61 protein-coding genes and 1 riboswitch (2 of these 62 only partly in view) are annotated in these 55,674 nt (G+C 51.4%); of the genes, 37 read left to right on the top strand and 24 right to left on the bottom strand.

Features of this window, described 5'->3' with window-relative positions; translation table 11 throughout:
* Positions 1-133: the 5' portion of a M23 family metallopeptidase gene (locus tag AC4G46_RS26970; RefSeq protein WP_491125410.1), read on the bottom strand. 938 nt of this gene lie to the left of the window's left edge; the window shows 133 of its 1,071 coding nt (coding positions 1-133); it begins with the start codon at positions 131-133; its stop codon lies off the left edge, out of view.
* 243 nt (positions 134-376) lie between these two features.
* Between AC4G46_RS26970 and AC4G46_RS26965 the strand changes: the two genes are divergently transcribed.
* Entirely contained in the window at positions 377-997 is a 621-nt protein-coding gene (locus AC4G46_RS26965; RefSeq protein WP_491125409.1) for a YutD family protein, read from the top strand.
* Positions 998-1,093: 96 nt separating this feature from the next.
* Here AC4G46_RS26965 and AC4G46_RS26960 read toward each other — a convergent pair whose 3' ends face one another.
* The 4 genes from AC4G46_RS26960 to ylbJ all read right to left on the bottom strand — a co-directional run bounded on the left by AC4G46_RS26960 (position 1,094) and on the right by ylbJ (position 6,130).
* The gene (locus tag AC4G46_RS26960; protein ID WP_491125408.1) at positions 1,094-2,539 is read right to left on the bottom strand and encodes a S41 family peptidase; all 1,446 of its coding nucleotides are present in this window, start codon (positions 2,537-2,539) and stop codon (positions 1,094-1,096) included.
* 48 nt (positions 2,540-2,587) lie between these two features.
* A complete protein-coding gene (locus AC4G46_RS26955) occupies positions 2,588-3,760 on the bottom strand; it encodes a copper amine oxidase N-terminal domain-containing protein (RefSeq protein WP_491125407.1) in 1,173 nt (390 codons plus the stop codon).
* 184 nt (positions 3,761-3,944) lie between these two features.
* Entirely contained in the window at positions 3,945-4,748 is an 804-nt protein-coding gene (locus AC4G46_RS26950) for an NAD kinase (protein ID WP_090719531.1), read from the bottom strand.
* Between the two features lie 131 nt (positions 4,749-4,879).
* Positions 4,880-6,130: a sporulation integral membrane protein YlbJ gene (ylbJ, locus tag AC4G46_RS26945; RefSeq protein WP_491125406.1), complete on the bottom strand. Its 1,251-nt coding sequence runs from the start codon at positions 6,128-6,130 to the stop codon at positions 4,880-4,882.
* Between the two features lie 511 nt (positions 6,131-6,641).
* Between ylbJ and AC4G46_RS26940 the strand changes: the two genes are divergently transcribed.
* Both AC4G46_RS26940 and AC4G46_RS26935 read left to right on the top strand, forming a co-directional pair.
* A complete protein-coding gene (locus tag AC4G46_RS26940; protein WP_491125405.1) occupies positions 6,642-7,025 on the top strand; it encodes a globin domain-containing protein in 384 nt (127 codons plus the stop codon).
* Positions 7,026-7,056: 31 nt separating this feature from the next.
* On the top strand, positions 7,057-7,767 hold the full coding sequence (locus tag AC4G46_RS26935) for a DUF2225 domain-containing protein (RefSeq protein WP_491125404.1): 711 nt from the start codon (positions 7,057-7,059) through the stop codon (positions 7,765-7,767).
* A gap of 102 nt (positions 7,768-7,869) precedes the next feature.
* On the opposite strand, the gene AC4G46_RS26930 is transcribed toward AC4G46_RS26935, so the two are convergent.
* Both AC4G46_RS26930 and AC4G46_RS26925 read right to left on the bottom strand, forming a co-directional pair.
* Complete coding sequence (locus tag AC4G46_RS26930) at positions 7,870-8,100, bottom strand: hypothetical protein (protein ID WP_068726555.1); 231 nt, start codon at positions 8,098-8,100, stop codon at positions 7,870-7,872.
* Complete coding sequence (locus AC4G46_RS26925) at positions 8,097-8,276, bottom strand: YycC family protein (protein ID WP_491125403.1); 180 nt, start codon at positions 8,274-8,276, stop codon at positions 8,097-8,099. The genes AC4G46_RS26930 and AC4G46_RS26925 overlap by 4 nt, the downstream gene beginning before the upstream one ends.
* A 113-nt stretch (positions 8,277-8,389) precedes the next feature.
* Between AC4G46_RS26925 and AC4G46_RS26920 the strand changes: the two genes are divergently transcribed.
* On the top strand, positions 8,390-10,189 hold the full coding sequence (locus AC4G46_RS26920; RefSeq protein WP_491125402.1) for a M3 family oligoendopeptidase: 1,800 nt from the start codon (positions 8,390-8,392) through the stop codon (positions 10,187-10,189).
* 466 nt (positions 10,190-10,655) lie between these two features.
* A complete protein-coding gene (locus AC4G46_RS26915; RefSeq protein ID WP_090719521.1) occupies positions 10,656-11,069 on the top strand; it encodes an O-methyltransferase in 414 nt (137 codons plus the stop codon).
* Between the two features lie 140 nt (positions 11,070-11,209).
* On the opposite strand, the gene AC4G46_RS26910 is transcribed toward AC4G46_RS26915, so the two are convergent.
* Positions 11,210-11,443: an alpha/beta-type small acid-soluble spore protein gene (locus AC4G46_RS26910; RefSeq protein ID WP_039876911.1), complete on the bottom strand. Its 234-nt coding sequence runs from the start codon at positions 11,441-11,443 to the stop codon at positions 11,210-11,212.
* Between the two features lie 100 nt (positions 11,444-11,543).
* A complete protein-coding gene (locus AC4G46_RS26905; protein WP_491125401.1) occupies positions 11,544-12,518 on the bottom strand; it encodes an aldose 1-epimerase in 975 nt (324 codons plus the stop codon).
* A 438-nt stretch (positions 12,519-12,956) separates the two neighbouring features.
* Here AC4G46_RS26905 and trpS point away from each other — a divergent pair, with 438 nt between their 5' ends.
* Positions 12,957-13,946: a tryptophan--tRNA ligase gene (gene trpS, locus AC4G46_RS26900; protein WP_491125400.1), complete on the top strand. Its 990-nt coding sequence runs from the start codon at positions 12,957-12,959 to the stop codon at positions 13,944-13,946.
* On the opposite strand, the gene AC4G46_RS26895 is transcribed toward trpS, so the two are convergent.
* Positions 13,943-14,137, bottom strand: coding sequence for a hypothetical protein (locus tag AC4G46_RS26895; protein ID WP_491125399.1), 195 nt, complete (start codon positions 14,135-14,137; stop codon positions 13,943-13,945). The two genes, trpS and AC4G46_RS26895, sit on opposite strands and share 4 nt — an antisense overlap.
* Before the next feature lie 23 nt (positions 14,138-14,160).
* Between AC4G46_RS26895 and AC4G46_RS26890 the strand changes: the two genes are divergently transcribed.
* On the top strand, positions 14,161-14,307 hold the full coding sequence (locus AC4G46_RS26890) for a hypothetical protein (RefSeq protein ID WP_491125398.1): 147 nt from the start codon (positions 14,161-14,163) through the stop codon (positions 14,305-14,307).
* Positions 14,308-14,397: 90 nt separating this feature from the next.
* Here AC4G46_RS26890 and AC4G46_RS26885 read toward each other — a convergent pair whose 3' ends face one another.
* A complete protein-coding gene (locus AC4G46_RS26885; RefSeq protein ID WP_491125397.1) occupies positions 14,398-15,402 on the bottom strand; it encodes a metal-dependent hydrolase in 1,005 nt (334 codons plus the stop codon).
* Positions 15,403-15,664: 262 nt separating this feature from the next.
* On the opposite strand from AC4G46_RS26885, the gene cyoE reads away from it, so the two are divergent.
* Together cyoE and AC4G46_RS26875 are read left to right on the top strand one after the other, a co-directional pair.
* A complete protein-coding gene (gene cyoE, locus AC4G46_RS26880) occupies positions 15,665-16,597 on the top strand; it encodes a heme o synthase (RefSeq protein ID WP_491125396.1) in 933 nt (310 codons plus the stop codon).
* A 15-nt stretch (positions 16,598-16,612) separates the two neighbouring features.
* Complete coding sequence (locus AC4G46_RS26875; RefSeq protein WP_491125395.1) at positions 16,613-17,230, top strand: SCO family protein; 618 nt, start codon at positions 16,613-16,615, stop codon at positions 17,228-17,230.
* 74 nt (positions 17,231-17,304) lie between these two features.
* Here the strand turns inward: AC4G46_RS26875 and AC4G46_RS26870 are convergent, their stop codons facing one another.
* Positions 17,305-17,661, bottom strand: a complete 357-nt coding sequence (locus AC4G46_RS26870) for a DNA primase (protein WP_068726529.1) — start codon at positions 17,659-17,661, stop codon at positions 17,305-17,307.
* A 287-nt stretch (positions 17,662-17,948) separates the two neighbouring features.
* Positions 17,949-19,127, bottom strand: coding sequence for an MFS transporter (locus AC4G46_RS26865; protein ID WP_491125394.1), 1,179 nt, complete (start codon positions 19,125-19,127; stop codon positions 17,949-17,951).
* Between the two features lie 246 nt (positions 19,128-19,373).
* Here AC4G46_RS26865 and AC4G46_RS26860 point away from each other — a divergent pair, with 246 nt between their 5' ends.
* The 14 genes from AC4G46_RS26860 (at position 19,374) to AC4G46_RS26795 (ending at position 34,152) form a co-directional block, all read left to right on the top strand.
* Complete coding sequence (locus AC4G46_RS26860) at positions 19,374-19,814, top strand: hypothetical protein (protein ID WP_491125393.1); 441 nt, start codon at positions 19,374-19,376, stop codon at positions 19,812-19,814.
* 17 nt (positions 19,815-19,831) lie between these two features.
* Positions 19,832-19,996 (top strand): hypothetical protein, encoded by a 165-nt coding sequence (locus tag AC4G46_RS26855; RefSeq protein WP_491125392.1) that lies wholly within the window; start codon positions 19,832-19,834, stop codon positions 19,994-19,996.
* 134 nt (positions 19,997-20,130) lie between these two features.
* Positions 20,131-20,988 (top strand): transglutaminase domain-containing protein, encoded by an 858-nt coding sequence (locus AC4G46_RS26850; protein WP_491125391.1) that lies wholly within the window; start codon positions 20,131-20,133, stop codon positions 20,986-20,988.
* A 98-nt stretch (positions 20,989-21,086) separates the two neighbouring features.
* On the top strand, positions 21,087-23,216 hold the full coding sequence (locus AC4G46_RS26845) for a peptidoglycan D,D-transpeptidase FtsI family protein (RefSeq protein WP_491125390.1): 2,130 nt from the start codon (positions 21,087-21,089) through the stop codon (positions 23,214-23,216).
* Positions 23,217-23,271: 55 nt separating this feature from the next.
* Positions 23,272-24,042: a Cof-type HAD-IIB family hydrolase gene (locus AC4G46_RS26840; RefSeq protein ID WP_491125389.1), complete on the top strand. Its 771-nt coding sequence runs from the start codon at positions 23,272-23,274 to the stop codon at positions 24,040-24,042.
* 953 nt (positions 24,043-24,995) lie between these two features.
* Positions 24,996-25,478: a DUF456 domain-containing protein gene (locus tag AC4G46_RS26835; RefSeq protein WP_491125388.1), complete on the top strand. Its 483-nt coding sequence runs from the start codon at positions 24,996-24,998 to the stop codon at positions 25,476-25,478.
* A 21-nt stretch (positions 25,479-25,499) separates the two neighbouring features.
* Entirely contained in the window at positions 25,500-27,125 is a 1,626-nt protein-coding gene (locus AC4G46_RS26830) for a putative polysaccharide biosynthesis protein (protein ID WP_491125387.1), read from the top strand.
* A 111-nt stretch (positions 27,126-27,236) separates the two neighbouring features.
* On the top strand, positions 27,237-27,581 hold the full coding sequence (locus AC4G46_RS26825; RefSeq protein WP_491125386.1) for a thioredoxin family protein: 345 nt from the start codon (positions 27,237-27,239) through the stop codon (positions 27,579-27,581).
* A 135-nt stretch (positions 27,582-27,716) separates the two neighbouring features.
* Positions 27,717-28,643 carry a COX15/CtaA family protein gene (locus tag AC4G46_RS26820; protein ID WP_491125385.1) on the top strand — a complete coding sequence of 309 codons (927 nt, stop codon included), beginning with the start codon at positions 27,717-27,719 and terminating at the stop codon, positions 28,641-28,643.
* A 27-nt stretch (positions 28,644-28,670) separates the two neighbouring features.
* The gene (locus AC4G46_RS26815; RefSeq protein ID WP_491125384.1) at positions 28,671-30,395 is read left to right on the top strand and encodes a UbiD family decarboxylase; all 1,725 of its coding nucleotides are present in this window, start codon (positions 28,671-28,673) and stop codon (positions 30,393-30,395) included.
* A 60-nt stretch (positions 30,396-30,455) separates the two neighbouring features.
* Positions 30,456-31,202: a Cthe_2314 family HEPN domain-containing protein gene (locus AC4G46_RS26810; protein ID WP_068726511.1), complete on the top strand. Its 747-nt coding sequence runs from the start codon at positions 30,456-30,458 to the stop codon at positions 31,200-31,202.
* A 94-nt stretch (positions 31,203-31,296) separates the two neighbouring features.
* Positions 31,297-31,437: riboswitch (SAM riboswitch) on the top strand.
* A 97-nt stretch (positions 31,438-31,534) separates the two neighbouring features.
* Positions 31,535-32,551, top strand: coding sequence for a methionine ABC transporter ATP-binding protein (locus AC4G46_RS26805; protein ID WP_491125383.1), 1,017 nt, complete (start codon positions 31,535-31,537; stop codon positions 32,549-32,551).
* The gene (locus AC4G46_RS26800; RefSeq protein ID WP_090720121.1) at positions 32,551-33,219 is read left to right on the top strand and encodes a methionine ABC transporter permease; all 669 of its coding nucleotides are present in this window, start codon (positions 32,551-32,553) and stop codon (positions 33,217-33,219) included. Before AC4G46_RS26805 ends, AC4G46_RS26800 begins: the two co-directional genes overlap by 1 nt.
* A 54-nt stretch (positions 33,220-33,273) precedes the next feature.
* Positions 33,274-34,152: a MetQ/NlpA family ABC transporter substrate-binding protein gene (locus tag AC4G46_RS26795; protein WP_491125382.1), complete on the top strand. Its 879-nt coding sequence runs from the start codon at positions 33,274-33,276 to the stop codon at positions 34,150-34,152.
* 186 nt (positions 34,153-34,338) lie between these two features.
* On the opposite strand, the gene AC4G46_RS26790 is transcribed toward AC4G46_RS26795, so the two are convergent.
* Entirely contained in the window at positions 34,339-34,587 is a 249-nt protein-coding gene (locus tag AC4G46_RS26790; RefSeq protein WP_068726505.1) for a NifU family protein, read from the bottom strand.
* 82 nt (positions 34,588-34,669) lie between these two features.
* Here AC4G46_RS26790 and AC4G46_RS26785 point away from each other — a divergent pair, with 82 nt between their 5' ends.
* On the top strand, positions 34,670-34,924 hold the full coding sequence (locus tag AC4G46_RS26785) for a YuzB family protein (RefSeq protein WP_068726503.1): 255 nt from the start codon (positions 34,670-34,672) through the stop codon (positions 34,922-34,924).
* Between the two features lie 16 nt (positions 34,925-34,940).
* Here the strand turns inward: AC4G46_RS26785 and AC4G46_RS26780 are convergent, their stop codons facing one another.
* Both AC4G46_RS26780 and mqnE read right to left on the bottom strand, forming a co-directional pair.
* Positions 34,941-36,002, bottom strand: a complete 1,062-nt coding sequence (locus AC4G46_RS26780; RefSeq protein WP_491125381.1) for an NAD(P)/FAD-dependent oxidoreductase — start codon at positions 36,000-36,002, stop codon at positions 34,941-34,943.
* A gap of 72 nt (positions 36,003-36,074) precedes the next feature.
* Positions 36,075-37,181, bottom strand: coding sequence for an aminofutalosine synthase MqnE (mqnE, locus tag AC4G46_RS26775; protein ID WP_491125380.1), 1,107 nt, complete (start codon positions 37,179-37,181; stop codon positions 36,075-36,077).
* Positions 37,182-37,481: 300 nt separating this feature from the next.
* Here mqnE and AC4G46_RS26770 point away from each other — a divergent pair, with 300 nt between their 5' ends.
* From AC4G46_RS26770 to AC4G46_RS26760, 3 genes are all read left to right on the top strand, one after another.
* Positions 37,482-37,841 carry a HesB/IscA family protein gene (locus AC4G46_RS26770; RefSeq protein WP_090720131.1) on the top strand — a complete coding sequence of 120 codons (360 nt, stop codon included), beginning with the start codon at positions 37,482-37,484 and terminating at the stop codon, positions 37,839-37,841.
* A 116-nt stretch (positions 37,842-37,957) separates the two neighbouring features.
* Positions 37,958-38,566: a hypothetical protein gene (locus AC4G46_RS26765; protein WP_491125379.1), complete on the top strand. Its 609-nt coding sequence runs from the start codon at positions 37,958-37,960 to the stop codon at positions 38,564-38,566.
* Positions 38,567-38,705: 139 nt separating this feature from the next.
* Complete coding sequence (locus AC4G46_RS26760) at positions 38,706-39,107, top strand: hypothetical protein (protein WP_491125378.1); 402 nt, start codon at positions 38,706-38,708, stop codon at positions 39,105-39,107.
* 15 nt (positions 39,108-39,122) lie between these two features.
* On the opposite strand, the gene AC4G46_RS26755 is transcribed toward AC4G46_RS26760, so the two are convergent.
* The 3 genes from AC4G46_RS26755 to AC4G46_RS26745 all read right to left on the bottom strand — a co-directional run bounded on the left by AC4G46_RS26755 (position 39,123) and on the right by AC4G46_RS26745 (position 40,924).
* Positions 39,123-40,100, bottom strand: a complete 978-nt coding sequence (locus tag AC4G46_RS26755) for a Gfo/Idh/MocA family protein (RefSeq protein WP_491125377.1) — start codon at positions 40,098-40,100, stop codon at positions 39,123-39,125.
* Between the two features lie 167 nt (positions 40,101-40,267).
* A complete protein-coding gene (locus AC4G46_RS26750) occupies positions 40,268-40,480 on the bottom strand; it encodes a hypothetical protein (RefSeq protein WP_241781821.1) in 213 nt (70 codons plus the stop codon).
* A 102-nt stretch (positions 40,481-40,582) separates the two neighbouring features.
* Positions 40,583-40,924, bottom strand: coding sequence for a DUF805 domain-containing protein (locus tag AC4G46_RS26745; protein ID WP_491125376.1), 342 nt, complete (start codon positions 40,922-40,924; stop codon positions 40,583-40,585).
* 242 nt (positions 40,925-41,166) lie between these two features.
* Here AC4G46_RS26745 and AC4G46_RS26740 point away from each other — a divergent pair, with 242 nt between their 5' ends.
* On the top strand, positions 41,167-41,829 hold the full coding sequence (locus tag AC4G46_RS26740; RefSeq protein WP_491125375.1) for a YheC/YheD family protein: 663 nt from the start codon (positions 41,167-41,169) through the stop codon (positions 41,827-41,829).
* A 325-nt stretch (positions 41,830-42,154) separates the two neighbouring features.
* A complete protein-coding gene (locus AC4G46_RS26735) occupies positions 42,155-42,298 on the top strand; it encodes a sporulation histidine kinase inhibitor Sda (RefSeq protein ID WP_076112513.1) in 144 nt (47 codons plus the stop codon).
* A 135-nt stretch (positions 42,299-42,433) separates the two neighbouring features.
* Here AC4G46_RS26735 and AC4G46_RS26730 read toward each other — a convergent pair whose 3' ends face one another.
* Entirely contained in the window at positions 42,434-43,408 is a 975-nt protein-coding gene (locus AC4G46_RS26730; RefSeq protein ID WP_221802246.1) for an NAD(P)/FAD-dependent oxidoreductase, read from the bottom strand.
* A 424-nt stretch (positions 43,409-43,832) separates the two neighbouring features.
* On the opposite strand from AC4G46_RS26730, the gene AC4G46_RS26725 reads away from it, so the two are divergent.
* Positions 43,833-45,026, top strand: coding sequence for an NAD(P)/FAD-dependent oxidoreductase (locus tag AC4G46_RS26725; RefSeq protein ID WP_090720144.1), 1,194 nt, complete (start codon positions 43,833-43,835; stop codon positions 45,024-45,026).
* Position 45,027: 1 nt separating this feature from the next.
* Entirely contained in the window at positions 45,028-45,279 is a 252-nt protein-coding gene (locus AC4G46_RS26720) for a hypothetical protein (protein ID WP_491125374.1), read from the top strand.
* Positions 45,280-45,399: 120 nt separating this feature from the next.
* Here AC4G46_RS26720 and AC4G46_RS26715 read toward each other — a convergent pair whose 3' ends face one another.
* Positions 45,400-45,756 (bottom strand): VOC family protein, encoded by a 357-nt coding sequence (locus AC4G46_RS26715; protein WP_491125373.1) that lies wholly within the window; start codon positions 45,754-45,756, stop codon positions 45,400-45,402.
* 259 nt (positions 45,757-46,015) lie between these two features.
* Positions 46,016-46,774: a hydrogen peroxide-dependent heme synthase gene (gene hemQ / locus AC4G46_RS26710; protein WP_491125372.1), complete on the bottom strand. Its 759-nt coding sequence runs from the start codon at positions 46,772-46,774 to the stop codon at positions 46,016-46,018.
* Positions 46,775-47,151: 377 nt separating this feature from the next.
* Here hemQ and AC4G46_RS26705 point away from each other — a divergent pair, with 377 nt between their 5' ends.
* The 3 genes from AC4G46_RS26705 to dnaI all read left to right on the top strand — a co-directional run bounded on the left by AC4G46_RS26705 (position 47,152) and on the right by dnaI (position 50,210).
* Positions 47,152-47,448: a YuiB family protein gene (locus AC4G46_RS26705; protein ID WP_068726482.1), complete on the top strand. Its 297-nt coding sequence runs from the start codon at positions 47,152-47,154 to the stop codon at positions 47,446-47,448.
* Positions 47,449-47,687: 239 nt separating this feature from the next.
* Positions 47,688-49,235, top strand: a complete 1,548-nt coding sequence (locus AC4G46_RS26700) for a replication initiation and membrane attachment family protein (protein WP_491125371.1) — start codon at positions 47,688-47,690, stop codon at positions 49,233-49,235.
* 18 nt (positions 49,236-49,253) lie between these two features.
* Entirely contained in the window at positions 49,254-50,210 is a 957-nt protein-coding gene (gene dnaI / locus AC4G46_RS26695; protein WP_491125370.1) for a primosomal protein DnaI, read from the top strand.
* A 75-nt stretch (positions 50,211-50,285) separates the two neighbouring features.
* On the opposite strand, the gene AC4G46_RS26690 is transcribed toward dnaI, so the two are convergent.
* Positions 50,286-51,548 carry an MDR family MFS transporter gene (locus AC4G46_RS26690; RefSeq protein ID WP_491125369.1) on the bottom strand — a complete coding sequence of 421 codons (1,263 nt, stop codon included), beginning with the start codon at positions 51,546-51,548 and terminating at the stop codon, positions 50,286-50,288.
* Positions 51,549-51,648: 100 nt separating this feature from the next.
* Between AC4G46_RS26690 and AC4G46_RS26685 the strand changes: the two genes are divergently transcribed.
* Entirely contained in the window at positions 51,649-53,490 is a 1,842-nt protein-coding gene (locus AC4G46_RS26685; RefSeq protein ID WP_491125368.1) for an SgrR family transcriptional regulator, read from the top strand.
* Between the two features lie 81 nt (positions 53,491-53,571).
* On the opposite strand, the gene AC4G46_RS26680 is transcribed toward AC4G46_RS26685, so the two are convergent.
* A complete protein-coding gene (locus tag AC4G46_RS26680) occupies positions 53,572-53,730 on the bottom strand; it encodes a YqzM family protein (protein ID WP_491125367.1) in 159 nt (52 codons plus the stop codon).
* A 347-nt stretch (positions 53,731-54,077) separates the two neighbouring features.
* Here AC4G46_RS26680 and trxA point away from each other — a divergent pair, with 347 nt between their 5' ends.
* Both trxA and uvrC read left to right on the top strand, forming a co-directional pair.
* A complete protein-coding gene (gene trxA, locus AC4G46_RS26675; protein WP_039876829.1) occupies positions 54,078-54,395 on the top strand; it encodes a thioredoxin in 318 nt (105 codons plus the stop codon).
* Positions 54,396-54,543: 148 nt separating this feature from the next.
* Positions 54,544-55,674, top strand: partial view of an excinuclease ABC subunit UvrC gene (gene uvrC, locus AC4G46_RS26670; RefSeq protein ID WP_491125366.1) — the 5' portion only. Its footprint extends 906 nt past the window's final position; the window shows 1,131 of its 2,037 coding nt (coding positions 1-1,131); it begins with the start codon at positions 54,544-54,546; its stop codon lies beyond the right edge, outside the window.

The following is a 55,674-nucleotide window of genomic DNA, read 5'->3' as shown; positions in this document are numbered from 1 at the left end:
AGGAACTTCCGGACTGTGCTGCCGGGGCAAAGGCGGCGGCAGCAGCTTGCTGGACCGGACAACATAACATTACAGCTGCGCTCAGGCATAAAAGGGCTCTCCATTTTGTTTTTCTTTTGCACAGGACCAGCATGATAACTACCTCCTACATAAAATGAAGCCTTGACCCGGAATGGTCCGCTGCCGGATGCTTTTGTTATAGATTGAGGCAAATGGCTGTATTTTATCCGCATCTGTCTAGAAGTACCAGCTTGCCGGGAAATTTCCGTCAGGCAAATTTCACAAAAACAGGCAAATGCACAGTCCGCATGCTATAATATGAGGCAACGGCTATACACATTGAAACTTTTACAGTTGAAAGGCAGGCGACACACGCTTGATCGTTATAGGTGGAAAAGGCTACGAGCTGATGCTCGATCATAAAGACGGCTGGAACCCGGAGGCATTCCGCGGGCGATACAGCGAGGTGCTGGACCGTTATGATTATATTATTGGTGACTGGGGCTACAGCCAGCTTCGACTGAAGGGCTTCTTCCGGGACAATCACCCTAAGGTGAACCGGGATACGGCCATTTCCGGCATGGTAGATTACATCAACGAATATTGCAACTTCGGATGCGCTTATTTTGTGCTGCATAAATTAAAGGAAATGCCCAAAGAAGGGGATTTCAAGGATATTCTGATCAAAGAAGCTCCTGAACCGGCATCAGCGGACTCCCAGGGGGAGCAGACAGAGCAGGCTGAGCCTGCGCCTCAGCCTCAGGTAAGAGTGCACCGGGAAGGTCCCAAAAAAGACCGTAACAAGGACGGCGGCCAATCCAAGGAGCATGGCAAGGAACGGCCTGTGCGTGAGCATCAGAGCCGGAATCACCGGAATAAAGATGCGCAGGGCAAGAAGCATCACAAGGATTCCCAGAGCAGACAGCACAACCAGAATCAGCAGCATAACCAGAGTCAGCCGCAGAATAAGAATCAATCTAATCCTCCTGCCAATTAACCGGTGCTTGCCGGAATAATTGAAGGCCATGAACAAAGAGCATCCCGGCAACCATGTAGAATGGTTGCCGGGATGCTCTTTTGATTAATACGAGAATTATTTGACAGATAATTTCAGCTGATTGGCTGATGCATTATAGCTCCAGGTAAGAGCAGGGAACTTCTTCGCGAACGCACTTACATCAATCAGGGTTTCATTGTCCTTGGATACCGCCTCTTTGGAGGCCAGTGTAAATCCGAAGACTTTGCCGGCTCCGTTCGTGAATACGGCTTTCTTGTTCTTGGAATCCCAGGTAATGTCGCTTTCCACGAGTGCAGCGAGTACGCGTGCTGATGCGTATACTTTGTTGTTTTGTTTCAGCAGACCGAGGTTTCCGGCAAAAGCACGGCCGTTAACGTCCAGAATGTGGTTATCGCCAGCCAGTGTAATTGTGGTCAATCCGGCGATCCGCAGAGCGGTAACGAGCTGAGCCGTTTTACTGCCTTGAACCTCAATATCAGGAGCGAGCCCGATGTGATTAAAATCTTCTTTATTCGGTGTCAGATACTTCATCGTAGTCAGCTTAAGCATATCTCCGTTGGATACAGGCAGGAGACTCTGAATACGGGCTTTGCCGTAGGAGCGTGTACCTACGATGGTTGCCAGCTTGTTGTCGCGCAGGGCGCCGGTCAGTGCTTCCGAGGCACTGGCTGTGTACTCGTTAGTCAGGACAACTACAGGCACGCCGATCTTGGTTCCGGACGTAATGGTAACCGGTGTAAGTGCACCGCTCTGGTCAGAGGTGTACATCATGATGCCGGAATCCATAAACATGGAGGCAATGTTATAGGCGGAGTCCATGTAACCGCCGGTATTGTCGCGCAGGTCCAGAACAAGTGATTTCATACCCGCAGTCCGCATATTGGCCAGGACCTTGGCGAATTCCTCGTCAGCGCTCTGGCTGAAGCCGGTAAGGGCAATATAGGCCGTATTACCGCCGATAATCTGTCCTGTGACCGAGGCGGAGGTAATGGCATTTCTCGTTACGACGATGGTTTTTCTGGCTCCGTTTCTGCTGATCAGGAGGGTAACCTTCGTTCCGGCAGCTCCAGCGAGCTCATCGCCCGAAGTGTCGCCGATGGCAACCCCGTTGATCTTCACAATCGTGTCACCACGCTTCAGACCCGCCTGTTCAGCCGGTGAACCAGCCAGAACCTCTTCAATATAAAGCTCCTTGGAAGAAGGAATATATATCATTCTGATGCCGATTCCTACATACTCCAGGTCTACCTGATGCTCGAATTCTGCAGCTTCCTCTTTGGAAAAATAGATGCTGTAAGGATCCTCCAGTGTATTGACCATTCCGTCAATGGCGCCGCGGATCAGTGTATCGCGGTCAACGCCCTCCACATTGTAGTCCTCCAGGTACTGCATGATTTCGTTGATCAGATCCATATTAGAGGCAGCTTGCGTATTTTCTGCCGCCTGGGCTGCCGGTGAGAACAGCAGTGACATGGCCAGACAGCCGCTCATCACAGCAGAGATTAATTTTGCCGGTTTCATAAAATAGATGCACCCTTTTAAGTTATTTATTGGCGCTGCACGGAACAACTAGTCAAGATAGTAGAAGTCATCAATGGTCCAGCCGCCGGTCTCTGTCTGATAGAAGATGAACAGCATAGGCTGCTCTACACTTTCCCCAGTCTTATCTTCCTTGACCGTGAGTTCTGCATAGACGGCCGCTTCACCTGCAGCAGCATCGAAATAATAAATATTGGAATTATTCAAAGTGTATCTCAGGTCCAGCTGCTTATAGAATTCCTGGAGGGATTCCTTTTTGGCCGCATCGTATTCATCCCCGTAAGAGGACATCAGGGCCAAAGTGGCATCAACATTCTCCGCGGTCATAGCCTGGAAGTACTTGGAGAGATTATCCTTGATAAGGGCTGCATGTCCCTGGGGAATATCTGTGGTCTTCATGGCCTGCTCTTTGGTTAACAGTACAGTGCTGTCCTGATTGGTGATCTCGGATATTTTCCAGGATCCGTTGACGCGAACAAGACTGTACAGATATTCGTTGCGCTCGTCAGGGAGATAATATCCGCCGGCCCGGACATCTTTTTCAACTGTGTATGCTGTAGCTTCATCGCCCTGGACACTAAGCACCTTGAGCGTTTCGAGAGTTGTTCTCATGTCATAATTCTTGAAAAAATAATTGAGTGAGGTAACCTCGTCACTAAAGCTGTCTGCATCATCAATAAGGTTGTAGTAGCTGACGGCTTTCTCTTCATTGTAATACTGGATCGCCTGTCTGATCAGCGCTGTGATCGCCTGCTCGTCGCTTGCTGCGGTGGATACGGCAGTTGTGATCTGCACGCTTCTGCTTGAAGCATCCCAGACTGCGGAGCCTCCGGTTGCTTCAGCTACAAAACGGAGCGGAATGTAGGTTGTGCCATTGCTGGATACAGGGGCGACTGTCAGTTTCTTGACTGTGCCGTTGACGGTGGCCAGCTTGCTGCCGATCTTCAGGGTAATCGTGAGGTTATCGCTTGTTCCGGTTACAGTACCGGTTGCGGCATCCCACAGCACCTGCATTCCAAGCTTTTCGAATACAACCCGGAAAGGCACGAGTACGGAATTGTTATCCAGGTAAGGGGTACCTGCCGGGAAGGTAAGATTTGTCCCGTTAACGTACACGGAAATAGGTTTTTCTGCTGCAAATGCAGGAACCGAAAGGGCGAGAGCCAGCAGACTGGTCCCAAGTATAGCAGATATTTTTTTCAAAAATGTTCTCTCCTTTGTGAGTTGCAAACTCTATGTAAAATAGGTTCATTATACCATTCGATTTTTCAAACTGTCTACCAATTCGTGTCAATAATAATAGAAAAGTCTGTAAAAATCCTGTGCGCAAAAAAGCCGGGACTGCTGTTGTTTCCCGGCTGCTCAAATCATGCTGAAACCAGCTGCTCTAGATCAGAAAAGCTTCCCGGACCCGGTTCCAGAAAGGGAAGGGACGGTATCTGGCAAAGCTGATTTTTTTGTCTGACACCTGGCAGCGGACGGAAATCAGATCATCGACGGGAATGTTGATATGGTCGACCGTCAGCAGCAGGCGCTGATTCTTGCGTGAGTAAATGTCGCAGTGATGGTGCTTGGGCAGCAGAAGCGGCGAGCCCATCGTGCGGAACACGCGGTTGTTGATGGATGCGATCTCGGAAATCTGCAGCGCATCAATCGAAGGATGCATCATAGCGCCGCCAAGGCTTTTATTGTAGGCCGTGCTGCCCGACGGTGTGGAGACGCAAAGACCGTCGCCGCGGAACATTTCGAAGTTATCATCATTGATGTCCACCTGGATGACCACGGTCCCGTCAACCCCTTTGAGCGTGAATTCATTCAGTGCAATATGGGAAGTGGACCCCGATTTCTTATGGATCTCCAGCTCAAGCAGCGGGTACCGCACAATGCGGGGCTTGTGGGGCGGAAGATCCGTGGTTCCGCACATATGGTCGATCAGAGCGGGCAGCTCTTCCGCCTGCCAGTCGGCATAGAATCCCAGATGTCCGGTATGCACGCCTACAAAAGCAAGATTGGGAATCTGGTCAATAAAGGTGTGAAAAGCATGCAGCATGGTTCCGTCTCCGCCAATCGAAATGACGATTTCCGGGGACTCGGCATCCAGAACGAGGCTGCGCTCCGCCGCCAGCTTGTGAAATTGCTCCGCAAGTTTGATGGACAATTCGTCTCCGCGGTCCAGAACATAATATCTCAAGATGTACAGGCTCCTTTGTATGTTTCAGTCATACAACGATCATAATCAATCTTGAACTGGAACACAATATAAGGGCCTGCAAAGAATCACAGCCGGCGGTGCGTAGGATCACGCCAAGGGACGTTCATGAGTCAGGGCTGCTGCAGGCGCCGTGCGAAGCCCCGGAGCAGCCAGAGCAGCAGCGACAGCAGCAGGGCCGCTCCCAGCAGCAGGCCAAGCAGGACCAGACTGGCCGCAAAGGCTGGCCCCGGCGCTGATGCTAGCCCGGAAGCCACCGGCAAAGCGCTGAAGCCCGCGGAGAGCCCCGAGCCGGTGACAGGCTTCCAGAGCACCAGCAGCAGAACCGCTGACAGCAGGCCGTGGACGAGCCTCGCAGCCAGGAAGGGCACATAGCGCAGTCCGGTGCCGTTCAGAATGCTTGCCACCTGTGCATGAACGGACAGCCCTCCCCAGGAAAGGATGAATGCGGCGGCTGAGGCCTTGTACTGCAAGGGGATAGAGGAGGCCGCTTCACCTGCGGAACGTGCGCCGATCGTAACTTCAAAGAACCCGCTGGCGAGCGCCGCCGACAGCTGCTGAGGGAAGCCGGCCAGGGACAGCACGCCGCCCAGGATACTGAACAAGGCAGACATGATGCCTGCCCGGGTCAGCAGCTCCATCAGGACATTAAAGAATACAACCAGTCCGCCTACAACAATAATCAGCTGCAGCGAGGACTGGATGGCACCCTTCAGCAGCTCCCCGAAGCTCCGGCCGTCCCTGCGCCGGGCTTCGGCCATGGAGCTCACCGCCAGGCGGAGCCGTCCCCGGGGCTGTGGAGACTCCGCCTTATGGGATGCCGCCGGCGGAGGGTCAGCGTAGTGGTCTCCGCGTCCGTGAAAGGACATCAGCAGTCCGACAATCAAGCCGCCGCCGTAGTGGGCCAGCGCCAGCACCAGTCCTAGAGAGGCGTCATGGAAAAAGCCGACGGATACAGCCCCCAGCAGGAAAATCGGGTCCGAGGAGGTGGTGAAGGCAACCAGACGTTCCCCTTCGGCCCGGCTGACCAACTGCTGCTCGCGCAGCTTGGCGGTTAATTTGGCGCCGACGGGATACCCGGAGACATAACCCATCGCCGCTACAAATCCTCCGCTGCCGGGGATATTGAACAACGGGCGCATCAGCGGGTCCAGCAGGGCCCCGAACAGATGAACGACCCCGAAGCCCAGCAGCATTTCGGAAATGACGAAGAATGGAAACAGTGAGGGGAAGAGCACGTCCCACCAGATGGCAAGCCCGCGCAGCGCGGCAGCAAGTGTGCCGGCAGGGTATACGAGCATCAGCACCATACAGCCGGTCAGAGCAAGGCCCAGAAGCGGACCGCCAAGCTTTTTACGAGTCATCAGCAACGCCTCCCGGTCTATGATTAGTTGTATGCGGAAAACAGGACAAACAGCACAAAAAAAACCGGAAAGCGTTTGCAAAAACTTGTGATTTTCAGCGCCGGTTATGCTATTATTAAAAAGAATAAACGCACGCCTTAAGTTTTTGGGGTCTCCGCAAAGTACCTGAGTCAGCATCCATGAGAGGCCGCACTTTGTGGGGCTATTTTAGATCAATAATTAGGGATGGAGTGATGGTGATGAGTGTGGTTGCCGGAGTTCTGGTTTGTGCTTTTGTATATGTAATCCGGGTCTCGCTCGTCCCTCCCGGTGATGAGGAGTTCAGGACCTATTAAATAATGTACAGGGCGCTAAACCTAGTTTAGTGCTCTTTTTTTAAATTATAAGAATTTTTGAGCTTTCGGCTCCGTAAAGTACCTGAACCAGCATCCATGTTAAGGCCCCACTTTGTGGGGTTATTTTGTTATAATGAAAAGGACTACACTAAAAAGGAAGAAAGCTGGTAACCTCCATGAATCCAAACCAAAGCCTGTATGACAACCTGGGGGGCGCTGAGGGGCTTCACCGGCTGGTGGAAGTATTTTATGCCAAGGTGCAGCTTCATCCGCAGCTCAGCCCGTTATTTCCTGCTGATATTACTCCTGTTATGGAAAAGCAGTTTCAATTTCTAAGCCAGTTTTTTGGCGGACCGGCTTTATTTTCGGAGCAACACGGACATCCGATGATGAGAGCCAGGCATATGCATGTCCCTATCACACCCGAGCGGGCGGAGGAGTGGCTGGACTGCATGAAAGAAGCGCTGGAAGAGTCGGGAGTCAGCGAGCCGCTACGCTCGGCCCTGCTGAACCGTCTTTCCGGACCTGCGCATCATTTTGTCAATATGCCCGAGGAATAAAGAGCTGCTGATTGTGAAAGGATGAGGGCATTTGTCGGAATTAATCCCCCTGTATTCAATAAAAGTAATCTGTATTCACTGTGAAAATGAATTTTCTACCTCAAGGGTGCGTCCGAGCCTGAAGCGGGCCATCCGCCGGGATGCTGATTTCTGCTCCTATTATAAAGACGAGAATCCGGACTATTATGTGGTGCGCATCTGTCCGAGCTGCGGGTTCGCTTCTACCGAAAATTCAGCTGACAAGCTGGCTGACTGGCAGAAGAAGGCTTTTAAGGAGCAGGTGGCAAGCCGTTGGCAGACCCGGGATTTCGGCGGGAAACGCAGCTGGGAAACTGCTCTCGAAACCTACAAGCTTGCGCTGATCTGCAGCCAGTGTATCAACGATAAATCGCGGATTATCGCCAGCCACTTGCATCATATCGCCTGGATGTACCGTTACAAGGGAGATACAGAGCAGGAGCAGCGATTCCTGCGCTACTCGCTTGATGAATACATTAAAGTGTTTGAAAATGACGGGATGGGCGGCAATGATGCGAGGCTGATGTTCCTTATCGGCGAGTTGAACCGCCGTGTAGGCGAGTATAACAAAGCCGTAAGATGGTTTTCGCGCCTGATTAACGACCAGAGAATTATGGATGCTGCGATGATCCGGTCGGCCCGTGAGCAGTGGGCCCTGCTGCGGGAGCAGATGCGCGGGGAGGACGCTGAACCGGATGGAATGCCGGAAGGCGCGAATCTGTAATGCTGTGGAGAGCTGCTCTATAATGGGCATAAATAAAGCGCAATACAGGATTCCCTGTTTGCGCTTTATCCGCAGTGCAAGGCTGCGGTTCTGCCCAACCGGTCAGCGGACGGCACGGTCGAACAGCAGGTAATCGGCATCATTGTCGATGACCGTCGGGCTTGTGCTGCAGCAGGGGAACACCAGGAGCTTTTTTTTGCCGTCGCGCACAAGCTGCAGTTCCTTTGGTTTCATCGGCAAAAGCACGTTCTCCTTGCTGCAGAACGGACAGGTCTGTACATACAAGTCCCCGTAAATAATGTCATAAGGCCAGGTATGGCTGAAAGGAATCATTCCTGTTCCTTCTCAGGCGGACTTTCAGGACCGGCGGTCTCGCTCTGTTTCTTGGATAATTCGGCAATTTTCTGCAGCAAAATATGTTGAGGCATATGCATCAAGTGTTCCAGGGGAACGCCGAGCTGTTTCGATAAGGTAATGGCCGTTTCCGGCGAAATCTGCAGTGGCTTCATGTTGCAGCCCTCCTTAAAAATGTGATGAACTGCTCCTTTTCGTATTCACTTTACCATGGCTCAGAGTCAAATACAAAGAAAACCCAATATGTGCAAAGGATTGGTGAAAAGCTATGAAACAACCTATCTCAGTAACCTGGAATCTGGACTCCATTTTTCCGGGGGGATCCTCCTCCGCCGAGTTCGCAGACTTCCTGAACAAGCTCGAAGACGATATCGCTGCTCTGGGTGAACAGGTTAACAGCGCTGTATTTCCTGTCAATGCCTATGATACGGCTGCCCTGGATGGCGTGATCGAACTGCTGCAGAGCTGCGCCGCACGTCTGACGCAGGCTTCGGAATTCGCCGGCTGCCTGGGCGCCCAGAACCAGCAGGATAAGGGGGCTGTCCGCCTGTCCGCCAAGGTAACAGGACTCCGTGCCGGGTTCGAAGGCATCAGCTCCCGGTTTGACAGCATCCTGCGCCAGACCTCTGATGAGGTATGGGCACAGTGGATGTCCCGCCCCGAGATTGCCCCGCTTACGTTTGTACTCAGTGAACGCCGCGACCAGGCCCGGGAGAAGATGAACCCCGAGCTGGAAAGCCTTGCTCTTGAGCTGGCCGTCGACGGATATCACGGCTGGAGCGAGCATTATGAGAGCATTGTCGGAGCAATCGAAATCCCTTTTGAAGACAAGGACGGGACCAAGCTGCTGTCTGTCGGTCAGGCGTTCAACAAGCTGAGTGATGATGATGCCGGTGTCCGTGAAGCCATGTTCCGGAAATGGGAGGCGGCATGGACGGCTGCCGAAGATTATAGTGCCGATACACTGAATCATCTGGCCGGCTTCCGCCTGAAGCTGTACAAGGGACGCGGCTGGGAGGATGTGCTCAAGGAGCCTCTTGCCATCAACCGCATGTCGCGGGCTACACTTGATAAGATGTGGGAAGTAATCACCAGAAATAAACCGTCGCTTGTTTCCTACCTGCAGCGTAAAGCCAAGGTCCTCGGCAAGGATTCACTGTCCTGGGTTGATGTGGATGCACCGGTCGGCAAATCCTCCGGCAAAATTCCTTACGAAACGGCAGCACAAGACATTGTGACGCAATTCCGCAAATTTAGTCCGAAGCTGGCTGATTTTGCCGAGCAGGCTTTCGACAATGACTGGATTGAGGTCGAAGACCGTCCGGCCAAGCGTCCGGGCGGATTCTGCGTATCGTTCCCTGAGAGCAAGGAATCGCGAATCTTTATGACATACAGCGGTACACCCTCCAACGTGTCGACACTGGCACATGAGCTGGGCCATGCTTACCATTCCTTCCTGCTGGATGATCAGCCCTTCTTCAACCAAAATTACGCTATGAATGTGGCGGAGACCGCTTCCACCTTTGCGGAAGTAATTGTAGCTGACGCCCAGGTTAAGGCTTCTTCTGATGCGGATGAAAAGCTGGCCCTGCTTGAAGCGAAAATTCAGAACAGCGTAGCTTTCTTTATGAATATCCATGCACGCTTCCTGTTCGAAACCCGCTTCTACGAGAAACGCAAGGAGGGTCTTGTTAACGCCGAGGAGCTGTCGGTGCTGATGGAAGAAGCTCAGAAAGAAGCATTCTGCGGCGTGCTGTCCGAATATCACCCGCATTTCTGGGCTTCCAAGCTGCATTTCTACATTACGGATGTTCCATTTTACAACTTCCCGTATACTGTAGGTTATATGTTCAGCACTGGCCTATACCGTCTGGCTCTGCAGGAAGGACCGTCGTTCGCGGATAAATATGACAGCCTGCTGCGGGATACCGGGGTGATGACGCTGGAGGATCTGGTCATGAAACATCTTGGAGTCGATCTTACGAAGCCGGATTTCTGGCAGGGTGCGGTAGATCTTATCGTGGAGGATATCAACGAATTCCTGCGTCTGACTGAACAATTTGCTTGAATGTTTGTCAAAAATGAGACAAATCATAATATTGCAGAATGAATGGTACTGTTTAATGTACGTGTGAATGCGAAAAAAGCCTCTTTTTAGAGGCTTTTTTGTATGGATTATTGTCGAAATCGGTCGTTATTTAGAGTTATTTTCAAAAAAATACATTGTGAACTGCGCATATTTAGGAATATTAACCCAATTATGTTGAATAATGTTGAAGCTCTGAAAACTGTGTCCTATAATGAGCCTAAAGCCTTATATAAGGCCTGCTAGGCATAAATGTGAAGGTGAAATTGCATGGAAAAACGGAGAGCTAAACGCATTAGACGCTTTTGAAAAGAAATTTGTCGAAGAGTGTTTTGTCGAAGACCAATCAGGAAGCTATGCTAACAAAAAACAAAGTGTATGCTTTCGGAGCAAGTTTTGCGAAGAATAATCAGGAAGCTATGCTAACAAAACTTTTAGGGGGAACAATATGCTACGGACGGAACAATTATCTCTGGCAAGACAGGTGGATTTGGTATTCAAGGAACTGCAGGAGGAATTGTCCGGGCTAAGCTCAGGTACTGTGTTCATGCAGATCAGAAATAATGTCATCGGAAAGTTCGGTATCCGCCATAATCCCTTGTCCGGCCGCTGCGGCAGCTTCAATGAAGAGCAGGACGGGTTAACCTCTGCCCAGCAATCCTCCTTTCGCCTTATGGCGCTGGAGAGCCTGAAATACAAACGCCGCTGGACGCATGGTGAAATCAGCTATGAATTTGCTGTCCGCCAGGGCATGGTGGCGGTTGACGCGGTACTGGAGTCTAACTACAATATGGCGAATCTGATGATCCGGGCTCCGCGGGGCCCGCACGCCGGCGAAATGGCCGACAAGTACTTAGGCTGAGCGCTTAATAAACTTTATACATAGTGCCTGCACAGAATCATCAAAAAGCCCGCCCGCGCTTCGGCATGAAGCGCAGACGGGCTGATAACCAGCCCGGCAGGGAATGAACCCTGCCGGATAAATCCGTTTAAAATTAGATACTACGCACGACCGGACAGTTGTTGCTCTGCCAGTTGTACCAGACGTTTTGTGATGTAACCTCCCAAAGAACCGGTTTCGCGGGAAGTGTAGTTACCGTAGTAACCATCTTGAGGAATCGTTACGCCAAGCTCCTGTGCTGCTTCGAATTTCAACTGCTGCAGCGCTGCATTCGCTTGTGGAACGACCAGGTTATTAGAACGGCTTCCACGACCTTGTTGACCTGCTTGACCCATGTTTGTCACCTCCTTCGTCCGTTGTGAAGATAGTATGGGCGCGGGGAGGGGAATTCATGCACGGAATCAGAAGTTTTTAAGGCTGGAAATTATATGAAAATCAGAGCGTGGGATAAAGGATTTCAAGTGTGCTCGGCAAGGTCAGCGTTTCACCGGGATTCAGGGTAATCAGCCCTGTAAAAGAAGCATCCCGGTCAAGATTGGGCGCATCCGGCAGCCAGGTATACGGCTCGGCACACAGATACTGCTCGGCCAGGCCTTTGGTGTAGATAACCCAATGGCGGAAATAGTTCTTATCCGCTGTATAACGGATGCCGTATCCGTCATCACGCATCAGCAGGGCTTCGGACGGCTGCTGTCCGCCTGTTCTCAGCACGGTGTCCAGATCCTTGCCTGAAAGGCTCATGCCATCATGCAGGGAGTCCAGCGAACCCAGAGGAAGCAGATTGCCGCTCGGCAGCAGCTCGTCATTCAGTTCATAGATGCTCTCAGCAGGCAAAGTCAGCTTCCAGCGCTGCGGCTGTCCGTCAATCATGAACCAGGTGTGGTAGCCGATCCCGAAAGGAATGCTTGTGTCTCCTAAATGAGTGACCTTCAGCGTCTGCTGCAGTCTGGCATCCTGCAGCCGGAACGTCATTTCCAGACGCAGCGGAACAGGGAACTGTGCCATCCAGCTGTCATCGTCAGCGGTATTAAATTCAGTCGTTACCGCACAGCCGTCCTCATCTTCTTCAATGTCGCTGACACACCAGGACTGGGTCCGGTGCAGGCCGTGAATGTGATGGTCTCCTGCCGAGTTCTGCTCGAACTGATAGCTTGCACCCCCGAACCGGAACTGTCCCTTGCGTATACGTCCTGGAGGAACTAACAGCGGGATGCCGAAATGATAGGGCTTCTGCATATAGAAAGCCAAGTCGCTTTCATCAGGCGTGCGCAGGATTTGCCGCTCTTCCTTACGGTCCCACAAGGAAATCACGTTGTTCCCCAGACGCGGCAAAAGCGTGACTTCCAGTTCACGGCTATGCAAAATATAGGTATCATAACCGCCCCACTGTCCTTTGGTCACCTGTTTCATAAGAGATATGCTCCTTTAATTTACTTGATTGCATAGAACACGAATATCTTTATCATAACAGATTTAGGCAGGAGTAGTTAAGCGATTTGACAACATCCGGGGTTCGCTCTATGATGAATGCATTAAGAATTGATTACAATGTGATGACAGGGACAAGTAAGCAGAAAGTGCGCCTTCAGAAAACCGGTGGTTGATGCGAACCGGCAGGACACTCCTGGCCGAATGGACCCTTGAGCGCCGCGTTTGAACAGGCTGCAGGCCTTAGTAGACCGGACGGCTCTTCCCCGTTACCGGAAGCTAAGGCTGATTTGTGCATTGTTCCTGCCGGAACTCCCGATCAGCGAATAAGGGTGGCACCACGGTCTCACGTCCCTTGCGGATGTGGGGCCTTTTTGCGTTCGCTTAAATAGGAATTAATAAATGGAGGTAATTATTACCATGGCTAAAAAAGTATTGTCGGGCATTCAGCCCAGCGGCTCCCTGACCCTCGGTAACTATATTGGCGCAATCAAAAATTTTGTGAAGCTGCAGCAGGAGCATGAATGCTTCTTTATGGTGGTGGATCTGCACGCCATTACAGTGGCTCAGGATCCTGCGGCGCTGCGGGAGAACTCGCAGTCCGTTGCAGCACTCTATCTTGCAGCAGGGATTGACCCTAAAATTTCCAACGTATACATGCAGTCACATGTACCCCAGCACGCTGAGCTGGGCTGGATTCTCACTACACTGACTGCTATGGGCGAGCTGGAACGGATGACACAGTTCAAGGACAAATCCTCCGGTAAAGATTCGGTAGGCGCAGGGCTGTTCGTATACCCTTCACTGATGGCGGCAGACATTCTGGTCTACAATGCTGATCTGGTACCCGTAGGAGAAGACCAGAAGCAGCATCTGGAGCTGACCCGTGATCTGGCAGGCCGCTTTAATCACCGGTTCGGTGATTTCTTCACTGTTCCTGCACCATATATTCCGGAAGTAGGCGCCCGGATTATGTCGCTGGACGATGCAAGTAAAAAAATGAGCAAAAGCAACCCTAATGCAGGCAGCTACATTGCACTGCTGGATCCGCCGGATGTTATCCGTAAAAAAATCAGCCGGGCGACTACCGATTCGGGGCGTGAAGTGGTGTACGATCCGGCAAACAAGCCGGAAATCAGCAATCTGATGAGCATTTATGCAGAGTGCTCCGGCCTGAGCCTGCAGCAGATTGCCGATCAGTATGAAGGGCAGATGTACGGGGGCTTCAAAAAGAATCTGGGCGAGGTGCTGGTGGCTACACTGGAGCCGCTGCAACAGCGGTATCAGGAAATCCGCAGCTCGGGTATGCTTGAGGATATTCTGGCCCAGGGCGCGGAGCGCGCCCGCGGCGTAGCCTCCCAGACGCTCACTGAAGTGAAGGAACGGATGGGCTTCCTGCCTTACCGTTAAGAGGAACGCTGCGCTGCGGCTTCCGCTTTGCGTCTCAGTCTGGCTTTGAGGATAAAGCCCCAGCCGATATTAAAGATGCAGAGCAGGCCCAGCAGCAGCGCCAGCCAAATGTTGTAGCTAATAGAGATTGAAGCGGCTGTAAGAATCAGTATTGAAGATGTTGCGAACCATAGCGACAGACCTTTACCCATATCAGCCAGCCTTCCTTTCTATAATGGCGAATGAATTGATCCTGCCGGCTTCCGCCGTGCAGGATTTTTTGCCTGTAAAAGCAGGGAATATTTTCAAAGATGCAGAATTGCTACTGAAAACGCTTTATGGAGATTGTGCCCCATGCCGCCTCAGGCGTCAAGAGGGATAATTTCCAAGGGGTGAAGCAAAACAGGCAGAGCGGCTATCCCCTGACTGCGGGAGATTGCCGTCCTGCCTGTTGCTGCTGAAGGCGTATAGGCTAGAGCTTCATCGAACCTGGATCGATGGCGAACCGTTCATCCAATTTTTCGCTGCTGAGCCAGCCGACATAAGTGTTGAGCACATGGTATTCGCTGTCCATAGCCAGCACTGCTACGAAAGGGAATTGCTTGCGGTGTAAATAACGCACATCCCCCCAGCGTACAATATAACCGGAGGGAAGCTCCTCAACTTCGGCCACGGCATAGGAGGTAAAATACAGAAAGGCTTGAACATCCGGATGTGACTTGGAATGCTCTACCGCAGGATGGGTGGAGCATACGGCATGCTTAAACCATTCCAGCTTTCCGCCGTTTAGCACGCCTACATTGTAACTGCCGTCTGTCTTGGCTTTGACCACATTCCAGCGCGTAGGCGAGATGGAAGGGATGACAATGTAGCGGTCTCCCGGATCATGGTGCATATCCTTGTTTTTGATATGGTGTGTAATCCGGGCATGCACAACCGTCCGCCAGACGTAGTAAGCTGCTACGCAGATATACAGGATGGTGAACAGCGGAGCCGGAGGCACGATACCGCTGATCCAGAGTATAATCGCAGCTGCGTGGCTGCCGAAGATAAACGGGTCAAAGATATGGATAATGTTCCAGGCGATCCATTTCTCGGTGAACGGCCGGGCGGCCTGTGTGCCGTAGGTGTTGAACAGATCCGAAAAGACATGGACGGCAACACCGATAAAGCTCCAGAGAGCGATATGGCTTAATGCCTGCAGATCTGTAAGGCCGAATAACGGGCCGATGACTATGGTAATCAGAGCCGGCCACAAGAGCAGAAAGGGCAGGGAATGGGTAATCCCCCGGTGGTTGCGGATATACACGGCATTATTTTTGAGACGCAGCGCCGTGTCGGCATCCGGGGCTTGAGAAGCCAGTACAGTGGCGATCATGACGGCTCCTGCCAGGGACGGCTGCGAGGCCACAACAGGATCAACGAAAGAAAGTCCGGCAAGTCCGAGGCCCATTACAAAATGTGTTGCTGTATCCATTGGTCAGATCTCCTTTGTACGGAAGTTCTCTATTAATAACTACCCATTTTCAAGCTGACTTATTTAGACGGACGGGAAATAAATAAAGTCACGTAATTGTCGAATTGATGAACATCCGGGCCGATGATTGTCAAAGTCTTTTGCGTTTTGATATGATAAAGTTAACAGCGGAGTGAATATTTTTCTCAATTGAGAACGATGTAAAATGATTGGAAGCTCCGATAGAACGCTTAGAAGTCCCTTAGAAGGAGGAACGCCACACGTGGACAATCAACTGAGATATCAAGCTTCTACCGATTCCGCAGCAGCAAAAGCCAAATCACCCCCGGAGGGTGCCGGCTGGCGTGATTTTATTACAGTAACGAAGCCAGGCATTATCCGCTCCAACCTGATCGCTGCCTTTGCGGGCTACTGGGTGGCTTCAGGGTGGGATGTGCAGTACGGCAAATTAATCCTGACACTGCTTGGAACGATGCTGGTAATGGCCTCGGCCTGTGTGTTTAACAACTATTTCGACCGTGATCTGGATATGAAAATGGAACGGACACGCGAACGCGGTCTGCCGACCGGCAGGCTGAAGCCTAACGTAGTGCTGATGTACGCCATCGTGCTCGGTATAGCCGGTCTGGCTGTGCTGTTTGCCTTCTGCGGTGTCCTGGCCGGAATTTTTGGCATTGTCGGCGTGTTCGTCTATGTGGTTGTCTACACACTCTGGCTTAAAAGAACCTCGACATGGAGCACTTCGGTCGGCGCAATCTCGGGTGCAATGCCGCCGGTTATCGGATATGTTGCTGTTACCGGTACAGTGGATCTTGGTGCGTGGCTGCTGTTCGCCATGCTCTTCCTGTGGCAGCCGCCCCATTTCTGGGCTTTGGGCATCCGCCGCAAAGAGGAGTACAGAGCTGCAGGCTTCCCGCTGCTTCCGGTTGTGAAGGGCGTACGGCGCACCAAGTTCCAGATGATCCCTTACGTGGCGCTGCTGCTGCCTGTACCTGTGCTGATGTATGCATATGATTATGCAGGGATTTTCTATCTCGTTATATCGCTTGGCTTGTCTGTAGCCTGGCTCTATCTGACTATAATCGGCTTTAAGGCTAAGGATGATGATGCCTGGGCCAAGAAAAATTTCTTTTTCTCCATTAATTACCTCACTGTCAGCCTGATCGCGCTTGTATTAAATACAATCCACGGTTAAGAGGGGGAGAAGCCTGTGCAAACCTTGAAACGCTACAAATGGACCTGGCTGCTGCTTTTGATTGCCCTGTGTATGGCGGTTTTTCTGGCAGTTAACTCAATGGGCCTGGCCAAAAGCAAGCTGCCGGTTATCGGGGAAGTACAGGACTTCTCTCTGGAGAATGTGGACGGTGAGCAGATTACGCTGGCCGATACGCAAGGGAAGGCGCGGCTGGTGTATTTCTTTTTCACCGAATGTCCGGATGTATGTCCGATTACCACGTATATGCTGTCTGAGACCCAGGATCTGCTGGTCAAGGACGGCAGCTTCGGCAAGGATACGGCGTTTGTCTCCATCTCCTTTGACCCTGAGAAAGATACCCGCGAAGCGATCAGGACGTTCGCTGACCGCTTTCACGCGAATTATGACGGCTGGTATTTTCTGCGGGGGGATCAGGAACAGGTACGCAAGCTGGCGGCAGACTCCTTCAAGGTTCTCATATACGGGGACAATAAGGATAACTTTGCCCATGCTAATCTGATCGGCCTGGTCGACCGGAACAATCAGCTCCGCGGCCTTTACGATGCCGGGGATACGGAGAATGTAACGCCTGATTTCCTTGCGGATTCCCTGAAGAAGCTGGCCCGCGAATAAAACGTATTCTGCACAAAAGAAGCCTTGTCCGGTTCCGCTGCTGTCCGCGGATCTGAACAAGGCTTCTTCATGTATTACCGTTCCAGAAAAGGGAGCGGCTGCGGATAGATAATAAACTCTTCAAGGCCTGCCTTTTCGAGCTGGGTAATGCTGTATTCATCCGGCGTGCCCTCGACACCGGCATAACCTCTGCGGGTATAGATGTGAACTGCGTCCGGAAAGGCATCACGCAGAATGCCGCGGATTTTTTTACCGGAGCTGTCATTATCCATGTATAGGTATACTTCGCCGTCCCCGATTTTACGCCGCAGTGAATCCAGCTTGAGCGTATTAAGCGTACCAAAGGTGCACAAAATGTCGACCTCGGGGCTAAGCACGCGGCGCAGGCGGCTCTTGTCGTTTTTGCCTTCAACAATGATAGTAATGGACATAAGCGGGTCACCTCTGGCTCTGAAATGGTCTGAAAAGAGTGTGGATGCTTAAGCGGATTAAACATTAATGCAGGTACTTATCTGTTATTCTACCTAAGCTTCGCCATTTTTAACAGCCGTATACGACAGAAGTAGAATCATTACCCGGGAAATGTCGTAAAAGAAAGATCACCCGGCGGCGGCCGGGTGATGAAATGACTGAATTTAGCAGCAGTATGGCGCGGACTTTAGCGGCTTTTGTTACACTGCAAGAGTGTTCAGGTGAGGCTGGCCCCTGCGGTATTTTTTTATGCGGCTGGACTGTTTAAGCCTGGATGGTAGGCGGATCGCAGGCTGTCGCCTTTTGGCGGGAGCAGCAGGATTGCGGTCATCAGCAGCACAAAGGCAATGAAATAAGGGGAGACATATCCGCGAAGCTGTCCGGCGGCAACCGGGCCGGCAAAAGCGCCAAGCGACATGGCAATCGACTGCAGCGAGAAGGTGCGGCCCAGATGGCCGCCGTTCCCCAGACTGATGAAGAGGGAGGCCATGGCCGGGAACAGCACGCCTTTAGCGGCCCCGAGCAGGAACAGGACAGCGCCAGCAGGAATGGCTGTAAATGCGGCAAGGGTAAAGAAGCAGAGCGCCATTGCGAGCAAGGCTGCGGCAATGCGGATGGCTGGTGACAGGCGGTTAAGGAACATCAGGCTTAGTGTGGCCAGCGCCCCGAGGCTCATCAGCGAGAGAAGGACTCCTGTGGAGACCATCCCGTCCTGCCCCTGCGACAGCGGCAGCTCGAAGAACAGGACACCCTGCGAGCAGGAGATGAAGAAAGGCAGCAGGTAATAGCGCCGGCTGGTTTTGGCTTCCTTGCGGACGGCAAGGGAGGGTTCGGCCGGAGCAGGCATAGTCTTCGGCACACCGGCGCGGACACGCGCAGGCGAATGCTTCGGCACGCTGACCAGAGCCATGATTCCGGTGGCAATCAGCAGCCAGCCGAGTGTGCTGAAGGTCCCGGAATAGCCTGCCCTGTGCACAATATAGGCACCGGCTGCGGGAGAAACCACGGAGGCGAGGGTATGGACAATGCCGTGGCCGGACATGTATTTACCCTGCGTTGCCGAATCATCCGACAGCGAAGCCAGCAGTGTCATGCAGGCGGGGGAGAGGAAGGCCAGCGCAAAGCCGCTGGCTGCTCGCAGCACGAGCAGATGCCAGGGAAGCTGGGCGTAAGCCTGCAGCAGCAGCAGCGCGCCGGCAGCCACGAGGCTGAAGACGATGTAGCGCCGGCTGCCGTTCTTGTCGACGAGTACGCCTGCCAGCAGATTGCCTGGCAGATGGGTCAGTGAATACATGCCCATCATCCAGCCGATGAAGGCAGGACCCGCACCGAGTGACATGGCAAACGGGGTCAGGATCGGATACTGGGCATGCAGGTCAAAGAAGGCCAGAAACAGAAACAGATACAGCCACAGTGCGGTTTTCAAGGTCTACACCTCCGGTAGGGCCGGTCATAAGCCCGGAAGGCCATGCCGGTTTTCTTTTTAACAGCGGAAATCGGACGACAGCAGGCGGCAGCTTGCAGTATAGCCTACTTGTACTTTACGTGTGCAACAGGGGGCTTATACCATTTTATTCGTCTAACCTGCATGCCGTCAGGCAATCATGAATTATATGGGGTATTCATGTATAATAATGAATATGAAATTTTTGATAGGGGTGTTGTGAAATTGATGGATCCGGCAGTATGGTCACAATTTATCAGAGAGAATTGGCTGGTTATTGTTATAGCACTTGTTATTCTGTTTGCCGTAATTAATCTGGTCAAAACGATGCTGAAATGGGCAATCGTCATCGTTATTGTCGCCGGCCTGTTCATTTACAGCGGGGTTACGATGGAGCAAATCGGTGATGCCGTAAACAAGGTGGCTGACAGCACGGTAAGCACACTGAAGAGCGAAGCGCAGGAAGTGATGCTGAGCGAAGCCAAGGAGGCGAAGTATACCTCGGGCGGGGACGGCACCTTCACGATTACAACGCCAAATCTTGAGGTGAAGGGCACGGCTGGTGAGGATAAGGTTGAAGTCACTTTCAGAGGTGTCAGTCTTGGGAAGTGGAGCATTACGGATACGACCAAGACCTTTATTGATGAAGCGCGGAAGAACGGAAATTAGCATAGAGGGGGATGGAAATGCTCGACAGCTGGATAGCAAGCTTAACAGAAGCGAACCTGATCTCGATCCTGCTGCTGCTGGTTGTGCTTTTCTCCGTCCTTCAGGGCTGGGTCCGCGGCTTTAGCCGGGCGGCGGGCGGGCGGCGGGCGGGCTGTTCGGCCTGCTGGGTACGGGGCTGCTGACTGCGGCAGCGCTTGTCATCGCCGTTCCGGCAGCGCTGTATTTTTCTCCCGCAGTCCAGGTATGGGCTGCATCGGTCGTACTGCCGGACAGCAGGCTCAGCGGGTGGCAGCAGCTGTATTATACTGCTGTCTCGGTGCTGGAGGGTTCACCGCTGGTGCGCTTTTTTCTGCTTCTGCTGATAGGCTACAGCCTGATCCGCCCGCTGCTTGGTCTGCTGTTCCTGTTTCTGCCCTTCCGTCTTCCAGGGCGGAAGGAGCGGCCGCGTGACCGGAAGATTACCCAGGTCAGCAGGCTTAGCGGCGCGGCTGTCGGTTTTGCCGTAGGTCTGGTGCGCGGTCTGCTGCTGGTCTTTGCCCTTTATCTGGGAGTCGGGCTGAACCCGGACAGCAGCTTTAGCCGTTATGTGGAGTCCTCTCCTATTTACAGCCAGAGCGCGGCTGCGGTATTTGAACCGATTGCCGGTGAGAACGTGCGGAGCAGACTGCCTGTACTAACCAAGGCGGTAGCCGCCGAAATGAATGATATCCTCCGCCGCAAATATGAGGTGATTGATCATGACATCTCGCCGGACATCGAAGAAGCCGCAGCAGATATAGCCGGACAAGCCTCTGATCCCGAGGAAAAGGCCAGGCTGCTGTACGACTGGATTGGCTCGCGGATCGACTATGATTATGCCAAGGCGGATAATTATGAGCAGAACGGGATCTGGCACGAGCAGACGCCCCGGGACACATTCGGTACCCGGCTCGGCGTCTGTATTGATTACGCCCGCCTGTATGCCGTTATGGGCCGTTCCCAGGGACTTCAGGTGCGTGTAGTTACAGGCCGGGGCTATGACGGACAAGGAGGGTACGGAGCCCATGCCTGGAATGAGGTCTATATACCCGCCAGGGATGCATGGATTCCGCTCGACTCCACCTGGGCCTCAAGCGGAGACTGGTTCAACACCAGCGATTTCGGAGAAACGCATATTAAAGAGGATGTATTGTGACAAAGAGGAAGTCAGACCTTGTTATATGGTACAATTCGGGGGAAGTATTGTTGTGCTGTAGTGCAAGGTTTATTTAAGATGCAAAGGAGTGAAAAACTGTGAGTTTTTTCCGTAAGCAGGCCTCCCCGCCGGATGAAAATACAGCGAAGAGCTCGCTCGGCCTGCGGATTAACGTGTTCTTTTTCAGCACGTTCGTTATTTTCTGTGTCATTATCATCCGTCTTGCCGTTTTACAGTTTGTTGAAGGGCCTACCCTGACTGAAGTGGAGACCAGCCGAGATACCAAAAATGTGCCGCTGGCGGCGATCCGCGGTGTAATCCGGGCAGCCGGGGGCGAGGAGCTTGCTTATTCAACGTCTGTACAGTCACTATACATTACGCTGACTAAGGAATACACTGCCAAAACCACGGATAAAGTGACTGGTAAAACCACGCTGACCCCGGAAGCCCAGGCCAAAGGCGAAGAGCTTGCGGCGCGGCTGGTTGAGGATTTCAATAAATATGGTGACCCCGCTGGTCCGCAGCTGACCCAAGAGGATGTCATCGCCTCACTGGACTTATATTTCAAGAAATACTCCGGTTTCATGGCCCGCAGAATCAAGGCAGGGCTGACTTCACAGGAAGTGGCCTACTTTATGGAGCACAAGAATGAATATCCGGGTCTGGAAATTGTCGAGGAGAGCAGCAGACATTATGACAAAGACACAGTAGCCGTGCAGACGATCGGTTACATCAAGCCGTTCAAATCCTCCAGCAGTCTGGATATTTACAAAAATATTCAGGCCGCGATGAAAAAAATAGATGCTGATCCCGGCCTGAGCTATAAAGACGATGAATTTGTCGGATTTGACGGGCTTGAGCTGCAGTATCAGCGCGAACTGCGCGGTAAAAACGGGTATCAGGTCATCTCGGTCAATCCGCAGAATATGGCTGAAAAGGTTGAAGAGGTTGTGCCTCCCGTCAAAGGCAATGACGTCTGGACAACCATCAATAAATCGATTCAAATGAAGACGGAGCAGGCGATTACCGACCAGATCAGCTGGCTGCATACGCATTCCGTTCAAGGCAAGACGCATCCCGATGCACTGACTGGTTACGCGGTGGCGATGGAGGTCGATACCGGAAATATCGTTGCGATGGCGAGCATGCCGGACTATGATACGAATGTATGGACGGCCGAGAAAATGGATACCGATGTGTGGAATGATATTATGGGTAACTATCAGAACGGGACCATTACACCATACTCCTCGGGCATGTCAGGCCATGAGTTCGGTTCTACGGTGCTGCTGGGCTCCACCATCAAACCGCTGAGTGTACTCATTGGACTGAATGAAGGCTTTTTTACGACTTCTACCATTTATCAGGACAGAGGGATTGCCTACTTCGGTAAAAATGACAATGCCTCCGTACGTAACGCTTCCGGTCACGTATATGGTACTATGGACCCGGCCAGAGCGATTGAGAAATCGTCTAATGCCTTTATGGTCGATATGGTCGGCAAGAAGCTGTGGGAAAAGTATCAGAGCGGCGGGATCGATGTATGGGATAAGTATATGAAGGAATTCGGTTTGGGCGTTTCGACACAGAGCGGATTGCCGCGGGAGTTCCTGGGACAGATCAACTATACCGATACTGAGGCGGCGGGAAGTGCGCAGGCTGCCCTGGTCTATGCTTCCTTCGGGCAGCAGGGACGGTATACTGTGCTTCAGCTTGCCCAATACGCTTCTACGCTTGCGAATGAAGGCGTGCGGATCAAGCCGCAGCTGGTCAGCAAGATCACCGATTCTGAAGGGAATACCGTTAAGGAATTCCACCGTGAAGTATTAGATGAGGTTACAACCTTTGACCAGTCCTTCTGGAGGGAAATTAAAAAGGGGATGAACAGTGAGGTTTCAGCGTTCTCCGATTTCCCTTACGATTTTGCCCGCAAGACAGGAACCTCGCAGCAGACAGACAGAACGAATACGAACCGCGACAACGGGGTGTTTATTGCCTTTGCCCCGCGCGAAAATCCTAAGCTGGCTGTTGCTGTAGTTATCCCTGAGGGCGGATTCGGCTCCAACAGTGCTGCACCGGTAGCACGCAAGATTTTTGATGCTTATGACTGGGAATACGGCCTTGACGGCATTCCGAAAAAGACACTGAAAGCTGCAAACAGTGATGCAGCTGCAACCGATGGAACGGATGCTGCAGCTGATACAAATGCGTCAAATTCAACGAACTAGGCAATATTAATCAGCCCCTTATGTTGAGGGGCATACAAGAAATGGAGGGGTGGCAATGACTGCCAAATACCGCCTGCTTGCACTGGATATGGATGGAACCCTGCTGAATGATGAACAACAGATTACCCCCAAGACTGTAGAATGGATTCAAAAGGCGGTTGATGCCGGCGTTCACGTCTGCCTGTCCACAGGACGGGCGTTACGGAGTGCTATGCCTTACGCAGAGCAGCTTGGACTCAAGACACCGATGATTACTGTGAACGGCAGTGAGCTCTGGCGCGAACCGTATGAGCTGTACCGCCGCTCGCTGATGGACCCGGCGCTGATTCAGCAGCTGTACGAGATTGCCGAAGAATACGGCATTTGGTTCTGGGCTTATTCCACAGAGCAGGTTTACAACCGCAATAACTGGGACGGGGACATTATGGGCAGGGAGTGGCTTAAATTCGGCTACTCCACAGAGGACGACGAGATCCGCCATAAGCTGCTGATGCAGCTTCAGGATTTGGGCGGCCTGGAGATTACCAACTCGACCCCGACTAACCTGGAGATTAACCCGCTCGGCGTGAACAAGGCTTACGGAATCGGCGAGGTCTGCAAGCTGCTGGGTATCGAGATGTCCCAGGTAGTGGCTGTAGGAGACAGCTTGAATGACCTGGCAGCCATCCAGGCCGCCGGTCTGGGCGTGGCGATGGGCAATGCCCAGGAGACAGTGCAGCAGGAAGCGGATGCGGTCGTTGCCTCAAATAACGAGGACGGCATCGCTGAGGTGATTGAGAAATATATATTAAGCGAGGCGGAGGTGACGCAGGGCACTGACCGCTAATTGCGGAGCTTGGCTCCCGGCGGATATAGGAGAGCGCAAGCTGTTGCACTTTCTGCAACAGAATAACGTCAAAGCAGTCTGGAAAAAAAATCCGTTGTACTTTGTACAGCAGATTTTCAGAATGCGGGCGTTTTTGCCCTGGATTTTAACAATCTGTTGTACGAAATGCAACAGATTGTACTTTTTAGCGGTTAAGTACAGGTTTCTATTGCACAAAGTACAATCCGTTTGTGAAATAGTTGCGGAATGTGCACTTAAATTTGGCGAAAATTTGCCTACGCGACAAATAAGTGTACTTTGTACAGCTAAATCTGCCCAAATGGCTCGAAATCCGCTTTATATGGCTGTATAGTTGTACAAAGTGCAGCTAAAACGGGCGATGTGGTGAAAAACAGTTGTTTTAGTTGTATAAAGTGCAACTAAGTGTCTGCGACTAAGTACCGGCCGAAGAGTATCAGACGTGGCTGGGGAGGCGCTTTGAAGAATGGCAGCAAACAGGCTGATTATTAGTGCATTCACGTGTTCGAGTAAGTTGTTACCGCAGATGTACTATGCCTGAGTAAGTGCTCCTGGTTTGAGTTAGCTAAGAGTATCATGGGCATTACCGAGCAGTAACAAGAAACTTTGCTATCAAAACGAAGAGTACGCTTCGAGAAGTTTGCGGAGGATTTCGGAGAAGCGGATGCTATCAAACAAAGCGTATGCTTCCGAGGCTGTTTGCGAAGTGTGTTTCACAGAAGTATACGCTATCAAAATGAAGAGTACGCTTCGAAGGAAGTATGCGGAGGAATCCGGAGAAGCGGATGCTATCAAACAAAGCGTATGCTTCCGAGGCTGTTTTGCGAAGTGTGTTTCACAGAAGTATACGCTATCAAAACGAAGAGTACGCTTCGAAGGAAGTTTGCGGAGGATTTCGGAGAAGCGGATGCTATCAAACTTTAGGGGATGAAGGAATGGCAATCCTGGGTTGGATTCTGATCATTGCTTTGTTTGCGGTAGGGCTGGCGGGGGCGGTGTATCCCATCCTGCCTGGCGCGCTGGCGATTTATCTGGCGTTTTTTGTATACGGCTGGTTCTTTTCGTTCGGATCGTTCGGTGCTTGGTTCTGGACTATCCAGACCCTAATCGTGGTTGTGCTGTTCGTTGCTGATTATGTGGTTGGGGCATGGGGTGTTAAGAAGTTTGGAGGGTCAAGAGCCTCGGTAGTCGGCAGTACAATTGGTTTAATTGTTGGTCCATTTATTAATCCTATTGGCCTAATCCTCGGACCCTTTATCGGTGCATTCATCGGTGAGCTGATCGCCGGCTCCCAGCCGGGTAAAGCGGTCAAGGTCAGCTTCGGCTCCCTGCTCGGCTTGTTCAGCAGTACCGTAGTCAAAGTAATTCTGCAAATTATGATGGTGATCCTCTTCTTTATCTGGATCAGCGTAAATTAACAGCGAAGAAGGCGAAACAGTTTGTCGAAGAAAGAGTCTTTTGTCAAAGGCACGCTTATTCTGGCGGCAGCCGCGCTTATAGCCCGAGTCCTCGGGCTTGCCCAGCGGGTGCCGCTGGAGCATTTATTGAATGTTACCGGAAATGCTATATTCGCACAGGCCAACCAAGTGTACCTGCTGCTACTACCGCTGGCTACCGCCGGGATTCCGAGTACGTTAAGCAAGATGGTATCCGAGCGCTATGCCCTTAACCGGCCGCATGAAGCCCAGCAGGTGTACCGGGCAGCGCTGATCTTTGCTGCTGTCGTAGGTGTGCTGATGAGTGCAATCCTGTACATAGGAGCCCCTTATTACGCTGACTATGCCAAGGTTCCGGAGAGTACACTGGCAATCCGGGCCATTGCTCCGGCGCTCCTGCTGTTCCCAACCATCGCTATGATGCGCGGGTATTTCCAGGGGCGGAACAATATGATGGCCGGCGGGATTTCGCAGATCGTCGAGCAGATTGCCCGGGTATCCACCGCGATCCTGCTGGCATATATTCTGCTGAAGCAGGGATATGATAATACATGGATAGCAGCCGGCGCTTCGTTCGGCAGTGTGCTTGGCAGTGTCGGCGCATTTGGAATTATGCTCTATTATGCAATAAAAATGCGCCGCACTGAAGAAAAGGTGGCATTGTATGATTCAAGTGCAGCCAGACTTCCGCTGCTCGGTATTTATAAGGATATTTTTAAATTGTCCATCCCGATTGTATTATCTTCTGTAACTGTACCAGTGGTAAGCTTTATCGACACAACGTTCATTGTACCGCTACTTAGTGGTCAGACCGGCTTAGAAGAGGCAATACGTGCACTGGGGATCTATGGAAACCGCGCAATCAGTGTTGCCGGAATTCCTCCGGTGCTGGCTATTGCGCTGAGTACTTCACTTATCCCGATCATTTCGGCCGCTTATGCCCGGAAGGACGAGCAGCATCTACAACGCCAGGTCACACTGGCCATGCGGATATCCATTCTTACGGGGACTCCGATTGTAGTCTCGCTGGTAGTCGCTGCCTATTCCATTAACGGTCTGCTGTTCAGCAGTCTGGACGGCAGCGGAATCGTTGCCATGTTGACGGCAGGAACGATTTTCCAGATTACCATGATGACGACGAACTCCATTCTGCTTGGGATGGGGAAATCACGGATTTCGATGTATTATGTGCTGGCCGGGATTCTGGTTAAGCTGGCGGCAAGCTTCCTGCTAAGCAAGGTGTTCGGTATTTACGGAATTATAGGGGCAACGGCGCTCTGCTTTATTGTCATTACCCTGCTTAATCTGCGTATGCTTAAAAGGATCGTATCCTTTACTATTATGGGCAAACGCTGGGGCGGCTTCGCAGTTGCCGTGCTGGCTTCCGGCGGAATCGGCTATGGCCTGAACGAAGCGGGAATTATGCTGACCCGTCTGATGCCGGACCGGGTTGCTTATCTCATTACCTGTCTGGTAGTGGGAGCTGCGGTTGTTATCATCTATCTTGTGCTGCTGATTGTACTTGGCGTGCTTGGCCGTCAGGAGATTGCCGGTTATCCGCGTGTTCTCCAGAAGGTATTGAACCCGTTAATGAGACTTCAGCCTGCCAGGGTGCGTGCAAGCGAATGATGCTGTGATTTTTGTCTTATTTTGTTCCTTTTTAATTGACTTCCTGCGCACAATTTGCTTCACTTAGAGAAGAGTAAGATACAGTTTAACCTGGAAAGGATTGACCCTAATATGGATAAAATTTCTTCCGCTGCGGAGTTTCAGGTTGCGATTCAATCGCCTCGTTTGACGGTTGCCGTATTTAAGGCAGACTGGTGCTCTGACTGTAAATTTATTGATCCGTTTATGCCTGAGGTAGAAACCCAATATGCGGATCGCCTGACACTGGTTGAAGTCGATGTTGATGCTGTGGGCGAGGTCAGCCAGGAACAGAACATTCTGGGCATTCCCAGCTTTGTCGCTTACAGTGACGGCCGGGAGCTTGTACGCTTCGTCAACAAGCTGCGCAAATCCCGCGAGGAGATTGAGAATTTCCTGAACCGGGCGCTTGAGGTATATCTGAGTATTCACAAGTAAAGTAACAGTCAACTGACCAAAGCACCGCCTCCGCCCAGCCAGAGCAGAAGCGGTGCTTTTTTAACAAGATAATCCATAAGGCAAGCTGTAATCATAAATATCCTTCCATTCATTCCTATACATGCGGGTGATCTGATGACAACAGTTCATTTGAAATGGCTCAGCTACATAACCTGCCTCGTGATGTTTCTCGCCTTGTTTGGCGGCGCTGTGGTGACCAAAACAGGCTCAGGGCTGGAATGCGGGAACGAATGGCCGCTATGCCATGGCAAGCTGATCCCGGCTTATACGCTCGGTTCTCTGATTGAATATACCCACCGTTTGTTCAGCGGTTTTGCCGGCCTGCTGTCACTTGCTTCGATGTTTGCGTTCTGGCGTTTTGCGCGTCAGCGGAAGGATCTGCTTACCTATGGCCTGTTAACCCTTCTGTTTGTAATTGTGCAGGGAGGAATGGGAGCGCTTGCGGTCGTCCGGTCTCAGTCTGCGGCGGTAATGGCGCTGCACATGGGCTTCTCGCTGATTGCTTTTGCAAGCTCGCTAATGCTGGCGCTTGGGACGAAAAGATGGCATGATTCTGCCGGTCAGCAGGATGCTGCCGGAGCATCAGTGAGCCGGGGGTTCCGCAACTTAACCTGGGTTACAGCGTTATATTCGTATATTGTCGTTTATATCGGCGCCTATGTGAGCCATACAGATTCACAGGGGGGCTGCTCCGGCTGGCCGCTCTGCAACGGCGAATGGATTCCTGAGCTCAGCGGCGGCGTGGGCATTGTGTTTATGCACAGGGTTGCAGCGGCACTATTGTTTCTTTTGACAGCTGTATTGGGGCATCTGGCATTCTGGAGATATACCAGGCTTCCGGAGCTGCGGATGCTGGGTGTAGCCGCGGTTACGCTTTGCCTGCTGCAGGTTTTCAGCGGTGCGGCTGTGGTTCACACGCTCTATAACGATAAATTGTACATATTTGCCGCGCTTTCCCATATTGTGCTGATTGCCGGATTATTCGGAATCCTGAGCTATATGAGTGTACGCGTATGGCAGTTAAGCATGAATAACAAGTAATCTGTTTGTGTTAGGAGGTACAAGATAGTGGGATACGGAAATATACGCCAGTGGATCGAGCAGCTGCGCAAGGATAAAGAGCTTGCCGTTATAGATGTTCAGGTGGATCCTTATCTGGAGCTGCCGGAGATTCACCGGCGTGTGGTCCGGGAGGAAGGGCCGGCATTGCTGTTCACCAATGTTAAAGGAACCCCGTTCCCTGTTGCGACCAACCTGTTCGGAACGGCCCGGCGCGTGGACAGGGCTTTTGGCCAGAGACCGGAGCAGCTGCTCAAAGCGGTAGCCGGGGCAGCTGAAACCCTGCTTCCGCCTTCGCTCCCCAACATGTGGAAGGAGAAGAAGCTGGTTGTCAGTCTGTTGAAGACAGGTATAAAGCATGTACCGCAGGGTGAAGCTCCCGTTCTTGGGGTTTGCCGGACCAGTGATCCGTTAAGCGAGCTGCCGCGTGTTACAAGCTGGCAGGAAGCAGGCGGGCCTTATATCACGCTTCCGCTTGTCTATACCGAAAGCCAGAACGCTCCGCAGAAGCATAGCCTTGGAATGCACCGGCTCCGGTTCATCGACCACAGTACAGTCGCGATAGACTGGAATAAACACCAGGGGGCGGGGCTGTACCATCAGGAGGCTGAGGCTCAGGGAGAGGCGCTGTCGGTCTCTGTTTTTATCGGAGGCCCGCCAGCACTGATAGCGGCAGCCAGCGCCTCTCGCACAGCCTGGCTGCCGGATCTGGTGCTGGCTTCACTGATGCTCGGCAGCCGGCTGCCGATGGTCAAGGACCCGCTGGGCGGTCACTCCATTCCGGCCGAAGCGGAATTTGCGCTGCGGGGGCTCGTGCCGCCAAGGCCCGCACCAGAGCAAGCACCGGTTATGCATGTACAACGGATCTGGCACCGCAAAGATGCCGTCTATCCGGCGACCATTGCCGTTACTCCGCAGGAAGAAAATTTCTACCTGGTCGATTATCTTCAGCAGCTCCTCTCTCCTGTACATCATCTTGCGATACCTTCAGTGAATGCCTTCTGGACTTATTCCGAATCGGGCCCGAATGGACTGGCCGCAGCGGTCGTACAGGACAGCTCCCCGCATGAGGCGCTGAGTACTGCCTTCCGCATATTAGGGGATCGCCAGCTCTCAGGCAGCAGACTGCTGCTGCTTACAAGCGAGCCGGCTGCTTTTTCTGATTTACCCGCTATTCTGGAAAATGTTCTGGAGCGCTTCAATCCGGCGACTGACCTGTATGTATTTGGCAGCGGGGCGCGGCTTGGCGAGGAGCATACTGAAGGCAGGCCGGGTTCTGACAGCCAGGCAGTGCTGCTGGGTGTTGGACGTGCTGTAAGGGAGCTGCCGCGTACCTATTCAGAGGGCGTTTTGCCAGGAATTAACGAGGTCATTCCTTATTGCGGTGGATGCTTAGCCGTTTCTGGTGCATCCTATGAAGAAGACCCTGAGCTGCCGGTCCGCCTGGGCGCCCAGCTCCGCGGACAGCAGTCAGCCTGGCCGCTGGTTATTCTTACAGATCATGCCGCAGATGCAGTACGAACCCAAAGCTCCTTTTTGTGGACGGTATTTACCCGGTTTAATCCCGCCGAAGATATCTATGCCGAATCCGAAATCAGGCAGCATCAGCTCGGTTACAAGCTCCCTATCGTAATCGATGCACGCATGAAGCCGGGGTACGAACAGGAGCAGACACCCTGCAGCAGCACACTGGATCTGGTTGACCGGAATTGGAAGCATTATTTTCAGCAGTAAAGTTCAGGCTTTCATTAAGACTGTAATTATACATTTTCGTTATGTTAAGGGGGACAAGTCATGCTGCGGATCTTACTGGGGGAGCCTCCGCGCCGCAACAGCGGCGTGCTGGCTGAAGCAATGGACAACATGGCAGAGGTAGCGTCCATGCTGCGCAAGGAAATGAATGCCCATGAAGACCATGACCATGAATTCCGCAAGCTGGAGATCTGGACCCGCGGTCTGATCTCATCGCTGGATGAGCTGGAGCAGAGCTGCTTCGCAGCCGGCTTTTACCGTAAACTCGTGGTTGCTGGATATATGGATGATATGTCCACCCAGGAGCAGGGGGATTACGCGCGTTATGTCTATTTTTACAAAAACGGCTTTATCCGCGTCTTCTCGCTGCTCGACAAGCTGGGAACGGTGCTGAACAGCTTGTACAATTTGAATACAAGCCAGAGCAAAGCCCATTTCTCCTATTTCACGGTGCTTCGGCAGTTTCAGCTGCTGAAGGAGCATGTTCCTCTGTCCGAGGAGCTGGAGCGTATCAAGGATTCTTACCGTGAACCGCTGCAGAATCTGCGCAAGCGCCGCAACGCCGAGATTCATTACATGAATGCTGAAATGCAGGATGACCTGTGGCAGAGACACCAGGGGCTGCATGACAAAATAAGGCTTGAGGATTTGGACAGCCATCTGGAGGATTTGAAGCAGGGGCTGGAAATGGTCTGCAAATCCTTATGCGCAGCCTTCCGCTACAGCAATGAGCAGTGGCATAAGAACAAGGCTATGACTTCAAAAAACGCCGGGACAGAGTCGCGTTAATAGGGCAAAATCTTCCTTTGACAAAAAAGCGGAAACTCACTATACTTAGGCTTGCATTATATTCTTACATTCTGCGACAACTAGTTTCATATTTTTCTTATCGAGAGCGGCGGAGGGATAGGCCCGATGAAGCCCGGCAACCGATTTGTGTCCAGCATTTAATTCTTTGCTGCATGCAAATGTCATGGTGCTAATTCCTACAATGCAGCAAGCTCTGGGCATTGGCAGATGAGAAGGCATTGTAAATATACGCACAGAGCCTCTTACGATCTGCAATGATCGAAAGAGGCTTTTTTGATTTTGGAATCAGAATAAAGGGGGAACGACGGAAATTGATAGAGCTGAAAGAGTTGACTAAGGTGTACGGAAAGGGCAGCAAGGCTGCTACAGCGCTCTCGGGCCTGAATCTGTCCATTAAGAAGGGCGAAATCTTCGGTGTAATCGGACACTCCGGCGCCGGAAAAAGCACGCTAATCCGCTGCATCAACCTGCTGGAGCGCCCGACAACCGGCGAGGTTTGGGTGGACGGTGTCGAATTGACTGCACTCAGCAAGGGGCAGCTGCAGGAGAAACGGCGCAAAATCGGAATGATCTTTCAGCACTTCAATCTGCTGTCCTCCGCCACTGTGTATGATAATATCGCCTTCCCGCTGCGGCTGGCCGGAACTGCGAAGGCAGGGATTGATCAGAAGGTTAAGGAGCTGCTGGTGCTGGTCGGCCTGGAGAACCACGCTAACAAATATCCGGCCCAGCTCTCCGGCGGACAAAAGCAGCGGGTGGGTGTAGCCCGGGCACTGGCCAGCGACCCCGATGTGCTGCTATGCGATGAAGCAACCTCGGCGCTTGACCCGCAGACAACCGATTCAATCCTGCGGCTGCTGCTCGATATTAACCGGAAGTTCCATCTGACCATTGTGCTGATTACCCACGAAATGCATGTCATTCAGAGCATCTGCGACCGGGTGGCGGTTATTCACGACGGCGGGATTGTGGAGCAGGGGGAAGTGGCTGAGGTATTCCTGAAGCCCAAGCATGAGGTAACCAAGGACTTTATCCGCAGTGAAACCCAGCAGGACGGCCCGTTGCGGGCAGCACTGGAGGCGGGAAGCAGAGACAATGCCCAAGCGGTCAAGATTACGTTTCTGGGACAAAAAACATACGAATCCACCTTATCCGATGTGGTTCGCGGTACGGGCGTCAGCTTTGCCATTCTCCAGGGGACAATCTCGACGATCAAAGATGTGCCGTACGGCCAGCTGATTGTCCGGTTTGAGGGAGAGCCCGGCGCTATTAACGCCACGCTTACTGAACTGGCGGCGCAAGGACTTGATGTGGAGGTGATTTCGTAATGGGCGGTCTCAATTTTAATGATATTAACTGGCAGGAAATGGCGGAGGCATCGGGTGCTACACTAAAAATGTTGGCTTATTCCGGAATTTTCACAATTATTCTTGGTTTACCACTCGGAATTGTGTTATATTTATGGGGGAGATCAAATAACAGTATTATCAGAGTAGTTTACTCGGTATTATCGCTGGTAGTTAATATCCTGCGCTCCGTCCCATTCCTGATTCTGATGGTGGCCCTGATACCGCTGAGCAAGACCATTATGGGCACCTCCATCGGCGTACTTGGTACGATTCCGGCGCTGGTTATCGGTGCCGCCCCGTTTTTTGCCAGACTGGTGGAGACATCGCTGCGGGAGGTTGACCGCGGGGTAATTGAAGCAGCACAGGGTATGGGGGCATCAACAGGCCAGATTGTCATGCGGGTGCTGTTGCCGGAAGCCCGTCCGGGTCTGCTGGCCGGAGTAACGATTACGCTTGTAACCCTCGTCTCCTATACAGCAATGTCGGGGATGATCGGCGGCGGAGGTCTTGGCGACCTCGCTATCCGTTACGGTTATTACCGTTATGAGAAAGAAGTTATGATTATCTCTGTAGTGCTGATGGTAATACTAGTTCAGCTGCTGCAGATGGCCGGCGACAGGCTGGTTCAATATTTTACCCGGAAATAAGGTACTACCAGATATAGCCTTATTCATAAACACATTTTAGAGGGGGATTTACAGATGAAAAAAGTACTACTGACGCTATTCAGCGTGACCTTGGTAATGGTGCTGGCTGCTTGCGGCAACAACAACACTGCCAATAACGCTGCGAACTCTGCGGCAACTAACGCTCCGGCAGCTGATGCTTCCGCTGAGCCGACTACAGAGCCTGCTGCTGATCCGGTAACGCTTGTTGTGGGTGCTTCTCCTGTACCGCATGCCGAAATTCTGAACGCGATCGCTCCGCTGCTTGAGGCACAAGGCATCAAGCTGGAGGTTAAGGAATTCACTGACTACATCCTGCCTAACACACAGCTGGCTGAGAAAGCACTTGATGCGAACTTCTTCCAGCACAAACCATACCTGGATGACCAGAACAGCAAGAACGGAACAGACCTGGTATCTGTAACTGCTGTTCACGTTGAGCCGTTTGGCGCGTACTCCAAGAAGATCAAATCGGTAGACGAACTCGCTGATGGTGCAAAAGTGGCAATCCCTAACGATGCAACCAACGGCGGACGCGCTCTGATTCTGCTGGCCAAGAACGGCCTGATCACGCTGAAGGATGACACTAACATCACTTCCACCAAAGCGGACATCACCGAAAACCCTAAGAACCTGGAAATCATCGAACTGGATGCAGCTATGCTGCCGCGCCAGCTGGACGAGGTTGATCTGGCTCTGATCAACACTAACTTTGCGCTTGATGCCGGCCTGGTTCCAACTAAGGATGCCCTGTTCATCGAGGGTGCTGATTCCCCTTATGCCAACCTGCTGGTTGCCCGTCCTGACAACAAGGATTCCGATGCGATCCAGAAGCTGGCTGCAGCCCTGAACTCTGCAGAAGCCAAGGCATTCATCGAAGAGAAATACGAAGGTGCGATTATCCCTGCATTTTAAGCGGCTGATTTAAGCGGCTATGGATTGAACAAGAGGCTGTTCCGGGCAGGTCATCTGATGACCCTGCGGGACAGCCTTTTTTGTACTTTGCCAGGAGTACGCGGGTTGTAGCTAGGCATGAAATCCTCTATAATAGAAAAAATCCCGCCCCCCTGAGTCAGGGAGACGGGACGGTATAGAACGGGATTAGAATACTTGGATAACTTCTTCCACGCCTTCTACTTCTTCAATCAGGGCGCGTTCGATCCCGGCTTTCAGCGTGATCGTGGAGCTTGGGCAGCTGCCGCAGGCACCCATAAGCTTCAGCTTGACGATGCCGTCTTCAACGTCGATCAATTCCACGTCGCCGCCATCGCGCTGCAGGAACGGACGAAGTTTATCGAGTACTTCCAGAACCTCATCATACATCGTGGTGCTTTGTGCATTCTCACTCATTTCTCAATCACTCCTTTCGTAAACTTATTATAGTACAAAAAGTTAAAAAATAAAATGGTTAGCACAGAATAAGGAGAACAACATGAGGCCAATTATTGAATTTTGTGCCAGTAATATCGGGCACGGGACAGGACCGCTAATGAACAAGCTGGAACAGAATCCCGAATATGACGTTGTTGAATACGGCTGTCTGAATAACTGCGGAGAATGCTATCTCAGACCGTTCGCTATGGTTGACGGCGAGATCATTGAAGCCGATTCTCCCGAGGAGCTGGAGCAGGCCATTGAGGCTGCCATCAAGGAGCAGGAGGCCTGGGACAGCCTCGAAATCGACTAAGCGCCTGGCAGTCAGCTTAGCCGAAGTGCCGCTTGGACATCCAGAGCACTCCGCTCTTGAGCAGGCGGGGAACCCGTCCCATTACAGAGCGGCGGCCCATCAGGCCGAATCCGGCATTCTTACCCAGTGAGCCCAGTGTTCCCTTCAGCTTAATGGCATGAAGTCTGGGAGTATCTCCCCGCCAAAGTGAACGGAGCACATAGGCCACCTGCTCCCCCTGTGCACCTGCAGCCTGTGCGCTGGGGGCAAACGGGAGGCTGGCGCAGTCACCGATTACGTATACCTCCGGATAGTCGGCCAGGTTAGAGTGCGGGCCAACAATGAGCCGGCCGCTGCGGTCCTTAGGCAGCTCCAGCTGCTGCACTGCCTTGACCGGCTGGATACCCGCAGTCCATACTGTTACATCCGCTGCAATAGCCTGGGTGCCGTTAAAGACGGCATCCTTTTCGACGTGGGATACCGAGATCCGCCCCAGCGTCTTAACCTGGTGCTCGCTGAACCATTCCTCTACATACCGGGACAGCTTGGCCGGAAAAGCGGACAGGACGCGCTCCCCGCGGTCCAGAATGCTGATGTTCAGATCCGGACGGCTCTCACGCAGCTCTGCAGCGATTTCAACCCCGCTCAGCCCTCCGCCTACAATGTTGACTGATCCGTAAGGCTTGATATCATTCAGGCGGCGGTACGTTTCCCGGGTGGCGGAGAAGCTCTGGATACTGCAGGTATACTCCTCTGCTCCCTGGATACCATGGTAATTATCCGTGCACCCGAGGGCAATTGCCAGAATATCATAGGGAACCGGCTCTCCTGATTCCAGGAAGACCAGCCGGCTGTCCAGATCAATCGAGCCGACCTCCCCGTAGCGAACGGTCAGGCGCGGATGAACCGGGAATTGGATACGCAGATGATAGTCGTTCACAGTACCTGCGGCAAGCGCATAATATTCCGTCTTGATTCCCTGATAAGGCATCCGGTCAATCAAAACAATCTCCACATCGTGGGGCAGATGGTGGTTGAGCAATTCCTGGATCAGGGCAAGGCCGCCGTAGCCGCCGCCAAGGACAAGTAGTGTTCTCATGGGACCAGTCTTCCTTTCGCATATGGCTGTAATATGGCATTGCAACAGGCACTGCAGTACTAATCTATTAAACTATTCGTACACTTTGATTTCGTTGTAGAAGGTATCCCGCTCGACCGGGATACGTCCTGCGCCTTTGACCAGCCAGATCAGCTCTTCGCGGGTCATACCCTCCGGCGTCAACGCCCCGGCGGCGTGGCTGATCCGCTCCTTCAGGATCGTTCCGTGCACATCGGATGCGCCGAAGCTCATGGCAACCTGGGTCAGCTGCACACCTATATTAATGAAGTAAGCCTTGATATGGTCAAAATTATCGAGCATCAGCCGGCTGACGGCAATGGTCTTGAGATCCTCGTAAGCAGAGTTGCGGCGCATAATACCGGCATTACGGTTCTTCGGCTGCATAGACAGCGGAATGAACACCATGAAGCCGTTCGTTTCGTCCTGCAGCTCACGGATCTGCAGCATATGGCGGATGCGGTCCTCCCGGGATTCAATCGAGCCGTACAGCATTGTAGTGTGTGTTCTCATGCCCATTTTGTGGGCGGTCCGGTGAACCTCCAGATACTCCTCGACATTCGCTTTATCGACCCGCATTTTTTTGCGGTACTGGTCGGACAGAATTTCTGCTCCCCCGCCGGTCAGCGATTTCAGCCCTGCCGCGCGCAGCTGTTCCAGCACCTCGCGGATGCTGAGTCCGCTGATGCGGGTGAAGAAATCAATTTCCGCCGCCGTATAAGCCTTGAGTGTGACTTCAGGGAAACGTTCATTCAGTGCCTTGAGTGAATCAACGTAATACTGGAAGGGCACCTTATCATTATGACCGCCGACAATATGGAATTCGCGTACACCCGGATGAATATGCTGTTCGACATATTGCACCATTTCCGGACCGGACAGGGTGTAGGCCCCTTCTTCGCCGTCATCTTTGCGGAAATTGCAGAAAGCACAGCGTGATTCGCAGACATTGGTGAAATACAGGCTCATATTTTCGATAAAATAAACCTTTTTTCCGTTTTTGCGCAGATTAACCTCATTAGCCAGCTGGCCGATCGTAAGCAAATCATCGCTTTCATATAAATAAACGCCATCTTCCAGATTTAACCGTTCTCCGCCGCGGACCTTCTCAATAATATGTGCCATTCTGGCATCGGTGTTTGGGGTTATAAGGGTAGACATATATAGTTCCTCCTGAAGGTTAGACTTCCTGAACCGGCGGTTCAGCAACATAAATAAAGAGGCAACCAGCCTCCGTGACAAATTTCCGAATTTTACAGATCATCGCTTAACCTATTATAAACCTCTCTCCATAGGTGAGCAACCGCTGTTGAGCGTTAGCAATTTCCTGCCTAGGCTGCTGGTGATGCAGGGAGTTATGACTTGAGCGGCGGGGCAGAGTGGAGTATACTGAATTTTATATAGAGTATAACTTTTAGCCGGAAGGCTTATGACATTATATAACTTATAGGAGGCTAGGCCATGATTACAATCAGCGAAACAGCTGCCGGACATCTGAAGACGATGCTGGCTGAACAGGAAGTACCCAATATGTTCCTCCGTCTTGGCGTAACAGCGGGCGGCTGCAGCGGATTTTCTTACGCAATGGGTTTTGACGATAACGAGACCGAGCAGGATGTCTACATGGATGTTGAAGGACTCAAGGTAGTAGTCAGCAAGGACGATATCCGTTACCTGAACGGCCTTGAGATCGACTTCGAGGAATCCGGCATGACAGGCGGGTTCACCATCCACAATCCGAACGCCAGTGTTACCTGCGGCTGCGGATCGTCGTTCCGCACGAAGGAAGAAGCGGGGAATCCGAGCGCTGAGCCTTGCTAAGCAGGGTTAAGATGTCAAGGAACTTTAACACACTATAACCTAAAACCGAACCTCTTGGAATGTGTACATTGCAGAATACACTTTCGGGAGGTTTTTTATTTGAAGGAGGAGATATAATGATGAGAATGTTGCCCTATGAACGGCCGACTGAGCACTACGATGAACGGATTATTGAACTGGACGAGCAAATATGTTCGTTGATCCAGCAGCGGAAGGAAACTTCGGACAATAATCCAGGTTTTCCGCCTCTTGAAAGGATTGCTGAGTGGTCAAGCCGTTTTGGACTTCACGAGGAGTTTCTGAGATCCATGTTCAGCACTATGATGAACGAGGAGCATTTCCGGCCGATGGTGAAGCCTGCTGATTTCAAAAAACATATTCCCCTTCTGAAGTCTGTGGAGCAGGGAGAACGCTTCTACACGCTGACTTCCATTCACCAATACAGTAATGCCAGTGTAATTATCCTTAATATAGACTGGGAGGCTCCGGAGCAGCCATTCGAGCGTCCTGAGATAAGACAGCATTACAGCTACGAATTATCCATAGGGGAGGGGTATGACTGCCGGATGATGACTGGCGGGAGCAGATCGGATCATGCCTCCTACAGATTTGTGGTGTCTCCACCGCTGCCGGATGACCCTTCCGGAACGGAGTTCAGGTTTCAAGAGAGCAGTGGCCGATTTGATAAAATGGAGCTTGGTGAGGAGATTGTTTTTAAGATGTGAGCAAGGCTGCGGATTGCCGGTCTGCGATTTCCGGCCGTTAGCCGAAATCCGGCGGTTATGCAGCCACTGTACAACTCAGGGAGATGATGAGATGCTGGTATTCAGGTACATTAAGCGAAGTAAGGCCCGTAAGGAGCTGATGGAGCTGCAGTGGGATTTGCTTTTTTATGAGCCTCTCTATTTAGCGGTACATCCTTTTCATGAATGGTTCAAAGAAAAATGGGAGCTGATGCGTGCCAGAAGTAAAATGAAGCTGGAAACAGATTCGGACTCCTACAAAGAAGTGATATTGCACATCCCGCTGCATTTAAAGGTCTTTAAGCAGGCTATTAGGGATTACGGGGATAAAGCAGACACCAGTTATTTTGAAGAGACAATCGAATATATAGAACATTTGCTGGATACAGGCGATGAAAAACATCATTTTATGATTATATTTGATCACATGCAGATATTTGAGCGGGCGGAGTTTTATTTATATCTGAAAAAAAGGGAAGAGGAGCTGCAAACCCTATTGGGCATTAAAGGAAATGGAAACTAATAATTAGTATGGGCATTAGCGCCCGTAGTAGCTATTCACCAGTTCGTCCATAACACGGCTGGTGCGGATAGCGGTTAGGCCGGTGCTGAGAGCGGTACCGTGTCCAAGAAGCTCGTCGGTAATGGACTGGATCAGCGGCTGCTGGATATGAACTGGGTGAGGAATAAATACCGGATGCTCCCCGTTCTCAGTCCGTAGAATTACCGGCTGCTCCGAAAAGGTAGAGAAGGTAATGCTGCCGTGGCTTCCTACAATTTCAGTCACATCTTCGTTAGAATAGGCGTTGAAGCACCAGATCCCCGTTCCATGGACACCGCTTTCAAACTGGTACCGTCCAGAGACTGTATCCTCCGGCGCATAAGGGCTTCCCTGGTTAGAGGCACGTCCATCCGCATCCTTGACCGGACCGAGCAGGAAATCCAGCAAATCCAGGGTATGGCTGCCCAGGTCCATAAACAGGCCGCCGCCTGAAATGGCCGGATTAACCCGCCAGTAATCCCCGTCTATTGCTTTGAGCGGCCGGGTCATATGCAGAGTGCGTACAAACCGGGGTTCGCCGATCGCACCCGAACCCATCCATTCCTTAACCTTGCGGAAACGGGGGAGTCCTCTTCTGTAATAAGCCACGTATAGCGGAACACCGGCCTGCTCGCAGGCAGCCAGCATGGTCTCGCACTCGGAAGTGTTAAGACCCATGGGCTTCTCGACATAGACGGGTTTACCGGCCCTTGCCGCAGCCAGCGTGTATTCCATATGCGTAGAGGGCGGTGTAGCTATATATACGGCGTCAACACCGGGATCGGCGATCAGCTCAGGTGCACTGGAATACCAGCGGGGCACGCCGTGCCGCCGTGAATAATCCGCTGCAAGTTCAGTGTTACGGCGCATGACGGCAACAAGCTGCGAGCCTTCCGCCTGCTGGAGGGCAGGTCCGCTCTTGACCTCGGTTACATCCCCGCAGCCGATGATACCCCAGTGAATGATTTTGTTCATATATATCTCCTCCGGCAACTAAGGCTAATCTCCTGATACAGGTAATTTAAAATAAGTAATATATATATATAGTAGAAAAAAGTTTTTGAGCGGATCAACCAGTCTATCTGCACAAGCCATCCGCCGGATTTTTCATAGAGTATATAGTATTCTCCAATTGCAGCAGGTTAAGCGGGGATAATGAACTTGAAGTTGATCATAAATACGATCAGGGCTGCGGTGGCGAGAGAAAAAGCAATACAGCCAGCCCCCAGAATCCGGCGGCGGTCGCGGATAAATCTGATCCCGAGTGCACACACAAGGATAGTAGTACCTGCCAGAACAACAGACATGCCGACCATTGCGAACCAGTACAATACCTCGAATAATTGAGCCATCATGAAGCCCCCCTCTCACATGGTAATAATACAGTTAATTTTTAGGGATTTCCAGTGAGAAGGTCAGGCGGAAGCGGATAAATTTCAGATTTGGATACCAGTGAACTAATACTTGGGGCTTGGCCCGTACTGGTTGTCTCCTTCGCTGTCCAGGCAGGCGAAAATAAACAGGATCAGGTACCCGAGGTAAGGGATAAAGGCGATGAGAATCCACCACCCCGTTCTTCCGCTATCATGCAGCCGGCGGACCAGTAAAGCCCAGGAAGGAATGAAGATAAACCAGTGATAGATCGTGCTTAATAAGGGAGTCATATCCAATAGGGCTTCTGCAAAAGCGAGCAGAAATCCGATTAAAGTGTTAACCAGTGCAAACATCCAGAATTCGGTGCGTCTTGCTCTTCCTGAGAAGTTAAAATAGTTTTTTAGCGGATTCAGATACCAATCCATGTTGAACCTCCTTTGTACCTCTCCATTCCTATTTTATAAAAATATGTATATGCGGTATAGTGTAATCTTGCGTTGAAATTTGCTGGCGGACAGAGAACAGTACATATACTACGGACATAAGGCCCGCAGCCATATGCCCTTTTTTGCTGTGAGCGGGCTTAACACGGACAATCATACAGGAGGGCGGCTCCTTTTCTGAGTAATCTATAGGGTAGGCTGGGATTGCGAAAGGAGAGGGGAAAATGGCGGGAAGACAACTGGCCAGCAAGTGGCTGAAAACCGAGGCGCTGCTCAGCGATTCACGGGTTGCCGGTTACATTCCGAGAACGAAGGGATATAACGCTGCCGGACTGTCAGCTATGCTGAAAGCGTATGGGAATGTTGTAATTAAGCCGATTGTGGGCGGCGGGGGCCATGGTGTGATAAAAGTGTTCCGGGACCACCGGGGCTACGGGTTCACCTACAATCACAGCACCCGGGTATACGGTGATTTCGGATCGATGAAGCGTGCGCTTGACCGGGTGAAGCTGAGACGGCGCTATATGATCCAGCAGGGAATCTCGCTTGCCCGGATTGCCGGACGTCCGATTGACTACCGGGTTAAGGTTGTGAAAAACGGCGATCACTGGGAATTCCGGTCGATGGTGGGAAGATTGGCGCGCCCGGGTTTGTTTGTCACCAATCTGTGTAAAGGCGGTACGATGATGAGCTGCCGGCATGGTCTGCGCCTTTCACTCCCAAGAATCAGTACGTCAGCCAAAAAAGCGGAAATGCGCCGGCTGACACATGTCTGCATCGAGCTGCTGGAAAGACATTTTCCTGGCATCGGTGAGCTGGGGTTTGACTATGCAGTGGATCACCGGGGCAAGATCTGGATTCTGGAAGTAAATACAAGACCGAAGTAATTAACGTTTTTTTTAGAATTGACGATAATGATAACTATAGGCTAAAATTGCGTTTAGTTATGTTGCTTTTGAGGTAATATGAGGTAGAAAATTCTAAATTTTGTGAACATTTTGGATTTTTTTTACTAGCTGGCAGGGTGGAAATCTCCTGTGCATAACTATTATCCCCATATTCCACTGTGTAGGAAATGGATTTATTATCCTTACTAACAAATTATGCACAGGATTTCCACAGTGGCTTGTGGATATTGAGAACGCTTGTTCGATTCGTGATAGTTTGCTATGATAGATTCAGATTCAAACAAAGGAAAGGTAGGTGAACGTTGTGGTTGAATTGTCGGATGAGATGCTGCTCGACTCTTACCAAAGAGCGATAGAGCTACAATTGGAGCATGATTTCATCGCTCTATTGCTCGCTGAAATTCGCAAACGGAACTTACACTCTCCAGTACATGCGGTTCTGCACTAGGACACATTGATTTATTTTCTGCAGCAGCTGCTCTGTCTAACCGCAAGCGGCACAAAATAGGGTATCTTTTCAAGTTGGAGTGGAATCAACCTGAAAGGATACCCTTTTATTTGTTATAAAGGTTACGGTTATGTGCTAAAGCTTGAGGTTACTGCTGTGTCCCGGTGAGAGCTTGGCATCCGGATCAAGGTATACCTTGGCGTTGTTGACAGCCGTAGGTGCTTCCCCGAATCCGACCGCGATCAGCTTCAGCTTGCCCGGGTAAGTAGTGATATCGCCGGCAGCGAAGATGCCGGGAATATTGGTCTCCATGCGCGAGTCTACCACGATGGAATTGCTCTCGATCTCAATGCCCCACTGTGCAATCGGCCCCAGCGAAGATACAAAGCCGAAGTTGACAATTACACTGTCCACTTCAATTTCCTGTGTCTCCTTGGTTTTGATGTGGGACAGGGTCACTTTGGTGATAAATTCTTCCCCGTGCAGCTCGGTAATCTCCGTAGGGGTAATAACATTTACCTTGGAGGCCATCAGCTGCTCCACACTATGCTCATGCGCGCGGAACTTGTCGCGGCGGTGAATCAGCGTAACCTGTTCAGCGATCGGCTCAAGCATGAGGGCCCAGTCTACTGCGGAGTCTCCGCCGCCGCTGATCAGCACCTTCTTGCCCTGGAAGGCATTCAAATCACTCACAAAGTAATGCAGGTTGGCTTTCTCGAACCGTGGTGCTTCCGGAAGCTCCAGACGGCGTGGTTCAAAGGCACCTACACCCGCGGTAATAATAACAGCCTTGCTGTGGTATTCTGCCTTGTCAGTAGTTGTTACGAAGTGGCGCTCGTCCCGCTTCTCAACAGATACAACCTTCTCTTCGAGGCAAATATTGGACTGGAACAGATCCATTTGCCGGGACAGGTTGTCTACCAGCTCCTGTGCGGTGATTTTAGGGAAACCAGCCACATCATAGATATATTTTTCAGGATAGAGAGCGGCGAGCTGCCCACCCAGCTGGGGCATGCTTTCAATAAGGGTTACCGACGCCTGGCGCATACCGCCGTAGAAGGCGGCAAACATGCCGGCAGGACCGCCGCCTATAATTAACAGGTCGCTCATAGGAACGCCGGATTGCTCTAGTGTCACGTAATATTACACCTCCGAGTGATAGTTTCAAAATGCCATACTTAACTTACCTACTCATTATAAACATTGTGGGACTACCCTGCAAAGGCTTAAAATGGCCGGATAAGTGTGACGTTTTTTTGAAATATAAGAATTTATATGTTGCCCATCATAAATTATCCTTCTATTTCTCGAGAAACAGTACCGTCCCTTAATGGACGGCGAATCCGTTTCTTCTTGTATGATTATATTTGATTAAAACGATACTAAGGTTTACAATGGATATGGTTATTTTAGAAATCCTTTAAGTTTTATTGGAAATTCTCCTGAATTTAAGTGTATAAATTCACAAAAGACACTAAAATATTTTACAAAAAATAACACATAGACAGATTCACCTGTTGGAAGGAGCCGGAACATGAGTAGTATTCCCAAAATTGTCATCCTAGGCGCGGGATATGGAGGTATATTGACCGCCCAGCGGCTGCAGAAAGCTTTGAATTATAATGAAGCTGATGTGACGCTGGTGAACCGCCATGAATATCATTATTTCACTACCCATCTGCATATGCCAGCTGCAGGAACGGACAGCATTGAACATACACGCGTATCTATTTCCAAGCTGATAGATGAATTCAAGATCGACCTCGTGAAATCTTCCGTGCAGGAAATCCGTACCCAACAGAAAAAAGTAATTCTTGAAGACGGCACGCTTTCTTATGACTATCTTGTTATTGCTCTCGGCGGCGAGCCGGAGACTTTCGGTATTCCGGGACTTGATAAATACGCGCTGACTATCCGCAGCATTAATTCCGTGCGGCTGATCCGCGAGCATATTGAATATCAGTTTGCCAAATACAAAAATGAAAACAATGCGCAGGAGCATATTAATTTTGTAGTAGGCGGAGCGGGCTTCAGCGGCATTGAATTTGTAGCAGAGCTGGCTGACCGAATTCCTGCCCTCTGCAAGGAATATGACGTTGACCCGAGCCTGGTGAATATCTACAACGTAGAAGCTGCTCCTACTGCACTGCCTGGATTTGCGCCTGAGCTGGTTGAGCATGCGATGTCTGTGCTGACCAAGAAGGGGGTTACCTTCAAAATCGGCGTAGCGATCAAGGAATGCCTGCCGGGCGGTGTCATTCTCGCAACCGGTGAAGAAATCAAAGCCTCGACCATTGTCTGGACCGGCGGTATCCGCGGCAACCGGCTGATTGAAGCCGCAGGGTTTGAAGCAATGCGCGGACGGGTGAAGGTGGACGAGTACCTCCGTGTTCCGGGGCATGAGAATATCTTTATCATCGGAGACGGTTCCCTGATGATTAACCCGGAAGGGCGGCCGTACCCGCCCACAGCACAAATTGCCATGCAGCAGGGCGAATGCTGTGCCCATAATCTGGTGGCAGCGATCCGCAGCCAGCAGCCGAAGAAGTTTGTCTTCAGCAACAAGGGAACTGTAGCCTCGCTCGGCAAAGGCCAGGGTATTGCCGTAGTGGGTGACAAGACATATAAGGGCTGGACGGCAGCACAGCTCAAAAAAGTAGTCGATATGCGCTACCTGTTCATCATCGGCGGCATTCCGCTGGTGCTGAGGAAGGGAAGATTCTTCTAGGATGCGCCACTGCAGTGTACAAGTCCGCGGGCTGCTGACGCGTGAGGAGCTCGACCGCTACAATGCCCTGATTGAGGTAGGCTCCTACCTGGAGGACCAGAGCCGGTACGATCTGGCTTATAACATCCAGAAGGAAATTGATCTGCTTATTCTGCCGGCCATTGAACGGCTGAAGGATAAGAGCCGGGCCCGCGACCGGGCAACGGCAGAATATCTGGAGAGTCTGCACGGCGAGAATGACGAGGACGAATAATGTTATATTGAAAAGCCAGCCGGGTTATTGGCTGGCTTTTTGGCATTTAAAATGGTCATTGCAATGAAATATTGAATTCAAGGGACGATGGGTTCATCCTTTTGGTTCAAAAGCTCAAATCTAACTTTCTAATAGTAAAATTTTATTCCCATCCAAGTCGAGAAATGGAAGTTCCTTTCCTCCCCATACGGCTGTTGTTGGAGGTTCTAAACGGACGCCTTTTTCTTTTAATTCAATATATGTTTGATCAAGATCATCACAAGAGAATACGAAGTTGACTTTCCCTTCACTTGACTTTCCCCATCTTTTTTCATCCCAAATAACAATTACGGGAGCTTCTTTAAGAAATCCTAATGAAACACCATCATAATTATTATCAGGCTCTAATACGGGTATACCTAATTTTTCATTATAAAATTCAACTAATGCTTTTGGACTTACAGAAGAAATATTAACGCATTGATATTTAGTAATCAAAGTGTCACCTCCCAACTCCTAAAAACATCTGTTAGCATCATGTAAATAATATCATATTAGGTATTATTTTGATGTGACATATTGCTATTGGACATTTCTATGTGAGATCGAAGATTTAAGTGTCGTAAATCCAATTAGCCGTTGAGACTATTGTTGAGCTCCGGTGCCGGGGGGGATTGCTGAGGATCAGTCTGGGTCAGCCGGCATAAGTAAAAGGATGGCCTCCTCCAGGGAAACCATCCTTATTGTTCAATAAAAATTACAGCTTAAGCAGCTCTTCGAACGTCTCCGGTGTCAGCAGGTTGCCGACATAGAACGGGCCGAACTCACCGTAACGGGCGCTGACTTCGTCAAAGCGCATCTCGTAGACCAGCTTCTTGAACTGCAGCGCATCTTCGGCAAAAAGGGTTACGCCCCATTCCCAGTCGTCAAAGCCGACGGAGCCGGTGATGATCTGCTTCACTTTGCCGGCATAGCCGCGGCCGATCAGACCGTGCGAGTGCATCAGCTCCCGGCGTTTATCCATATCGAGCATATACCAGTTATCGGCCAGCTCGCGCTTCTTGTTCATCGGGTAGAAGCAGATATGCTTCGCCTGCGGCAGAACCGGCTTCAGGCGTGCCGCCACATGAGGGTTCTGCATCGGATCACTGCCGTCTCCGGCACTGCCGCCTGCAGCGTAGTTGCTCAGCTCGACGATACTGACATAAGAGTAAGCTTTTGTGGTATATTGGGCGAATGCAATTTTGTTAAATGCAGTTTCCAGGGCGTTCAGTGCTTCCAGGCTTTCCCGCAGAAACATCATCACGAAATCAGCTTTCTGGCCGACAATGGAATAAACGGCAGTGCTTCCTTCTTTGGCTTCCTCTACCGGTCCCCAATCCTCCATGAAGGCATGCAGCTCTTCCAGGGCTACTGCGCGCTCCTCGTCATCGGCGGCTGTCCAGGCCTTCCAGTCCAGTGAGCGGAAGTCATGCAGGGCATACCAGCCTTCCAGGGTCAAAGCGGCTTCGTTCATGTTCTCACTCCTTAAAAGTTTTACGAAGCATAGGCTCCGTAGAATGCACTTCGTGTAAAACTTGCTTCGAAAGCATACGCTCAGTTTTACGAAGCATGGGCTCCGTAGAATGTACTTCGTGTAAAACTTGCTTCGAAAGCATCAAGCTCTAGCGTAAAATCCGGTTCCAAAGCATACGCTTCTATGTATGATCCGGTTAATCTATATGCATTGTATCGCAAGCGGACGGCCAAGAGCAAACGCTAAGCCGCGGATTTGCCTGAAAGCGGATTCGAATGGCAATAATGTTCATTGCTTCGCTACATTTTTTCTAGTAAACTTACTATTAATCAGGTTTTGGTGTGCGGTTCTTTATAGAGAGAGGGGATGGCGGTACGATGGGATTTATTCCTGTATTTGTTCTGGCCGTGTTGTTCTTTGTCATGATGTTTGGCATCGGCTTTATCCTTAATATGTTAATGAAGACCACCTGGTTTCCCGCCTACCTGTTCGTAATTGTGATCCTGCCCGTAGTGGTCTACTCCATCTGGGACAGGAACGCCATGACCCTCTGGGAGCATCTGGGCAGCTTCCATATTGTTGATTACCTGACCGGGATTGCCGGGCTCGGCGGCGCAGTGCTCAGCGGCTGGACGATCCAGAAGCTGCGTCTGGGCGGCTATAAGATGTTCTAAGTATCGAGATTATGCTGAAAACGGCTGCTATTCCTGCTAGGGGACGGCGAAGCCGTTTTTTCTATTAAAAATACTTCTACGTCATCAATTTTCCGCTATAGTCAGCAAGATTTCAAAAGTTGTCGATTATAGGCTGAAAACAGGGTTATTTGGTTCTTTTTTTACATTTCCGGCCGGGTGTTTTGTGATAGAATAGAAATCTGCATGAATTCGTGTAAAAAAGGGGGAGTTAACCGCAGATGCGCATGAGTAACCTGCATCATTTCACCGAACATCACCGGTACTGCGTTTCCCGCGAATTCGGTCTTAGCCATGTAGATTCACGTATGCTGGGTTCCGTCTATCAGCCGATGGTAGGAGCCTTTGCGATCAGCCTGTACAGGCTGCTGTTTGAGCATATTCCGGCTGAATCGATCGGCTATTCTGCTGTAGAGCAGCAGCGCAGGCTGTTTATGACGCTTGGCGTTGAACCGAACGAGAAAGGCCGTAAATATTTAGTGGACCAGGCTTCCCTGCTTGAGGCGGTAGGCCTGCTTGCAACCTGCCGGATGTATACGCCGGAGAATGATGATTACCTGTATGAATATGAGCTGCTGCCGCCGCTTACGCCGGCTGACTTTTTTGCGACCCAGCACCTGACACTGCTGCTGCGCGACAAAATCGGCAAGTTCGCCGTCCTGTCGCTCCGGGAGCAGTTCTGGAGCCGGGAACCGGAGGACTGGAGCCGCCGTGCTGCCCATAAAGAAAATATTTCCCTGCCCTTTTATGATATCTTCCAGTTAAATACGCATGTAATCGATTATGAGCTGGAGCAGGCGCTGGCTGAAGTGGCTACGGTGAAGCAGCCGGGCATCAGTCAAAGCAGTGAAACGGCTATCGGGTATAGCGACATTATTCTGCGCTTTCCGCGCGAGTCTGTGAACCGGATGCATGTCGAGAAGCTGCGCTTTGACCATGCCCAAATGGGTGTGATCAACTATGTGGCCCGCAAATATGATCTGGGACCGCAGGATCTATGCCGGCTGTTGGATGAAGACGGAATGTTCACGCCGGACGGCGAGGTGATTCTGGATACGCTGCAGTACAGGGCAAGCCAGCATTTCCGCCAGGATATGAAGCGTCAGGAGAAGCGGGAGATCGCTGCGGCCAAGGTAGTGTCGCTGCGTGCAGCGGCGGCGGGAGACCATGAAGAGCCGGTGATTCCGCAGGAGCAGCCGGTGGAGATGGAATATTACGTTGAGGTTCCTCCGCAGTTCCTGTCCAAATGCGATATTCACCAATATAATATGATGCTGCGCAACGAGCCTTATACACGGCTGCTGCAAACCTTTTTTCCGGGTGCGGTTCCGGGCCAGCTGATGGATATATTCGAGAAAATTGATCTGAACTACAAGCTGAGCGGTGAAGTCATCAATGTGCTGATCCATTATCTGATGACAATGGTGGCTTCAGGCGGAGAACAGCGGATGAACCGCAATTTTGTAGAGGCGATTGCCTCCAACATGCTGGTCAAGCAGGTCAATACCTACGAGAAGGCTGTACGGTACATCCGTGACCAGTCCAAGGTTAAAGGGAAGAGCGCTGCCTCCGGCGCGGCCGGAGCAGCTTCCGGAACGCGTCAGCGTTCGTATAATAAAGGCGGCGGCCGGGCCGCGAAGCCGGAGATTCCGATTGTTACGGACGACGGGAACGCCGGTACTGTATCGGAAGAAGAATTCGCGGCGATGATGAAGAAAGCGGCCGAAATTAAGGCCAGCAAGAAGAAGGGCGCCCTGAGGACGCCGTAAAGAAAGCGAGGTGCAGCAATGGAGTCGATGGGCGAAGTGCTGCGTTCGATGAACAATCCGGCCCTGCGCCAGCGTTCCCGCGATCTTCAGCAGAACCTGCTGAATGATCCGCTGGTCAAGCAGCTTCAGGCTGAGCACCCGGAGCTGGATGATTCGCGGCTGAAGCTTCATATGAGCCGGCTGTTCCAGTATGTGCGGGAGAGCCGCAATTGTGCGAACTGTCCGGGCCTCGAGCATTGCCCGAATGATTTTCAGGGCCATTACAGCAAGCTTACGGTAGAGAATGTGAACGGCTCGCCGGATTTGTTCGAGCGCAAGACAGCCTGTAACCTGAAGATCGCCCAGGACAGCCAGGACAGCATCCGCAGACGGATCCGCAGCTTTTATGTGGATGAACGCGTGCTGAACGGCGGCTATGATGAGATGGATATTATGGGCAAGGACCCGCGCAGGGCTTCTGCCGTGAATAAAATTTTTGATTATATTACCGGTGTGAAGGAAGACGGTCTGAGTCCGCAGGGGATCTATCTGCACGGCACCTTCGGCACAGGCAAAACCTTTCTGATGTGCTACCTGCTCCACGAGCTTGCGGTTGCCGGGTACAGCGGCGTCATTGTCTATATGCCTGATTTCATTGAGGACCTGAAGTCGATTATGCTGGACGGGCAGAAGCTGAAGGAAACCGTGGACACGCTGAAGAACTGCGATTTGCTGATTTTTGACGATATCGGTGCGGAAAATCTCAACCCGTGGGCGCGTGACCATGTGCTGGGAGCCATTCTGAATTACCGGATGAACCGCAAGCCGACCTTCTATACCTCAAATTATCCGCTGGACGGCCTGGAGAAGCATCTTAGCTTCACCAGCAAGGACGGCGAGGAACAGTACAAGGGACAGCGGCTGATGGACCGGATTGCTCCGTTTGTGGATGTGATTCCGCTACATGGGGAGAATCAGCGGGGCAGAAACAGATAGGCTGCGTTATAACAATAAACAAACAGCGGTGCAGGGACGAGGGGGTCCTTGGCACCGCTGTTTGTTTTTAGTCTTTTACATTAATGTGCCGGGCATAGCATTCGTGCTTGTGTTATTTTTCTCTGTCTGCCGCTCCCGCAGTTTCTGGCCCCGGTGGAAAAAGGGATAAGCAATAAAGGTAAGCAGCATGAGAATGCTGAAAATAAGCGGGCCTTGATCAAAGCCCAGCGTTTGCAGCAGGATTCCGCCTAACCAGGTGCAGATGCTCTGTCCGATAAAGGCGAATCCGCTGGCCCCGTAATAAGCGCCTCTCAGATTTGCCGGAGCGATTTCGCCAATCAGTACATCTCCGATCACAAAGCAGAGAATCTCCCCGAGCGTGAAGACGATCATTGAGAAGGCAAGCAGTATGATTTGGTCAAAGGCTCCCAGCCCAAGCAAACCGAGCCCAAAAAATAGACATCCGGCTTTTAGGGCAGTCATTGAGGAAAACCGCTTCATAAGTTTTGCCAGCGGATATTGCAGCGTCACTACAGACAGTGTATTGATTACGAACAGTATTGAGTATGTCCCAATCCGCTCATGGCCGATATATTGCGATAAAGTGGTATCCAGATGGGAGTATGCTCCAAAAACAAAGATATTGCCGATCAGAAAGTAAAGGAATACTTTATCCGAAATAATAATTCCAATCATTTGTTTAACCGTTACCGAACCGGAATCATTTCCGGCTTCCGGCTTATATTTGATGCTGAAGATAATCAGGACAACGGCGTACAACAAATAAATAGCCGCGCTTAGCATAAAAGGCAGCAGGGAGGAAGAGCCTCCGATCCCAAGCTTTAATCCTAACAGCGGTCCGACAGCCCCGCCGACATTTATGGCGAAATATCTTGCGTTAAATACATCTGTCCGGCGCTCCTCAGGTGTCACATCAGTGAGCAGAGCCCGGGCAGTCGGTTCGAACAAGCTGCGGAACAGTCCGTTCAGACCGCTCAGCAGGAAAAAGAGCCAGGTCGCATCGGCAAAAGCGAAGCCTAGAAAAACGAGGCTCCATAAAGCCATCGAACCAATCATCACCGGGTACCTGCCGATGCGGTCTGAGAGTGCTCCGCCGACAAAGCTCCCCCAGGTTCCTGCAAATAGGCTAAGGGCCAGAATAGCGCCGATGGTTGCCGGGTCGATGCCTTTTACTTTTCCCAGATAGATGCCGAGAAAGGGAATTGTCATGAAGAAGCCGGTTCTGGAAAGGAAGGTTCCAAGGATCACGCCCCAGGCTACCGGATGAAATGGGGCTTTGGCTGTTGGTTGTTTCCTGTCGGTTGTCATTCTCATCATCCTTTTTGTTGTTTGAATTAAGTATAGCTGCCCAAAAGAGGATGAAAAGGGTACAATAAGCCCGAGAGAGATCACCTTTTATTTACGGAGGAAAGCTTATATGTTGACGGTGGCCCTGCATTTTTTGGAGCTTCGCTGTGCGGCTAAAGATTATGAGACAGGAGAACCGTTTTTAATTACTGTTGAAAAGCTTGCGGGGACCTGGCACTGTACGCCGCGTTATGCCAAGCAGATCATCCGGACGCTTAGCGGCATGGCCTGGATTAACTGGCAGCCGGGATTAGGCCGCGGTCACTCCTCCATTCTGACACTGCTGGCTGATTCCGATGCCATTCTGCTGCAGGAAGTAACACTTAAGATGGAGCAGAACGACGTGGATGGTGCTATGGAACTGATGAACCGGTTCGGTGGGCTTGCGGCCAAGGAACAGTTCAGGGACTGGCTGTCGCGGAGAATCGGCTTTTCAACACAGGTTGTGCAGGAAGCTGAGCAGGATACGCTGCGCTTTCCGGTATACCGGCAGATTTTTACTCTGGACCCGGGTCAGGTATATTATGCGTTTGATTGTCATATGGCGGGGCAACTGTTTAACACATTAGTGGAATATGACCAGGCAAGCCGGAGAATAGAACCTTGTATAGCCCATTCCTGGGAAAGCAGTGATGATAACAGGGAGTGGACCTTTCATCTGCGAAAAGGTGTGCTGTTCCACCACGGTAAGGAGCTGGTTGCCGGAGATGTCTTGTTCTCACTGAATAGGCTTCGCCTGCAGCCGGAGAGCTATGAGGGAGCCTGGATGTTTCAGGATATTGATAGGATCGAGGCGCTGGATGCCAAAACCGTCCGGATCCGGCTGCGGGAGCCGAATTATTTATTTCTGCGCTTTCTCTGCACCATTCCGGCGAGCATAATACCTGCAGACATGGGCGGATATGCTGAAACGAATTTCGCGGTCCGTCCGGTGGGTACAGGGCCATTTCGGATTGAGCGTCATCGTGACGGGATTTGTGTGCTGGAAGCTTTTGCACAGCATTTCCGGGGGCGGCCGCAGCTTGACAGGGTTGAAATTTTAATCTTGTCTGGCATGGAAGGGGAGCATTTTCCTGAGCCTGACTGGTCCTCGGTCATGTCCTCACACGGGGATGCTTCTAAGGCATATCAGAAGGTTCTGGAGGAAGGCAGCGGGGATTGGCTGGATCTGGAAACCAGGTTCTCCTGCTGCACTTTGCTTGTATTCAATCAAGGGACAAAAGGCCCGCAGAACCATCCGGATTTCCGGAAAGCGCTGGACCTGCTGATTGACCGGAGTAAGATGATTGATGAACTGGGAGAAGACCGCCTATATCCTGCTTACGGATTCCGTTATCCTCCCAAAGAGCAGGCAGCGGCGGCAAATAACAGCTCTTCTCCGAATCCTTTGGTGATCCGCGAATTGCTTGCAGCCGGGGGATATTCAGGTGAGATACTCAGGTTACATGTAAATTCCTTTCACTGCCGTGATGCGGTTTGGATTCAGGAGCAGGCCGGGAAGTTTGGTATCAAGGTGGAAATTAAAGTCGTTGACCTTTTGGATCAGGAGCTGGACGGGGAACCATTTTCACAGTATGATGCAAGGTTATTTGGAAGCGTGCTGGGGGATGATGAAGTGAGTGAAATTCAAATGTATATGCAAAAAAATTATTTACAGCCCGCATTTGATACCAGGATGTCAGAAGCTGTGCAGCAGACTATAAATGCGATCTTCAGGGAGCCGGGCGAGCATGGACGCCTTAAGGGTCTGGCAGAGCTGGAAGCGTTGCTGCGGGCTGCGAATTCAGTCCTGTTCCTGGTTCATAAGAAAAACAACACTTCCCACCATAAAACAGTCCGGGGAGTGTCCATCAATGCTTACGGTTGGCTGGAATTTCATAAAATCTGGTTTCAGCCGGCCGGGGAACGTTGAAGAAAAAGGCGGGGACACAAAAGCCCGGTGCTCCCGCTAGGAACTACACAGGAACTGCCGGACTTTATGCGTCATCAGCCGTTAATCGAGAAAGACAAACTTGACTATCACCATTCCAAAGAAAACCAGAGTCATGAAGCCGGTCATTCCGAAAAAGCCGGTCAGTAAATCACCCAGATCGTTGCGGGGTTCCTCGTTAACATGCTCCCGCGGGTCCCGTGTCTTGGCATTGATCTCCATTGCTTCCTCCTCCTTGCCTTGCAAGACTGCACAACAATAGGTTACAGTAATACATGTGAGAGAAGTCATTGACAATAAATGCGTTTTCTTAAAGTATACGAAGTCTCATGAGCGTTGTAAAGAAGTGATATCTGTTAAATAATTGATTTTATACAATGTAATTGTCTAAAACATTTCCCAAAAGCACAGTATCTATGTTATACTTGGGATGTGTCGGTAAATGGTAATCTGGTTATCATATTACATGAAGCATTTTTTCCAGCTAACATTACGGAGTGAATTCGTTTCGGCTAGCGCACGCTATAGAGGCGTATGCAGCTCCGCAAAATTAAAGGAGGAACAATATCATGGCTATCGTAAACGTGTCTGACCAGTCCTTTGTAGGCGAAGTTGAAGGTCAGGGTACTGTAGTAGTAGATTTCTGGGCACCTTGGTGCGGCCCTTGCAAAATGCTTTCCCCGATCCTCGAGGAATTGTCCGCCGAGCTGGGAGACAGCGTAAAAATTGCCAAGCTGAATGTTGACGAGAATCCGGAAACGGCTTCCCGCTTCGGCGTTATGAGCATTCCTACCCTGATCTTCTTCAAAGACGGTCAGCCGGTGGATAAGGTTGTCGGCCTGAACTCCAAGGATTCCCTGAAGAACATCGTAGCTAAACACCAATAATAAGTAGTTATCACTACTGAATAAGATCTGAGTACAAGCGCCTTCGGTTTATCCGGGGGCGTTTTGTGTGTTAAAATTACTGTAGTAAGCAGTCCCGCTGACCCGGGGAAGCTTCATGAATGTGCAAGTGACAGGTGGGGGAGAAATTATGGATTATAGCGATAATATCCGCAACAAGCTGGCGCTGCTGCCGGATCTGCCCGGGTGCTACCTGATGAAGAATGAAGAGGGCACCATTATTTACGTAGGCAAGGCCAAGGTGCTGAAGAACCGCGTCCGCTCTTATTTTACAGGCAGTCATAACGGCAAGACCCAGCGTCTGGTCGCCAATATTGTTGATTTTGAATATATAGTTACTTCCAGCAATATGGAAGCGCTCATTCTGGAGTGCAATCTGATCAAGAAGCATATGCCGCGTTACAACGTGCTTTTGAAGGATGACAAGACGTTTCCTTATCTCAAAATAACGAACGAAGCGCATCCGCGCCTTGAAGTCACACGCCGGGTGCTTAAAGATAAAGCCAAATATTTCGGGCCGTATCCGAATTCCTATGCCGCCCAGCAGACCAAGAAGCTGCTCGACCGGATGTATCCGCTGCGCAAGTGCGGTGTGATGCCGAAGGAGGTCTGCCTCTACTACCATATGGGCCAGTGCCTCGCCCCGTGCGAGAAGGAAGTGCCAAAGTCTGCTTACGATGAGATTATCCGCGATATTTCGGCTTTTTTAAGCGGCGGCCATGAGGCGGTCAAAAAGGATCTGCAGCAAAAGATGCAGGAGGCGGCTGAGGAGCTGTACTTCGAGCGCGCCAAGGAGCTGCGTGACCAGATCATGCACATCGATGCCCTGATGGAGAAGCAGAAGATCAACACCGCAGATACGAAGGACCGCGACGTATTCGGTTATGCGGTGGACAAGGGCTGGATGTGTGTGCAGATTCTGTATATGCGCCAGGGGAAAATGATTCAGCGGCACTCGTCTGCATTCCCGTTCTACGGGGAAGCATACAGCGATTTCATGTCGTATGTAACGCAGTACTACAGCGAGAATCCGGCACTGCCGCAGGAAATTCTGCTGCCGGAGCTGGTAAGCGAGGGCACCGAGAAGCCTTCGGCTGCTTCCGCCGGAGCTGCAGTGGCCGCGAGCAGGCTGGCGGCGGCTGTGGATGATGAGGATAGCGAGGAAGCCGGTGAGTCAGCGGCTGCCGGGGATATGAGCGAGCAGGCAGGGACTGCGGAGGATGCTGCTGCGCGTGAAGCTGCTGCTGCAGAGGCTACTGCA

The sequence above is a fragment of the Paenibacillus sp. fava2 genome, assembly GCF_058313675.1.
The sequence above is the reverse complement of the archived record's forward strand: the minus strand, read 5'-3'. Positions and strand labels throughout refer to the sequence as shown.

What these genes read in the sequence shown, in the direction of transcription:
- AC4G46_RS26960 (WP_491125408.1), bottom strand. Translation starts at nt 2,539, where the DNA reads ATGAAACCGGCAAAATTAATCTCTGCTGTGATGAGCGGCTGTCTGGCC.
- ylbJ (WP_491125406.1), bottom strand. Translation starts at nt 6,130, where the DNA reads ATGACTCGTAAAAAGCTTGGCGGTCCGCTTCTGGGCCTTGCTCTGACC.
- AC4G46_RS26940 (WP_491125405.1), top strand. Translation starts at nt 6,642, where the DNA reads ATGAATCCAAACCAAAGCCTGTATGACAACCTGGGGGGCGCTGAGGGG.
- AC4G46_RS26930 (WP_068726555.1), bottom strand. Translation starts at nt 8,100, where the DNA reads ATGATTCCTTTCAGCCATACCTGGCCTTATGACATTATTTACGGGGAC.
- AC4G46_RS26925 (WP_491125403.1), bottom strand. Translation starts at nt 8,276, where the DNA reads ATGAAGCCACTGCAGATTTCGCCGGAAACGGCCATTACCTTATCGAAA.
- AC4G46_RS26920 (WP_491125402.1), top strand. Translation starts at nt 8,390, where the DNA reads ATGAAACAACCTATCTCAGTAACCTGGAATCTGGACTCCATTTTTCCG.
- AC4G46_RS26915 (WP_090719521.1), top strand. Translation starts at nt 10,656, where the DNA reads ATGCTACGGACGGAACAATTATCTCTGGCAAGACAGGTGGATTTGGTA.
- AC4G46_RS26910 (WP_039876911.1), bottom strand. Translation starts at nt 11,443, where the DNA reads ATGGGTCAAGCAGGTCAACAAGGTCGTGGAAGCCGTTCTAATAACCTG.
- AC4G46_RS26905 (WP_491125401.1), bottom strand. Translation starts at nt 12,518, where the DNA reads ATGAAACAGGTGACCAAAGGACAGTGGGGCGGTTATGATACCTATATT.
- trpS (WP_491125400.1), top strand. Translation starts at nt 12,957, where the DNA reads ATGGCTAAAAAAGTATTGTCGGGCATTCAGCCCAGCGGCTCCCTGACC.
- AC4G46_RS26895 (WP_491125399.1), bottom strand. Translation starts at nt 14,137, where the DNA reads ATGGGTAAAGGTCTGTCGCTATGGTTCGCAACATCTTCAATACTGATT.
- AC4G46_RS26890 (WP_491125398.1), top strand. Translation starts at nt 14,161, where the DNA reads ATGGCGAATGAATTGATCCTGCCGGCTTCCGCCGTGCAGGATTTTTTG.
- AC4G46_RS26885 (WP_491125397.1), bottom strand. Translation starts at nt 15,402, where the DNA reads ATGGATACAGCAACACATTTTGTAATGGGCCTCGGACTTGCCGGACTT.
- AC4G46_RS26870 (WP_068726529.1), bottom strand. Translation starts at nt 17,661, where the DNA reads ATGTCCATTACTATCATTGTTGAAGGCAAAAACGACAAGAGCCGCCTG.
- AC4G46_RS26860 (WP_491125393.1), top strand. Translation starts at nt 19,374, where the DNA reads ATGGATCCGGCAGTATGGTCACAATTTATCAGAGAGAATTGGCTGGTT.
- AC4G46_RS26855 (WP_491125392.1), top strand. Translation starts at nt 19,832, where the DNA reads ATGCTCGACAGCTGGATAGCAAGCTTAACAGAAGCGAACCTGATCTCG.
- AC4G46_RS26840 (WP_491125389.1), top strand. Translation starts at nt 23,272, where the DNA reads ATGACTGCCAAATACCGCCTGCTTGCACTGGATATGGATGGAACCCTG.
- AC4G46_RS26835 (WP_491125388.1), top strand. Translation starts at nt 24,996, where the DNA reads ATGGCAATCCTGGGTTGGATTCTGATCATTGCTTTGTTTGCGGTAGGG.
- AC4G46_RS26825 (WP_491125386.1), top strand. Translation starts at nt 27,237, where the DNA reads ATGGATAAAATTTCTTCCGCTGCGGAGTTTCAGGTTGCGATTCAATCG.
- AC4G46_RS26820 (WP_491125385.1), top strand. Translation starts at nt 27,717, where the DNA reads ATGACAACAGTTCATTTGAAATGGCTCAGCTACATAACCTGCCTCGTG.
- AC4G46_RS26810 (WP_068726511.1), top strand. Translation starts at nt 30,456, where the DNA reads ATGCTGCGGATCTTACTGGGGGAGCCTCCGCGCCGCAACAGCGGCGTG.
- AC4G46_RS26800 (WP_090720121.1), top strand. Translation starts at nt 32,551, where the DNA reads ATGGGCGGTCTCAATTTTAATGATATTAACTGGCAGGAAATGGCGGAG.
- AC4G46_RS26795 (WP_491125382.1), top strand. Translation starts at nt 33,274, where the DNA reads ATGAAAAAAGTACTACTGACGCTATTCAGCGTGACCTTGGTAATGGTG.
- AC4G46_RS26790 (WP_068726505.1), bottom strand. Translation starts at nt 34,587, where the DNA reads ATGAGTGAGAATGCACAAAGCACCACGATGTATGATGAGGTTCTGGAA.
- AC4G46_RS26785 (WP_068726503.1), top strand. Translation starts at nt 34,670, where the DNA reads ATGAGGCCAATTATTGAATTTTGTGCCAGTAATATCGGGCACGGGACA.
- AC4G46_RS26780 (WP_491125381.1), bottom strand. Translation starts at nt 36,002, where the DNA reads ATGAGAACACTACTTGTCCTTGGCGGCGGCTACGGCGGCCTTGCCCTG.
- mqnE (WP_491125380.1), bottom strand. Translation starts at nt 37,181, where the DNA reads ATGTCTACCCTTATAACCCCAAACACCGATGCCAGAATGGCACATATT.
- AC4G46_RS26770 (WP_090720131.1), top strand. Translation starts at nt 37,482, where the DNA reads ATGATTACAATCAGCGAAACAGCTGCCGGACATCTGAAGACGATGCTG.
- AC4G46_RS26765 (WP_491125379.1), top strand. Translation starts at nt 37,958, where the DNA reads ATGATGAGAATGTTGCCCTATGAACGGCCGACTGAGCACTACGATGAA.
- AC4G46_RS26760 (WP_491125378.1), top strand. Translation starts at nt 38,706, where the DNA reads ATGGAGCTGCAGTGGGATTTGCTTTTTTATGAGCCTCTCTATTTAGCG.
- AC4G46_RS26755 (WP_491125377.1), bottom strand. Translation starts at nt 40,100, where the DNA reads ATGAACAAAATCATTCACTGGGGTATCATCGGCTGCGGGGATGTAACC.
- AC4G46_RS26750 (WP_241781821.1), bottom strand. Translation starts at nt 40,480, where the DNA reads ATGATGGCTCAATTATTCGAGGTATTGTACTGGTTCGCAATGGTCGGC.
- AC4G46_RS26745 (WP_491125376.1), bottom strand. Translation starts at nt 40,924, where the DNA reads ATGGATTGGTATCTGAATCCGCTAAAAAACTATTTTAACTTCTCAGGA.
- AC4G46_RS26740 (WP_491125375.1), top strand. Translation starts at nt 41,167, where the DNA reads ATGGCGGGAAGACAACTGGCCAGCAAGTGGCTGAAAACCGAGGCGCTG.
- AC4G46_RS26730 (WP_221802246.1), bottom strand. Translation starts at nt 43,408, where the DNA reads ATGAGCGACCTGTTAATTATAGGCGGCGGTCCTGCCGGCATGTTTGCC.
- AC4G46_RS26725 (WP_090720144.1), top strand. Translation starts at nt 43,833, where the DNA reads ATGAGTAGTATTCCCAAAATTGTCATCCTAGGCGCGGGATATGGAGGT.
- AC4G46_RS26720 (WP_491125374.1), top strand. Translation starts at nt 45,028, where the DNA reads ATGCGCCACTGCAGTGTACAAGTCCGCGGGCTGCTGACGCGTGAGGAG.
- hemQ (WP_491125372.1), bottom strand. Translation starts at nt 46,774, where the DNA reads ATGAACGAAGCCGCTTTGACCCTGGAAGGCTGGTATGCCCTGCATGAC.
- AC4G46_RS26705 (WP_068726482.1), top strand. Translation starts at nt 47,152, where the DNA reads ATGGGATTTATTCCTGTATTTGTTCTGGCCGTGTTGTTCTTTGTCATG.
- AC4G46_RS26700 (WP_491125371.1), top strand. Translation starts at nt 47,688, where the DNA reads ATGCGCATGAGTAACCTGCATCATTTCACCGAACATCACCGGTACTGC.
- dnaI (WP_491125370.1), top strand. Translation starts at nt 49,254, where the DNA reads ATGGAGTCGATGGGCGAAGTGCTGCGTTCGATGAACAATCCGGCCCTG.
- AC4G46_RS26690 (WP_491125369.1), bottom strand. Translation starts at nt 51,548, where the DNA reads ATGATGAGAATGACAACCGACAGGAAACAACCAACAGCCAAAGCCCCA.
- AC4G46_RS26685 (WP_491125368.1), top strand. Translation starts at nt 51,649, where the DNA reads ATGTTGACGGTGGCCCTGCATTTTTTGGAGCTTCGCTGTGCGGCTAAA.
- AC4G46_RS26680 (WP_491125367.1), bottom strand. Translation starts at nt 53,730, where the DNA reads ATGGAGATCAATGCCAAGACACGGGACCCGCGGGAGCATGTTAACGAG.
- trxA (WP_039876829.1), top strand. Translation starts at nt 54,078, where the DNA reads ATGGCTATCGTAAACGTGTCTGACCAGTCCTTTGTAGGCGAAGTTGAA.